Source organism: Streptomyces sp. NPDC001750 (assembly GCF_042892615.1).
Lineage (GTDB): Bacteria > Actinomycetota > Actinomycetes > Streptomycetales > Streptomycetaceae > Streptomyces.
Genome location: NZ_JBIAUE010000032.1, coordinates 1 through 57,671, shown reverse-complemented (window position 1 = coordinate 57,671; position 57,671 = coordinate 1). Strand labels below are relative to the sequence as shown.

39 protein-coding genes, 1 tRNA gene and 2 pseudogenes (1 of these 42 running past the window's edge) are annotated in these 57,671 nt (G+C 70.2%); 13 read left to right on the top strand and 29 right to left on the bottom strand.

From position 1 onward, the window contains the following. The 4 genes in view from ACFYY6_RS32800 to ribA are tightly spaced (each overlapping or abutting the next) and all read right to left on the bottom strand, a layout consistent with a single transcriptional unit that may run on beyond the window. Positions 1–178: the start of a hypothetical protein gene (locus ACFYY6_RS32800; protein ID WP_389197010.1), read on the bottom strand. Its footprint begins 467 nt before the window's first position; only the first 178 of its 645 coding nucleotides appear in the window; the start codon lies at positions 176–178; its stop codon lies off the left edge, out of view. Next, positions 138–1,256, bottom strand: coding sequence for a hypothetical protein (locus ACFYY6_RS32795; RefSeq protein ID WP_389197008.1), 1,119 nt, complete (start codon positions 1,254–1,256; stop codon positions 138–140). Before ACFYY6_RS32795 ends, ACFYY6_RS32800 begins: the two co-directional genes overlap by 41 nt. Beyond that, on the bottom strand, positions 1,256–2,602 hold the full coding sequence (locus tag ACFYY6_RS32790; protein ID WP_389197006.1) for a glycosyltransferase: 1,347 nt from the start codon (positions 2,600–2,602) through the stop codon (positions 1,256–1,258). Before ACFYY6_RS32790 ends, ACFYY6_RS32795 begins: the two co-directional genes overlap by 1 nt. Then, complete coding sequence (gene ribA, locus ACFYY6_RS32785; RefSeq protein WP_389197004.1) at positions 2,599–4,155, bottom strand: GTP cyclohydrolase II; 1,557 nt, start codon at positions 4,153–4,155, stop codon at positions 2,599–2,601. Before ribA ends, ACFYY6_RS32790 begins: the two co-directional genes overlap by 4 nt. A gap of 265 nt (positions 4,156–4,420) precedes the next feature. Between ribA and ACFYY6_RS32780 the strand changes: the two genes are divergently transcribed. Together ACFYY6_RS32780 and ACFYY6_RS32775 are read left to right on the top strand one after the other, a co-directional pair. After that, on the top strand, positions 4,421–5,788 hold the full coding sequence (locus tag ACFYY6_RS32780) for a hypothetical protein (protein WP_389197002.1): 1,368 nt from the start codon (positions 4,421–4,423) through the stop codon (positions 5,786–5,788). Next, positions 5,785–6,624: a DUF1932 domain-containing protein gene (locus ACFYY6_RS32775; RefSeq protein WP_389197000.1), complete on the top strand. Its 840-nt coding sequence runs from the start codon at positions 5,785–5,787 to the stop codon at positions 6,622–6,624. Before ACFYY6_RS32780 ends, ACFYY6_RS32775 begins: the two co-directional genes overlap by 4 nt. A gap of 853 nt (positions 6,625–7,477) precedes the next feature. On the opposite strand, the gene ACFYY6_RS32770 is transcribed toward ACFYY6_RS32775, so the two are convergent. The 5 genes from ACFYY6_RS32770 to ACFYY6_RS32750 form a co-directional block, all read right to left on the bottom strand. Further along, complete coding sequence (locus ACFYY6_RS32770) at positions 7,478–9,193, bottom strand: relaxase/mobilization nuclease domain-containing protein (RefSeq protein ID WP_389196998.1); 1,716 nt, start codon at positions 9,191–9,193, stop codon at positions 7,478–7,480. Then, on the bottom strand, positions 9,190–9,735 hold the full coding sequence (locus ACFYY6_RS32765) for a MobC family plasmid mobilization relaxosome protein (RefSeq protein ID WP_389196996.1): 546 nt from the start codon (positions 9,733–9,735) through the stop codon (positions 9,190–9,192). Before ACFYY6_RS32765 ends, ACFYY6_RS32770 begins: the two co-directional genes overlap by 4 nt. 335 nt (positions 9,736–10,070) lie before the next feature. After that, a complete protein-coding gene (locus ACFYY6_RS32760) occupies positions 10,071–10,811 on the bottom strand; it encodes a DUF2637 domain-containing protein (RefSeq protein ID WP_389196994.1) in 741 nt (246 codons plus the stop codon). 444 nt (positions 10,812–11,255) lie between these two features. After that, positions 11,256–12,539 carry a DUF3631 domain-containing protein gene (locus ACFYY6_RS32755; protein WP_389196992.1) on the bottom strand — a complete coding sequence of 428 codons (1,284 nt, stop codon included), beginning with the start codon at positions 12,537–12,539 and terminating at the stop codon, positions 11,256–11,258. A 227-nt stretch (positions 12,540–12,766) separates the two neighbouring features. Then, on the bottom strand, positions 12,767–12,997 hold the full coding sequence (locus tag ACFYY6_RS32750; protein WP_358871143.1) for a hypothetical protein: 231 nt from the start codon (positions 12,995–12,997) through the stop codon (positions 12,767–12,769). Positions 12,998–13,092: 95 nt separating this feature from the next. Between ACFYY6_RS32750 and ACFYY6_RS32745 the strand changes: the two genes are divergently transcribed. Then, positions 13,093–13,773, top strand: coding sequence for a helix-turn-helix domain-containing protein (locus ACFYY6_RS32745; RefSeq protein ID WP_389196990.1), 681 nt, complete (start codon positions 13,093–13,095; stop codon positions 13,771–13,773). Beyond that, positions 13,770–15,341 (top strand): tyrosine-type recombinase/integrase, encoded by a 1,572-nt coding sequence (locus ACFYY6_RS32740; protein WP_389196988.1) that lies wholly within the window; start codon positions 13,770–13,772, stop codon positions 15,339–15,341. The genes ACFYY6_RS32745 and ACFYY6_RS32740 overlap by 4 nt, the downstream gene beginning before the upstream one ends. Before the next feature lie 128 nt (positions 15,342–15,469). On the opposite strand, the gene ACFYY6_RS32735 is transcribed toward ACFYY6_RS32740, so the two are convergent. From ACFYY6_RS32735 to ACFYY6_RS32685, 11 genes are all read right to left on the bottom strand, one after another. After that, a tRNA-Thr gene (locus ACFYY6_RS32735) sits at positions 15,470–15,543 on the bottom strand. Between the two features lie 145 nt (positions 15,544–15,688). Beyond that, a complete protein-coding gene (locus tag ACFYY6_RS32730) occupies positions 15,689–17,215 on the bottom strand; it encodes an alpha/beta hydrolase (protein WP_351630255.1) in 1,527 nt (508 codons plus the stop codon). Between the two features lie 279 nt (positions 17,216–17,494). Further along, positions 17,495–18,700 (bottom strand): DNA polymerase III subunit delta', encoded by a 1,206-nt coding sequence (locus ACFYY6_RS32725; RefSeq protein ID WP_351516911.1) that lies wholly within the window; start codon positions 18,698–18,700, stop codon positions 17,495–17,497. Between the two features lie 469 nt (positions 18,701–19,169). Then, a complete protein-coding gene (tmk, locus tag ACFYY6_RS32720; RefSeq protein ID WP_389196985.1) occupies positions 19,170–22,319 on the bottom strand; it encodes a dTMP kinase in 3,150 nt (1,049 codons plus the stop codon). 433 nt (positions 22,320–22,752) lie between these two features. Then, positions 22,753–25,641 (bottom strand): type I DNA topoisomerase, encoded by a 2,889-nt coding sequence (gene topA, locus ACFYY6_RS32715; protein WP_389196983.1) that lies wholly within the window; start codon positions 25,639–25,641, stop codon positions 22,753–22,755. 415 nt (positions 25,642–26,056) lie between these two features. Further along, positions 26,057–26,254 (bottom strand): hypothetical protein, encoded by a 198-nt coding sequence (locus ACFYY6_RS32710; RefSeq protein ID WP_351516907.1) that lies wholly within the window; start codon positions 26,252–26,254, stop codon positions 26,057–26,059. Positions 26,255–26,859: 605 nt separating this feature from the next. Further along, the gene (locus ACFYY6_RS32705) at positions 26,860–28,374 is read right to left on the bottom strand and encodes a methyltransferase (protein ID WP_388651431.1); all 1,515 of its coding nucleotides are present in this window, start codon (positions 28,372–28,374) and stop codon (positions 26,860–26,862) included. A gap of 71 nt (positions 28,375–28,445) precedes the next feature. Next, a complete protein-coding gene (locus tag ACFYY6_RS32700; RefSeq protein ID WP_351516904.1) occupies positions 28,446–29,072 on the bottom strand; it encodes a small secreted protein in 627 nt (208 codons plus the stop codon). 430 nt (positions 29,073–29,502) lie between these two features. Next, entirely contained in the window at positions 29,503–31,950 is a 2,448-nt protein-coding gene (locus ACFYY6_RS32695; protein WP_351630242.1) for a sodium-translocating pyrophosphatase, read from the bottom strand. A gap of 313 nt (positions 31,951–32,263) precedes the next feature. Next, complete coding sequence (locus tag ACFYY6_RS32690; protein WP_351516901.1) at positions 32,264–32,737, bottom strand: ATP-binding protein; 474 nt, start codon at positions 32,735–32,737, stop codon at positions 32,264–32,266. 896 nt (positions 32,738–33,633) lie between these two features. Beyond that, positions 33,634–33,987: an STAS domain-containing protein gene (locus tag ACFYY6_RS32685; RefSeq protein WP_003967428.1), complete on the bottom strand. Its 354-nt coding sequence runs from the start codon at positions 33,985–33,987 to the stop codon at positions 33,634–33,636. A 78-nt stretch (positions 33,988–34,065) separates the two neighbouring features. On the opposite strand from ACFYY6_RS32685, the gene ACFYY6_RS32680 reads away from it, so the two are divergent. Then, positions 34,066–36,705, top strand: a complete 2,640-nt coding sequence (locus tag ACFYY6_RS32680) for a DEAD/DEAH box helicase (RefSeq protein ID WP_351516899.1) — start codon at positions 34,066–34,068, stop codon at positions 36,703–36,705. Positions 36,706–36,745: 40 nt separating this feature from the next. Here the strand turns inward: ACFYY6_RS32680 and ACFYY6_RS32675 are convergent. From ACFYY6_RS32675 to ssd, 7 genes and pseudogenes are all read right to left on the bottom strand, one after another. Beyond that, positions 36,746–36,967 (bottom strand): annotated as a pseudogene (locus ACFYY6_RS32675) (Rv3654c family TadE-like protein); the annotation flags it as partial. Positions 36,968–37,260: 293 nt separating this feature from the next. Further along, complete coding sequence (locus ACFYY6_RS32670; RefSeq protein WP_351516898.1) at positions 37,261–37,689, bottom strand: TadE family type IV pilus minor pilin; 429 nt, start codon at positions 37,687–37,689, stop codon at positions 37,261–37,263. Further along, on the bottom strand, positions 37,676–37,876 hold the full coding sequence (locus tag ACFYY6_RS32665; RefSeq protein WP_386610371.1) for a DUF4244 domain-containing protein: 201 nt from the start codon (positions 37,874–37,876) through the stop codon (positions 37,676–37,678). Before ACFYY6_RS32665 ends, ACFYY6_RS32670 begins: the two co-directional genes overlap by 14 nt. A gap of 110 nt (positions 37,877–37,986) precedes the next feature. Next, the gene (locus ACFYY6_RS32660) at positions 37,987–38,781 is read right to left on the bottom strand and encodes a type II secretion system F family protein (protein WP_351516894.1); all 795 of its coding nucleotides are present in this window, start codon (positions 38,779–38,781) and stop codon (positions 37,987–37,989) included. After that, positions 38,778–39,590 (bottom strand): type II secretion system F family protein, encoded by an 813-nt coding sequence (locus ACFYY6_RS32655; RefSeq protein ID WP_351516979.1) that lies wholly within the window; start codon positions 39,588–39,590, stop codon positions 38,778–38,780. Before ACFYY6_RS32655 ends, ACFYY6_RS32660 begins: the two co-directional genes overlap by 4 nt. 62 nt (positions 39,591–39,652) lie before the next feature. Beyond that, positions 39,653–40,801: a TadA family conjugal transfer-associated ATPase gene (locus ACFYY6_RS32650; protein ID WP_351516892.1), complete on the bottom strand. Its 1,149-nt coding sequence runs from the start codon at positions 40,799–40,801 to the stop codon at positions 39,653–39,655. Then, positions 40,798–41,925 (bottom strand): septum site-determining protein Ssd, encoded by a 1,128-nt coding sequence (gene ssd, locus ACFYY6_RS32645; RefSeq protein WP_386610368.1) that lies wholly within the window; start codon positions 41,923–41,925, stop codon positions 40,798–40,800. The genes ACFYY6_RS32650 and ssd overlap by 4 nt, the downstream gene beginning before the upstream one ends. A gap of 501 nt (positions 41,926–42,426) precedes the next feature. Here ssd and ACFYY6_RS32640 point away from each other — a divergent pair. After that, positions 42,427–43,266, top strand: a complete 840-nt coding sequence (locus tag ACFYY6_RS32640; RefSeq protein ID WP_351516890.1) for an HAD-IB family hydrolase — start codon at positions 42,427–42,429, stop codon at positions 43,264–43,266. Positions 43,267–44,036: 770 nt separating this feature from the next. Here the strand turns inward: ACFYY6_RS32640 and ACFYY6_RS32635 are convergent. Then, positions 44,037–44,861, bottom strand: a complete 825-nt coding sequence (locus tag ACFYY6_RS32635) for an oxidoreductase (protein WP_351516889.1) — start codon at positions 44,859–44,861, stop codon at positions 44,037–44,039. 102 nt (positions 44,862–44,963) lie between these two features. Here ACFYY6_RS32635 and ACFYY6_RS32630 point away from each other — a divergent pair, with 102 nt between their 5' ends. Then, the gene (locus ACFYY6_RS32630) at positions 44,964–45,959 is read left to right on the top strand and encodes an ATP-binding protein (RefSeq protein WP_351516888.1); all 996 of its coding nucleotides are present in this window, start codon (positions 44,964–44,966) and stop codon (positions 45,957–45,959) included. 306 nt (positions 45,960–46,265) lie between these two features. On the opposite strand, the pseudogene ACFYY6_RS32625 reads toward ACFYY6_RS32630, so the two are convergent. Continuing rightward, positions 46,266–47,495, bottom strand: a pseudogene (locus tag ACFYY6_RS32625) (hypothetical protein). 407 nt (positions 47,496–47,902) lie between these two features. On the opposite strand from ACFYY6_RS32625, the gene ACFYY6_RS32620 reads away from it, so the two are divergent. The 6 genes from ACFYY6_RS32620 (at position 47,903) to ACFYY6_RS32595 (ending at position 57,217) form a co-directional block, all read left to right on the top strand. Beyond that, a complete protein-coding gene (locus tag ACFYY6_RS32620) occupies positions 47,903–51,055 on the top strand; it encodes a SulP family inorganic anion transporter (RefSeq protein ID WP_389196981.1) in 3,153 nt (1,050 codons plus the stop codon). Positions 51,056–51,553: 498 nt separating this feature from the next. Next, entirely contained in the window at positions 51,554–53,527 is a 1,974-nt protein-coding gene (gene acs, locus ACFYY6_RS32615; RefSeq protein ID WP_351630221.1) for an acetate--CoA ligase, read from the top strand. Positions 53,528–53,887: 360 nt separating this feature from the next. Further along, entirely contained in the window at positions 53,888–55,291 is a 1,404-nt protein-coding gene (nhaA, locus tag ACFYY6_RS32610) for a Na+/H+ antiporter NhaA (protein WP_351516884.1), read from the top strand. A 48-nt stretch (positions 55,292–55,339) separates the two neighbouring features. Further along, positions 55,340–55,873: a phage holin family protein gene (locus ACFYY6_RS32605; RefSeq protein WP_351630217.1), complete on the top strand. Its 534-nt coding sequence runs from the start codon at positions 55,340–55,342 to the stop codon at positions 55,871–55,873. Continuing rightward, positions 55,870–56,910 (top strand): alpha/beta hydrolase, encoded by a 1,041-nt coding sequence (locus tag ACFYY6_RS32600; RefSeq protein WP_351516881.1) that lies wholly within the window; start codon positions 55,870–55,872, stop codon positions 56,908–56,910. The genes ACFYY6_RS32605 and ACFYY6_RS32600 overlap by 4 nt, the downstream gene beginning before the upstream one ends. 103 nt (positions 56,911–57,013) lie before the next feature. Continuing rightward, positions 57,014–57,217, top strand: coding sequence for a hypothetical protein (locus ACFYY6_RS32595; protein ID WP_351516879.1), 204 nt, complete (start codon positions 57,014–57,016; stop codon positions 57,215–57,217). The last annotated feature ends 454 nt before the right edge of the window (positions 57,218–57,671 follow it).

Here is a 57,671-nt window from a genome sequence, read left to right as displayed (position 1 = left end):
TGGGGACGGCGGCGGTGATATTGGCGAGCCGGGCGTCGAGGCGGCCGATGCTGCCTCCGAGAAGGGGGCCGATCACGATCCGCGTGTCCAGCCCCCGCTCACGCAGGTGCTTCTGGACCAAGGCGGCGATCGTCTTCTTACCGGAGCAGTCCAGCCCCTCCAGCGCGTACGGTCGCATCCAGGTCTCCTCCCTTCAGCTCCAGGGGGATGGGCGCGCCTTTGGCCAGCGAAGCCTTGATGAGCGCGTCGGCGGCAACGTGGGCCTCGGTCGTGCAGGCGGCCAGCTCGACGAGGTGGAGCGGGTAGCGGTGGTCGTCGCCGAGCGGCAGGTCGGCGTAGTGCCAGGAGTCCTCGTCGTCCGGGCAGCAGGGAATGTCCGGCGCCTCCGGAGCGGCGAGCAGGGTGCTCAGGATGTCGAAGGCGCCGTACGTGTTGCCGAAGTGACGTACGGGGGCGCCGGCCAGATGCAGGGCGACTTCGGCGAGCGCGGTCAGGCGGGAGCCGGGGACGAGTCGGCCGGCGTCGAGGAGGTTGATCAGTTCGGCCTCGCCAAGCGGGACGGTCCCGCCTGTGGGGCGGACGTCGCTGGTCGTTGGCAGGGGTGACAGGTCGAAGCGACCATCCGCGGCGTGGAGGCGAACGCGCAGCGGCACGCCCTCGGGGCTGGTGGCCACAGCCAGCAGTGGCCACATCGGCCGGTGCTCCTGCTCGGCCCAGCGCACGAGGGCAGTGAGCAGCCCGCCAGGTACGTGGCCGAGCGCCCGGGCCAGCGTGTGCCGTGCGTCGGAGCGGGTGATGCTGGTGAGGGTCAGGCGAGGCAGGGACGGGGTGAGCCTGCGGTGGAGGGCGTCGGTGGCCTGCCACAGTGCCTCGCCGATCGTGAGGCCGTTACTCCTTTCCGCGCACCGTGCGGCGAAGTCCTCTCGTAGGCCGACGAGTACCCGACGCTCCTCCTCTGTCGGCTCCGGGTGCCGCAGAGCCGTCTCGTAGACGGTGGTGATGTGCCGTACGGCGTCGGGCTCGGAGGCCGGGAGCCACCACGGGGCGAAGACGCTGTCCCCGCCCAGCTCCACGACGTGGAGGCGCCCGTACCGGACGCGTGGGAGGCGGATGGTGGTGCCGCCGCGATGGCGCGGGAACTCGTTGAGAAGTCCGTCGCTGCGGCCGAGGACCGCGAGGTGGCGGTGGTGGTGGACGGGCATGCGGGCGGACGGGTTGACGGTGGGGTGCCAGGCGTCCGTGACGTCGAAGGTCATCAGCGCGCCCCGACCTGATTCGGCACCTGCCAGGGCAGCGCGGCGCGTCCGCCCAGGTGGTGGGCGTAGCGGTTGAGGTTGGCGGCGAGTTCGGCGTCCCGGCGGGCGGCGCTGCCCGAGCGGGGCGGGTGCTCGCGGTGGAACACCCCGGTGGACAGCACTGGTACGACGTACGAGCCTCGGGCGATGGCCTTGGCGGCGAAGCACACGTCCTCCGGTCCCCAGCCGGTGAAGTCGGGCGGGAAACCGATGGAGCGGGCGGTCGCGGCGGGCAGGGCCAGGTTGTTGCCCTTGACCATGAAGGGCAGGTCCACCGGGCCGAGGTGTCGGCCGTTGCCGAAGTCCCGGAAGCCGCGCGTCTGCCGGATCGGGTGGACGGTGACCGGCTCAGGGACGGGGGCCAGGCCGAGGCGCCCCGGCTTGTAGTGCGCGGAGACGCGGGAGTCCCGGCTGCCGTCCGGTGCCCGAGCCGGGACGGGCAGGTGAGCGGGGATGTGGTCGCGCAGTGAGACGGTGATCAGGTTCGGGGCGAGCAGGTGGCGGGCGACGTGCTCGGTCAGGTAGTCGGGTGCGAGGTGGGTGTCCGCGTCGCAGAAGAGGATCAGGCCATGGCGGCTGCGGGCCATGCCGTGGTTGCGGGCGCCGCCGCAGTGGAGCTGGGTGTCGGAGCGGACCAGGCGGATCTGGCGGGGCAGCCCGGGCGGGAGGCCGAGGGGCGGGTCGCTGGCGTCGTCGATGACGAGTGCTTCCCACGGGGTGCCGGCCGGAAGCCGGGCAGCGGCATCGGCGAGCGCGTGCAGGACACCAGGCAGGACGTCCTGCACTCCACGGGCCGGGACGACCACGCTGATGCCCGCCCACCAGGGCAGCGGCGGGACATGGACCGCGTCCATGGGACCGAATCCGACGGCACGGGCGGCCAGGTCCAGTGTCCAGTAGTCGTTGCTGCGGGCCGCGAGCGCTTCTCGGATCCGGGGCCCTTGGTTACCGATGGGCTTGGTGTCGGGCCAGCCGAGCCACCCGGTCACCAACCAGGGGTGTGGAACGTCGGCCTCGGCCAGGATCGCCAGGACGCGTCGACGACCACGCTCGGCCAGGAGCAGGCGGACGGGCCCTGCAGTCTGCTTCGTGTCCGCGAGGACGGCCAGCGCGTGCCGGGCCGGCGCGTGCCGCCAGGTGTCACCCCGGCCGATCCAGCTCGGCCGTCCTGGCGCGGCAAGGCGGACCGTGGCCGACGGCAACGGGACCTCGACCAGTACTTCGAGCGGAGCGTGGCCGCATCGCGCCCACAGCGGGGCAACCTCGTCGGGTCCGCTCATCAGGCGGAAGTCCTGCTGCGCGGTCACGACGCGAACTCCGCGCCGACCAGATCCGTCGCTTCGGGCAGTCCCGGCAGGTCGTGACCCATGCGGTCCCGCTTGGTCCGCAGGTACTCCAGGCTGTGGATGTTGGCGTCCACCAGCAGCGGCAGCCGCTCGGCCACGTCGACGCCGAGTGCGGTGAGGGCCTCGACCTTGTCCGGATTGTTGGACAGCAGCCGTACCGACCGCACACCGAGATCCGCCAGGATCCGGGCGGCGACCCGGTAATCGCGGGCATCCGCCGGCAGCCCCATCGAGGCGTTGGCATCGACCGTGTCGAACCCGGCGTCCTGGAGCGCGTACGCCCGTAGCTTCGCCAGCAGCCCGATCCCCCGGCCCTCGTGTCCGCGCAGGTAGAGGATCACCCCGGCGCCCTCGGCGGCCACCGCGGCCATGGCCGCGTCCAGCTGCGGCCCGCAGTCGCACCGCAGCGAGCCGAGTGCCTCGCCGGTCAGACACTCCGAGTGCACCCGTACGAGCACCTGCTCGGCGTGCCGGATCCGGCCGAGGGTGAGCGCCAGGTGCTCCCCGCCCTCCAGCACATTGCGGTATCCCCAGGCGGTGAACACGCCATGAGCGGTGGGGATACGGGCCTGGGCGGCGCACCCGAGAGTGCCGGAAAGGTCGGTCGTCCGCGCCTCGCACGCCTCGTGGGAATCCGAGGTCTCCCGCCGGGCCTGCTCGCGTAAAGCCATGAGGATCAGCCCCATCGTGTTCTGACCGTGCCCGGCGCACATGCCCCAGAACTCGTCGCCCCAGTCGTTGCCCTCCACCAGCTCGGCCGTGCCCGTCGCAAGGAGTCGCTCGCGCAGCTCCGGGTCCTGGAACTTCTGCTCGACCAACGAGCGCATCACGGCCACCTTCGCCTCCTCCCAGTCGGGGCGGTCGGCGTGGCGCCGACCCAGGCGCTTGGCCTCGTCCGGGTCGGGCTGGGTGGCAATCCGCGTACGGACGGAACGGTCGAGGGTCTTGGCGGCCTGGTAGGCGTGCTCGACCGTGGGGTACTCGGCCCCGTCGAGCCGAACCGTGGCGGCCGAGTAGTTCGACAGGAACTCCCACGAGCCGGTGAACCGGTCGATGACGCGGGGAGACGGGGTGGGCATAGCCGGTGCCGGAGTCATGGCACCCTCCTCGGAGTTGGATGACAGGGAAAGGTCGAACGCGGCCCAGCAGCGCTTGCCGGACGCCGCTGGCTCGGTTCCGCAGCGGTCGGCGTACTCGGCAACCAGCAGCAGTCCGCGCCCGGACTCGGCCTCCGGCCCGGTGGTGGTCGCCCGGGGAAGGGCCGGATCCGTGTCGTGAACGGCGACGACCAGCTCCGTGCCGTCCAGCCGGACGTCCAGGGTGATCGGACCGGCCCCGGCATGTAGCACCGCGTTCGCGATCAACTCGCCTGCCACCAGCTCGATCCCGCCCAACCGCTCCTCACCGAGCCGTATGTCCCACGCGCTGACGGCGGCCACGAGGCGGTGGCGCGTTTCACGGACGGCGTGCGTGGTACCGACGACAGGGAACGAGAGCTGGTGGTGCGCTGCCATGAGCGGGCCTCCTAAGCTGCCAAGGCGTGCGAGACCACGGCGGCGAAGCCTCCGAAGCGGAGAAGACGAACCGCCGGGCGAAGACGCAGTGTTCTCCGTTCCCCGTGCCTGAACGAGACCCTTGGCGATGTCTGACGCAGCCCTTTCGTGCCCAACCGATGTCTAATCGCCGCACGGCAGCGATTTCCGGTGAACTTGGCTTCATCGGCCACTGATTGATGTCTAGCGTGGGTGGCGAAGCGGGCGCCGACATTAGGGAGACGCCGTGCACGCAACAGAAAAGACGCTCTTCCAGACCCTGATCAACCAGCGCGGCTGGCAGGACCACCAGGTCTTCAAGAGGCGCTACGAACAGGCGGCCCGGCAGTTGGCCGAGCTGGAGGGTCCGCCCTCGATCGCGACCGCGACGATCGAGAAGCGGCAATTCTTCCGGTACGCGCACGGCGAGGTCCGCACTCCGCAGACCGTCGCGCGCCGGGTCCTGGAGTTCATGTTCCCCGGCATCCCGGCCACCCGCCTCCTCGGCCCCGCACCGTCCGGGCCACAGCCCGAGACCCCACGGTCCGCGGCGAGCCGGGGCAGTTCAATGGAATCGTCCGAGTACGGCCTTGAGGACGTGGTCACCGTGGCGGCCAACGAGTCGGCACGGTTCGCGGCCCAGGCAGAAAGCAGCAACGTGGGACCGCACACGCTGGAACAGATGGAAGCCGACATCCGCCGCATCGTCGACTCGTACCCCAACCGGCCCGTGGAACCTTTGTTTCACGAGGTGCGGGCCCTGCGCGACCGCGCCTTCGAACTCCTCGAAGGCCGCCAGCCGCCGAAGTACACCCGCGACCTGTACGTCGGCGCGGGCGTCCTGTGCGGCGTGCTGGCCAACGCCAGCTTCGACCTGGGCCGTTACGACGCGGCCGAGACCCAGGCCCGCACGGCCTTCCTCTTCGGTGAACTGGCCGGTTACAACGGTCTGTGCGCCTGGGTACGCGGGCTCCAGGCACTCATCTCGTACTGGGACGGCCGTCCGGCCGACGCCATACGCCTTGCCGAGTCCGGCACCGGCTTCACCCCCGAATCCGGAACGGCTCACATTCGGCTAGAGAGCATCAAAGCCCGCGCTTACGGCCAGCTGGGCAGGGCGGACGACGCTCTCGGCGCCCTCTCCGCCGCCGACCGGCTGCGCGAGCGGCTCACCGATGCCGACGAGCTGCACGGCGGCATGATGGCCTTTCCCCTGGAGAAGCAGCTCTTCTACGCCAGCAGCACCCACCTCTGGCTCGCTGGCCCCCGGCACCTCAGCGACGCCGAGGCCCGCGCCGACGAGTCCGTGGAGATGTTCGAGGCCGCACCGCCCGAGCGCCGACGGCTCGGTGAGATGTCCCTGGCCCGTATGGACCTCGCCATGGCCCGCCTCGGCCGCGGCGACCTCGACGGTGCCGCCGACCAGATCCAGGAGGTCCTCGCCATCAGCGCCCGGCGCCGCACGGAGAGCGTCGACCGCCGCGTCGGCCACTTCAGCCGTCAGCTCGCCCTGCACCCGGGAGCCGGATCCCCTGTCGCGGTCGGTATGCGGGAGTCGATCATTGCTCACCAGGAACGCACCATTGCCGAGCTCCCGCCAGGAGGCAGCCCGTGACCACTGTGACCCTCTTGCACCCCGGATCCATGGGCGCCGCCGTAGCTGCCCAGGCTGTCACCGCCGGCCACGAGGTGCTGTGGGTACCCGAGGGCCGCAGCGAAGCCACCCACAGCCGTGCGAAGAAGGCCGGAGCCACGGTCTGCGGCTCTCTCCCGGAGGCACTGTCCCGGAGTGCGGTCGTCCTCTCCATCTGCCCGCCCCAGGCGGCGGAGGACGTGGCGGCGACCGTGGCCGCGCACAACTTCTGCGGGGTGTACGTCGACGCCAACGCCATCAGTCCCCAGCGCATGCAGCGCATCGCCGAGAAGATTCACCCGGGCTCCGCAGTCGTCGACGGCGCGATCTTCGGTCCCCCGCCGGGCGACGGGCGCGCGGCCCGCCTCTACCTCGCCGGGGACAGCCCCGCCGTCGACCAGGTGGAACCGCTGTTCGCCGGCACTGCCCTGCACGTTCGCCGGACGGGCAACGCCACCGGCGCAGCCTCCGCCCTGAAGATGGCCTTCGCCAGCTACCAGAAGGCCGCCCGCACCCTCGCCGGCGTCGCCCACGCCCTGGCCGACGCCCACGGTGTCGGCGACCAGCTCACAGCCGAGGCCGAGGTCATGGTCTCCGCGATCCTGTCGGACCCCGAGTACCTACCGAGCGTGGCTGCTCGTGCCTGGCGCTGGGCACCGGAGATGAGCGAGATCGCGGACACCCTCAGCGCTGCCGACTTGCCGACTGATCTGGCTGACGCAACGGCCAAGGTGATGGCCTACTGGGAACGGGACAAGGACCAGTACGACCTACCGGTGGAGGAGATACTGGCCCACCTGCGAAACCAGGGCCTCTGATCAGCGAACTGCAGCCCGCCGAAGTCCGTGCACTGCTGCCAGGTTGTCCTCGCAGCCCCGGACATCTCAACGCATCTAATTGCGATCTCACTCGTTCACACAGCATGAGGATTTGCATCGTTGTGCTCAGGAGTCAGTGATGTCGTGGGAGGCTGCCACTGCCCGGGCTGTAGCAGCACCAGCCGTAACCGTGGCGAAAGACTGGCAGCAGGCGCGGAAGCAGCGCCATCTGATCTCCGCGACATGTCCCGAGCCGTACCCGCACACAACTTGTGCTGATGGGCCACACGCGACGTTGCACGCATCAGAGGTGTGGAACCACTCGACGGCCCCCGTTTTCGATGTCCAGGTACTCCTGTACGGGCGGACATCGGACGGTCCCCGCCAAGAGATCGCGCATCTGCATCGCAGCAAGCCGCTTGGACCGATGGGACAGGAGTGGCGAATCCCCTGGGGCGACCGGTGGAGGGGCTGGGACTTGCCGGAGCTCCTGCCGGAGCAGGATGGTGCATACGTCTTCGAGCTGATTGTTCGCTGGGCCGAAGATCCTTGTGGTCCTCTGTGGGAAGTCAAGGCGGGTGCACGCCGGGTAGCTCGCGCGCCGGGTCATGAGGCTTGGAGACGGACGGGCCGACGAATGCGGTTCTGGCGTCGAGAACTGGGTCGGTAGTCGCATCGGGTCTGGCTGGGCAGCACACGGCGACACCGAACCTTGAGTGCGTGCCAATGAACCTTGCCGGGCGCGAGTTCATGCCAACGCAGGTTCAGCACGCATACCAAGATCCCCTGTGGTGGCGTCCGGCAGGACCCAGCTCCCACAGCATGCGGACCCCGGCGCCTTCACGAACAGCGATCACCTGCGGTGCCGGTGGTTCTGATCGTTGGAAGCGGTGACGGCCTCCGGCTGTGCGGTGTACGACAGACGGCTCGGCGCCTGTGCCCTGGCCATGGTCGTGCGGAGGCGGGCTGCTTCAGCGCGCGGGTTGGGTGCGGGGTTGCGGCTGGTGTGCTGGATGCGGGTGATCAAGACGCGGGCGGGCTGCCGGGCGCTCGTGAGTTCGCGCTGAGCGGCGGCTTCCTTGAGGAGCTGGTGGGGCTTGTGACCGCCGGCTTCAGCATCGGCAAGAACGGTGGCGAGGGCCGGCCATGCGGGGTCGGCGAGGATGCGGTCGGCATGGTCGGGGACGGCGGCCCGGACGTCATGGGCCAGGGTTCGGCGGGCCTGGTCGCTCGACTGACGAGCGGCAAGGCTGTCGATGACCGGGACGAGGGCGTGGTCGGCGGCTGTCTGGAGGTGGCGCAGGGCCTGGCGGGCAGCTTCGGCCTGGTGGGCGTGATTCTGTGCCTCGTGCCAGCGGGCGGCGACGATCGTGGCCCAGACGAGGGCGGCGAGGAAGGCGGCGAAGGCGCTGCCGTCGGGGCCAGCGGCGGTATGGGCAATGTCACGGGCCGCGCGGCGCAGGGTGTGGGCGGCCTGGTTCTCGGCGCGGATCTGGGAGCGCTGGGCGCGGGTGAATGCCCTTGAGGCCGCTCGCAGTTCAGACCGAAGCTGGATGGGGGTTTTCTGGGCGGTGGCTTCGATGAGTTCGCCCAGCGCGGTGATGTGGGCCTGGGCGTGGGTGTCGTCGGCCATGCTGGCGTGGAGGGTGTCGACGGCGTCGGTGGCGTGGTGCCAGGGGGTGGTGCGGCGATCGCGGCGGGCGGTGGGGTGCTCCTCCGGCGCGGTGGTGTCGAGGCGGGCTTTGAGCTTGGGGAGGGTGAGGTCGGGGGCAATCTTTCCGCCGGGGTGGAAGATCTGTTCGCCGTCCTTGTTGAGGTCTCCAGGGCGTCCGGCGGCGTAGCCGAGGAGGTCTCCGGACGGTCCGCGGCGGGGTTTGATCGGGATGCCGTCGGCTTCTAGGTAGGCGAGGAGTTCTTCCGCGTTGCTGGCGTGGGGGATGGCGGCGCGGATGCGGTCCTGGAGCCAGTCGCGGCTGGTCTGGTCCCAGCCGAGGCGTTCGGCCTTGTGCATCTCTGCCTGCGTGGGGCGCTTTCCGGCGGTGCGGTCGCCCTTCTTCAGTTGGCGCAGGCCGTAGTCGGTCTCGATCTGGCGGCAGGCGTCGCCGACGCGGATACCGCTGACGTGGAGTTTGGGGCGGCGCCCGTCCTCGCGAACGGTTGTGGCGAGGATGTGGATGTGGTCATCCGCGTGGCGTACGGCAATCCACCGGCAGCCGAGGTCGTCGCCGGGAGGGGCGATGCCTGCGGCCTCGACGATGCGCTGGGCGATGTCGGCCCACTCGGCATCGGAAAGGTGCCTGTCCTCGGGGGCTGCGCGGACTGGGCAGTGCCAGACGTGATCGGTGATCTTCTTCCCGAACTCGCTGTTCCGGAGATGCACCGGCTCGTCCAGGTGGTGGGCGAGCTGGGTGAGCGTGGCGTCCGGGTTCCGTCCGGGGTCGGGCATACCGAGCATCGCGAAGCCCGCGACGATGCGCGGGTCCAGGTGCTCGTCGTGGCGGCCGGGTCCGTAGAGGTAGGCGAGCAGGCCACGGGTGTTGGCTCCGGCCGGTTTGATGGAGGCTATCACGCGGCCTGCTCCTTCCCGGATTCGGTCGGTTCGCGCAGGGCCTCGGCGATCAGGTTCAGCAGGTGGTGCAGCTCGTCGAGACGGTCACGTACGTCGGGCGGGGTGAGATCGCTGTTCAGGGCGCGGGCGATCTGGTTGACGTTGACACCGATCCGGTTGAGTTCACGCAGTACCTGGGCGCGGAACATGTGGGTGCGGCGGCGGTCTTCGGACAGCGGCAGGTTGGCGGTGAACCGGCCGGTGATGAAGGCGACGACGACATCGGCGGCGAAGCCGCCCTCGCCCTTGTAGCCGTGCTCGGCGGTGGCCTCCTCAAGCCGAGCGAGCTGACCGGTGGTGAAGCGCAGAGGGCCGATACGCTCCGTGCGCTTGTCTCCGGTGAATCGGCGGATGGTCGGCTGGACGGTGTGCACAGGAGGTTCGGTGGCACGGACGGGGCGCAGAATCTCGTGCTGTACGGCGTGGAGCGTGTCCGGGTCGGGGCAACCCTCGGCTCCGGCCTCCTCGCCCGGCGCCCCCTGGCGCTGGGCCGTCTCCGCCACCCCCGGGGCGGAGATCCCCGAAGACCGGCCTTGAGTCGGACTCGGGGTACTACTGGCTCCGCCAAGGGCAGCCTGTCCGAACGCCTGCCGCAAACGCCCCATCAGCGTAGGGGACTTCGCCTGAGGCGGCGGCTCGTCGGGAGTGTGGTCGGGGCGGTACGGGGCGTGCGTCACGGGCGGTTCTCCAGAAGGGGGCGAGGCAGGCGTGTCGGCGGCAAGGGCTGGCTGAGTGCTGGTGGTCAGCGCGCCATCCACGGGTGTGGACAAGCGGGCGGTGAGTGGGGCGTCGGCCGGGGTGACCGGAAGGGGTTCCGGTCACCCCGCAGGGATTCCGGTCAGCCGCTGTCCGGACCGATCTCGGCGGTGGCTTCAATTTCGGGCCGGAGGATCTCCATCACCTCGGTCTGCCGCTCACTGCCGATCGTCAAGTCCCTGTCCTTGACAGCCTTCCGGAGAAGAGACCGGCTGAGTGTGCCGTGCTCAGCGAGGGCAATCCGGCCGATCTCCACGAGCTCTGCGAGCGTGGCCTTTGGCGGACGGCCACCGCGCGGCGTGCTCTCCGAAACCTCGGGCGGTGGTTCCGTCGGCTGGACGGATCCGGCGGCCGGAGGCTCAGTGGGCTGGACGGGCGCGGGGTCCGAGTGGTCGGCGGGTTGCTCGACCAGCTGGTGGATCTGCCGCATCAGGACGCCGAAGGCCAGCAGTGCGGCCGTCGGGGGAACCGCCCGGACCACGTAGTCGAGCAGGGGCACGGTGCCGGCATTGCCCGTGCCGCTGACCCCGGCCACGTTGAGCGCGATGGAGCCGACTGATCCGGTGGCTGTGAGGGCGATGGCCCACCAGTCGGTGACCCGGCGCAGGCCCGCGCGGAGCATGAGCAGTTCGCCCGCGACGATGAACGCGTCCAGGGTCGCGGGCCAGGCCCACTGGCGGACCGGGGAGTTCTTGAGGCCGTGCTGTCCGGCGACCTCGGCGAGGTGTGCATACGACAGCCAGAACCCGCTGGCGGTGAGCGCCACGATGACGATTCCAGCCGCGATGAGCGCGTACCGCTCGGCAGCTTGATTGGTCGTCATCGGCCGTCCTTCGCCAGGGCGATGGTCCCGGTGGGTGGGTGTGGAGAGGGTGGTCAAGCGGGGTTCTCCTGGGGTGGTGGCGTGGTCCGTCTTTGCCGTCTTGGCCGTTGCAAGCGCAGGTCAGAGCCGGTACGGCAGGGGGGCGGTGTTCCGTCCCGACGGCGCCGGCGCGTCCTGAGGAACGCACGGGCGGCGGGTGCTGCGGTCCGGTGGCCGTGGACGGATCGGTTCCGTCTTGCCGTCCCGGCCGCATGTGCTGTGACCTGCGGTGATACGGCCGGGACGCCCGGGACGGCACAAGAGGAATGCGTGCAACGTCCCGGTGGGCATCACGGCGGTCATGATCGTGTTGCCGTCTTGGCCCCGGCTGCCGTCCTGCCCGTATGCCGTTTGACCTGCGGGGTTACGGCAGGGCCGGCAAGGACGGCAACCGGGGGCAGGGTCTCAGCCCTCGCTGCGGGCAGGCTCGGCGTCGACCGGGTGGACGGTCGGGCAGTAGCGGCGCCATGCATCGAGGAACTTGTTGCGCGTGTAGCCCTTGCGCTGGGTTCCATCGGCGAGGCGGACGTTGCCGGACTTGATTCCGAAGCCGCCCAGCATCCCGGCCAGATCACGCGGGCTCAGCCCGCTGCGCCCCCACTCCGCCCAGGGACTTTCCGGATCCTGGCGCAGGTGATGGAGGAGCTCGTCCGTGCAGAGGCTGTCGACCTCGCGCTGGGCGACGAAAACCCGGCGGATGTCGGCCAGGATCCGCGCTGAGCTGGGATGGTCCTCCTCGGCCTGCGCCTCGTCGGTGACCATCTGCGCGCACGCTGTACGGGCGAGGCGAGGCCAGGGTCCGGCGGTGAGGTCGGCGACGATCACCAAGGGCTCCCATGTGTCGGCGGCGCGGTCCTCCACCGGCATCGCCGGTTCCATGTCGGCGGCCTCGTCGAGCAGCGGGCGGGCCCATGCGGCGATGCGGTCGCGCAGGTCGTGGAGGGCTGGGGTGTCGCGGCGGGAGCGGAAGGGCTTGACGCTCTCGCCCTCGGCCCGGCGGCGCATGCGGATGACCACGGACCGGTCCATGATCGTGTCGGGGAGGTCGCCGATTCCCGCGAGCGCGGCCATGGCGAAGGTGGCGAACCGGTGGGGCGTGTGGTCGTTGCCGACGACGCGGGTGACGTAGCGGTTGCGCTGGTGGCCGGCGTTGAGCAGGCCGCGCATCTCCTCGTTCTTCTCCGCCTGCTTCGGCGTGCCGAAGATGGTGTCGGCCTCGTCCACCAGCAGGGTGGGCGGTTCGTCCGTGATGGATCGAAAGACCGCAGCCGGGGTGGTGTTGATGGTGAGCATCGGCTCGTGGACCGTCTCGGTGAGCACGTCCAGCAGCCGCGACTTGCCGCACCGCTTCGCTGGCCCGACCACCGCCAGGCGCGGGGCGTGCTGCCACGCGGGCTGCAGATGCGTCGCCGCGACCCACAGCGTGACCGCGTCCAGCGCCTGCTGGGAGGGCAGGATCACGAACTGGGCTATCTGGGCACGCAGTTCGTTCAGCAGCTCGGAGCCGTACGTCGGCTCCGGGTCCGGCACCGCCTCCTCGGCGGGCTGATCCACCGGAACCGTATCCGGCGCCCGCTCATCGGCCGCCGGGGCGGCTTCGGGCGCGTGGCCGGGCCGGCCGGGCACCGCGACCGTCGGCCATGCTGCTTTGCCGGGTGCGGAATAGGGCTCGGGTGTCGTAGGTTGCACAGGGCAGCTCCTTATCCGGTGACATCGGGCATGCAGGCCCGACTCACGCAGGTCGTTCGTTGGAATGCGGGCAGTGGAGTGTGCGGAGCCTCCGGCGTTGGCGCGCCGGGGGCTTTCTCGCTTCCTTGGCCGGGGCGAGGGAACACGGACAGTACGTCTACGTCCGGCCACAGTCCAGCGTTTCTGTGTCAGCTCAGCGCAGAAGCGTCTGCTATGGGCACACGCGGTCATGCGGCCAGGCCGAGCAGGTTCAACAGGTCGGCGGTCACGACGCGGTACGCCTTGCCCAGGCGCAGGACCTTGCACGGGTACTGGCCGCGCTTGGCCAGCTCATAGCCCTTGCTCCGGCCCAGCCCCAGCGCCCGGTTGCCCGTGTCCAGGTCAACGGCGGCGGGCAAGGCCAGCAGCTCTTCTCGCGTCATGCCCTTGGGCTGCTCGGCGGTCTCTTTGTTGCGCATGCAGTGCTCCGTCCACAAGTGAGCCCTCGGCGAACGCGGCATCACGTCCGGCTCCAGGCGATCACTAACCATCATCGGGAAGGTAATGTGTCTGCATGACACAAAGCGGTTTTGATCCTGGAGATGACGAGGACGACGTCCCCGAGTGGGCGGACCAGGTGATGGCCACGGTGGCCGCCGAGGTCCGCAGGCGAAGGAAGGAGCTACGCATGAGCGCCCAGGACCTGGCAGACCGCTGCGAGGAGATCGGCCACCCGATCCCGCGCAACGTGATCGCCAACATGGAGTCCGGCCGCCGCGCCAACCTGCCCCTGGTCGATGTACTCGTCCTCGCCGAAGCCCTGCACACCTACCCGATCTGCCTGCTCTACCCCGTCGGCTACGTCGACCGAGTCCAACGCCTTCCCCTGCAGCACTCCGACCCGACGTGGGATGCAATGCGCTGGTTCACCGGCGACAGCGAGGACTTCGGCATGGAAGACGACATGCTCCGCTCCTTCCGCGCCCACGTCAGCCACCAGCGCGCCGCTCTGGCCGCTCTGAAGGGTGAGAAGCACGAGCGCTGGAAAGCCGAGACGGCGCCCAACCAGGCCGAATGCGAGGAAGCCGTACTCGCCCAAGCCGACTACGCCGAAAGGGTGTTGGAAGCCAAGTACCGACTCCGTAGCGCCCGCGCCTTCATCCGCGAAGACGGCGGCACGCCACCGGACCTGCCACCAGAACTCGCCGACATCGACCCGAACGTCGGCAACACCACCGAGGAGAATGATCTTTGAAGGGTTCCACCCACCGCCGCTGCTACTGCCGCGACCCTCACACCGGTAAGCCGCTCGGCAAGAAATGCCCGAAGCTCTCCAGCCGCAAGCACGGCTCGTACTCCATACGCCAGGAGCTCCCGCCCCGCGATGACGGCACCCGCCGCTCCTTCAGCCGCGCCGGCTACGACTCCCTCAAGGCCGCCCAGGCCGGCCTCGACCACGTCCGTGCGCTCCTCGGCCTCGTCGACACCGACGACCCGGAGGGCATGGCGTTGATCGCCGCCATGCTGGAGGAGGTCGGCGACGAGAAGTCGCCACTGCCAGATGTCGAGGAGACCCGACGGCGCCTGAAGTCCGGTCAGGACCTGATCGGCCGCCTGACCGTCAGCGAGTGGCTCGACCGATGGCTCGACGGCAAGCGCATCCGCAAGTCGGGGCTCAACCGCTACGAGACCGATATCCGCTTCCACTTGAAGCCCGGGATCGGCCACCACCGCCTCGACCGCCTGCGCGTGAGCCACCTCAGCGACATGTTCACCGCCATCGCCGACGCCAACGCCGAGATCTTGGAGCAAAACGCCCAGCGCCGGGCCGCACTGGAGGAGTTGGCCACCGTGCCGTGGAAGGGCACGGACAACCGCGCCCGCCGCAAGGTGATGAAGACGGCGATCGACGCCATGCCCCCGTTCCGGCGCGTGACCGGCCCAGCCACCCGGCTGCGCATCAAGGCCACCCTGCGGGCCGCGCTGAACGACGCGATCGGCCAGCAGATCCTCACCTTCAACCCGGCCGCGCACGTCGAACTCGACCCCGTGCGCAAGCCAAAGGCTCTGGTGTGGACGGACGCGCGGGTCGCCAAGTGGGAACAGACGGGCGAGAAGCCCTCGCCCGTGATGGTCTGGACGCCCGAACAGACCGGCGCATTCCTCGACTTCGTCGCGGACGACCGGCTGTACGCGATGTGGCACCTGATCGCCTTCCGCGGCCTGCGGCGGGGCGAGGCATGCGGGCAGCCCTGGTCGGAGACCGACCTCGATGACCACTCCCTGACCGTCTCCGCCCAGCTCGTCCAGGACGGGTGGGAGGTCGAGACCTCCGAGCCCAAGACGGACAGCGGCTTCCGCGTGGTCGCGCTCGACGACGACACCGTCAGCGTCCTGAAGCGACACCGCGAACAGCAGGACGCGGACCGCGAGGAGTGGGGATCAGCCTGGGTCAAAACAGGCATGGTCTTCACCCAGGAAGACGGCTCCTGGCTCCATCCGGGCAAGGTGACCGACCTCTTCGAGCGCCTCGTCGCCGCCTCCGGGCTTCCGCCGATCCGGCTGCACGACCTCCGGCACGGGGCGGCCACGCTCATGCTCGCCGCCGGCATCGACGTGAAGATCGTGTCGGACACGCTCGGGCACAGCGACACCCGCATTACGCGGGATATTTACCAGAGCGTCCTGCCGCAGGTCGGCAAGAACGCTGCCGAGGCCACCGCGAAGCTGGTTCCGCTTCAGCGGAAGACCGAGGTGGAGGAGGCCCGTAAGGCCGCCAAGAAGGCCAAGAGGAAGGGCAAGCGCAAGAAGCCCAAGAGGTAGGGCGTCGGGCCGCTCCGCTCACGCATCGCTCACGCAGGCAACGTCACGGCAACCCGGCCGTATGACCCGCCACGCCCCGGGCAACAGAAAACCCCAGGTCACGGGCTATGTGACCTGGGGTTTGACTGAGCCGCCTTCGGGATTCGAACCCGAGACCTACGCATTACGAGTGCGTTGCTCTGGCCAACTGAGCTAAGGCGGCACGCCCGTCGCACTATGGTGCGATCAGCGGCGTCGCCAAGTCTACACAGTTTCCGGGGGTGCTCCGTACCACCCTGGATCCGAGCCGTCTCCGCAGGTCAGCGGCCCAAAGGCGGCGAAGGAGGCGGAACGGAGGGGACAAGTAGTCAGGAGCAGCGCTTGCCGTCGGCCGGCGGGGTGCCGTCCAGGAGGTAGGTGTTGATCGCCGTGTCGATGCAGTCGCTGCCGCGGCCGTACGCGGTGTGGCCGTCGCCCCGGTAGGTGAGAAGCGTGCCGGAGGAGAGCTGGTCGGCGAGCGACTCGGCCCACTTGTACGGGGTGGCCGGGTCACGCGTGGTGCCGACCACCACGATCGGGGCCGTACCCCCGGCCTCGATGCGGTGAGGGGTGCCCGTGGGGCTGACCGGCCAGTAGGCGCAGTTCAGGGCGGCCCACGCGAAGGCCCGGCCGAAGACCGGCGACGCCTTCTCGAAGTCGGGGAGCGCACGGGTGACGGCTCGGGCGTCGGCGAAGGCGGGCGGCTGGTCCAGGCAGTTCACGGCGGCGTTGGCGAACATCAGGTTCGCGTACGTGCCGTTCGGCTCGCGCTCGTAGTAGCTGTCCGACAGGGCGAGCAGACCGGAGCCGTCGCCCTTCGCGGCGCCCACGAGCGCGTCGCGGAGCTGGGGCCAGGACGATTCGTCGTACATGGCGGCGATCACCCCGGTGGTGGCGAGGGACTCGGTGAGCTCGCGGGTGTCGCCCGTGGGGATCGGCTTGGCGTCGAGGGCGGCGAAGAGCCCCCTCAGGCGGGTGGCCGCGTCGGCGGTGGAGGTCGTGCCGAGCGGGCAGTCCGTCCTCTTCACGCAGTCGGCGGCGAAGGACTGGAATGCGGTCTCGAAACCCGCCGTCTGGTCACGGTTCACGTCGAGGGCGGAGAGCGAGGGGTCCATCGCGCCGTCCAGGACCATCCGGCCGACCCGGGCCGGGAAGAGTTCGGCGTACGCGGCACCGAGGTAGGTGCCGTACGACGCCCCGACATAGTGCAGCTTCTCGTCGCCCAGCAGCGCCCGCAGCATGTCCATGTCGCGGGCGGTCTCGGCGGTGGAGACATGCGGGAGCACCTGAGCCGAGTGCTGCTCGCAGCCGCCCGCGAAACTCTGGTACGCGGCGCTCAGCCGGTCGACCTCGGCCTCGTCGTCGGGCGTCTGGTCGACCTGGGTGTACGAGTCCATCTGCGGGCCGCTGAGGCACTCGACGGGCTCGCTGCGGGCGACCCCGCGCGGGTCGACGGCCACCATGTCGTAGCGGGCCCGGACCGGGGCGGGGTAGCCGAGGGCCGCGAAATTCTGGAGGTAGCCGACGGCCGAGCCTCCCGGGCCGCCGGGATTCACCAGGAGCGAGCCGATCCGCTCCCCGGGGCCGGTGGCCCTGGCGCGGGAGACGGCCAGATCGATGTCGCCGCCGTCCGGCTGCGCGTAGTCCAGGGGCGCCTTCATCGTCGCGCACTGGAAGCCCTCGACCCCGCAGTCCCGCCACGTCAGCTGCTGCTCGTAGTACGGCTGGAGGGCGGCGGGGACGGCAGGTGCGGACGGGGACGGGTTCGCCGATCCGTCGCCACTGCAACCGGAGACGAGGAGGCCGGCAATGCCGAGCGCGAGGGCGAAAAAGCGGAGCGGGCGCCTGGTGTCCATCCCCGGAGCGTAGTCGCCGGACGACCCCTCGCCCGCTTTACCGCCCATACGGGTGAAAAATCAGTGACGAAACGTGACGAACGGTGACGTGGGCGATGGCGCGGTGCGCTACCTGTGGTCATGGCAGGGGCGGTGCTGGGGCGGTGCACTGCCGACGGCAATGGCGATGCCGGGGGCGATGGGATGCCGGGGGCGATGGGATGCCGGTGGTGATGGGGATGGGTGACGGCGGTGGTGATCCGGGACGGAAAGCGGGAAACGGCACGGCGGCGCCGTACGTCAGCCCGCGCGCAACGCCATCGTCATCGCCTCCACCGCGAGCAGCGGTGCGACGTTGCGGTCCAGCGCCCGCCGGCACGCGATCACCGCCTCTATCCGGCGCAGGGTCCGCTCGGGGGTGGAGGAGCCGGCGACGCGTTCGAGGGCGTCCTGGGTGTCCGCGTTGGCGATGGCGATCCGCGAGCCCATCTGCAGAGCCAGCACATCGCGGTAGAAGCCCGTCAGCTCGCTGAGCGCGAGATCGAGGCTGTCGCGCTGGGTACGGGTCTTGCGGCGCTTCTGCCGATCCTCCAGCTCCTTCATCACGCCCGCCGTCCCCCGCGGCATCCGGCCTCCGGCGGCGGCGCCGAGGGCGGCCTTCAGTTCTTCCGTCTCCTTGGCGTCGACCTCCTCCGAGACCTGCTTGGCGTCCTCCGCGGCGGTGTCGATCAACTCCTGGGCAGCCTTGAGACAGCCCCCGATCTCCTCGATCCGCAGCGGCACCTTCAGCACGGCGGCACGCCGGGAGCGGGCCCGCTCGTCCGTGGCGAGGCGACGGGCCCGGCCGATGTGACCCTGGGTGGCACGGGCGGCGGACGCGGCCCGCTCCGGATCGATGCCGTCGCGCCTGATCAGCACGTCGGCCACCGCGTCCACGGAGGGCGTGCGCAGGGTGAGGTGGCGGCAGCGGGAACGGATGGTGGGAAGCACGTCCTCGAGCGAGGGCGCGCAGAGCAGCCAGACCGTGCGGGGAGCCGGTTCCTCCACGGCCTTCAGCAGGACGTTCCCCGCGCCCTCGGTGAGCCGGTCCGCGTCCTCCAGCACGATGACCTGCCAGCGACCGCCGGCGGGGGACAGCTGGGCGCGTCGGACCAGCTCGCGGGTCTCCTTCACGCCGATGGAGAGCAGATCCGTACGGACCACCTCGACGTCGGCGTGTGTACCGATGAGGCTGGTGTGACAGCCGTCGCAGAAGCCGCACCCGGGCGCGCCGCCCAGGGCCCGGTCGGGGCTGACGCACTGGAGGGCGGCGGCGAAGGCCCGGGCCGCGGTGGAACGGCCGGAGCCGGGGGGGCCGGTGAACAGCCAGGCGTGGGTCATCTTCGATCCCGGCGGCACCGGCTCCCCCGCGGAGTGGGCGGTGACCAGCGCATCGGCGTCCCGGGCGGCGGCACCGAGCTGCTCCTGCACCCGGTCCTGCCCGACCAGGTCGTCCCATACGGTCATGGGTCACCGCCCTTCCGGTGGTGTGCGACCTCGTGGCCGCACGTTGTCGTGCTGTCCGCTGTCGTGCGCCGTGCTGACGTGCCGTACGCCGTGCTGTCATGCACCCGCGCACCGTCGTGCCGTGTGCCGTGGTCTCGTGCCGTGGTCCCATGCACCGGGTTGTCGCGCGGCACGGCCGCACGGCCCGCGCGACGGGATGTCGTTGCGCGTCGGCTCCCCGTCCGACCGGACCGACCGCGCCCGAACCCGGCCCCGCTGGTCCCGGCTCATCTCCGGACTCCATTGTGAGGGACGGGTCTGACACTCCCGGCAGGACCGGGCGGGACCGGTCTCGACCGCACTCCGACCGGTCCGACGGGCCGGCGGGGGCGGACCGGACATCCGCTCCGCAGGCCGGCAGATCGACGGCCCCGCGGCCCGGCCCCTTCGGCCGGCCACACGGATGTCCCGTCCCTCACCCCGCACCGCCTCAGCGGCGCGGGCGGCGTCCCCGTCCCGAGGAGCCCGGGTCCTCGTCGTCCCCGTGGTCGCCGCCCAGCAGCTCGTCCGCCAGCGTCGGCAGGTCGTCCAACGGCGTCTCCTCGGCCCAGTCGGGGCGCGGGCGCCGGGAGCGGTGCTCCTGGCCGTCCCGGGGGTCCCGCGCCTGCTGCGCCCCTGCGCCACCCGCGTGCGGGTCGTCGATCTGCGGGAGCTCGCGCGTGCGCTCGTTCTCGCTCTCAGCAACGAAGCCCGTCGACGGACGCTCGTCACGGAAGATGCCCCGCGGAACCCGGTCCGCCGGATCCGCCGAGCGCGCTTCACGCGCACCCCAGGCGTCCCTCGACTCCTGCACGTCACGCGCACCCCCCGTGTCACGAGGACGCCGCGCGTCCCGTACCGGGGGCTGTCCGTCCCGTACCGGAGGAAGGATCGCCGTCTCGTCGTCGGAGCGCGCGGGACGCGTGGTCGGCGAGGGCACCTGCTGCGTCACGTCGTTCGGGTCGACGATCGGTGTCGGCACCGTGACCTCGTTGTCCGGCACGGACGCCGCCGCGGCCGCCTCGGCCCTGGCCGCCTCGGCCCGGCGCCGGGCCTCCTCGGCGCGCAGCAGGGCCTCCTCGGCGGCCCGCTGCTTCTCCAGACGCTGTTCCTCGGCCTCCTTGCGCTGCCTGGCCTCCTCCGCGGCTCTCTTGCGCAGCCTCTCCTGCTCCGCCTCGCGGGCAGCCTCCTCGGCCTCCCGCTTGGCCCGCTCCTCCTCGGCCTTGCGCCGGGCCTCCTCGGCCCGCTGCCGGGCCTCCTCCGCCTGGCGTTCGGCCTCTCGCCTGCGCGCCTCCTCCAGCTCGCGGCGCTTGCGTTCCTCCTCCTCGGCCCGGAGCTTGGCGAGCTGTTCCTGTCGCTCGCGCTCCAGCCGCTCCTCCTCGGCCTTGCGGGCCGCCTCTTCCTCGGCCTTGCGCCTGGCCTCCTCCTCGGCCTTCCTGCGTGCCTCCTCCTGGGCCTTGATCTCGGCCTCGGAGAGCGGAAGAAGCTGGTCGAGGCGGTGGCGTACGACCGTGCTGATCGTCTCCGGGTCCTGCCCCGCGTCCACCACCAGGTAGCGGGTCGGGTCGGCCGCGGCCAACGTCAGGAAGCCGGCCCGCACCCGGGCGTGGAACTCCGGCGGCTCGGACTCCAGCCGGTCGGGCGCCTCGGTGAACCGCTCCCTCGCGGTCTTCGGGTCGACGTCCAGCAGGACGGTCAGGTGCGGTACGAGCCCGCTCGTGGCCCAGCGCGAGATCCTGGCGATCTCGGTCGGGGAGAGGTCACGGCCCGCGCCCTGGTAGGCGACGGACGAGTCGATGTAACGGTCGGAGATGACGATCGCACCGCGCTCCAGCGCCGGGCGGACCAGCGAGTCGATGTGCTCGGCGCGGTCGGCGGCGTACAGCAGCGCCTCGGCCCGGTTGGAGAGCCCGGCCGACGACACGTCGAGCAGGATCGAGCGCAGCCGCTTGCCGACCGGGGTCGCGCCCGGCTCCCGGGTGACGACGACCTCGTGGCCCTTGGCGCGGATCCACTCGGCGAGCGCCTCGACCTGGGTGGACTTTCCGGCGCCGTCGCCGCCCTCCAGGGCCAGGAAGAACCCGGTCTTCGCGGGAGCCACGTCCGGTTCGCCGCCACGCAGCGCCTCGCGCAGGTCACGGCGCAGCGGCACGCCGGAGCGGTCGTCCGTCTTCGCGAGGACGATCACCGCGACGGGCAGCAGCAGCGCGCCGATCAGCATCAGGGCGAAGGCCGCTCCGCCGTGAGCGAAGACGAACGCTCCCGACTCCAGCCGGTGCGCGCCGATCGCGGCGGACAGCAGCGGGCCGACGAGCGCGCCGAGCCCGACGACGACCCGTACGACGGCCTGGAGGTGCTCCGTGATCCTGGCCCGGCGGGACTCCTCGGTCTCCTGGTCGATCAGGACGTGGCCGGTGCGGGCGGCGACCCCCGCCGCGTACCCGGCGAGCACCGTGATCCCCACGACGGTCGCCGTGTCCGGCACCAGGCCCACGGCGAGCAGCGCGACGCCCGTGACGGCGACGGCCAGCGCCAGCAGGCGGCGCCGCGACAGCGTGGGCAGCACCTTCCCGGCGGTACGGATGCCGACGCCCGTGGCACCGGTCAGTCCGAGGATCAGCAGGGCGAACGTGACGGGTCCGCCGCCCAGCTCCCCGGCGTGCAGGGCGGCGACGGCAGCGGCGGCGGCGATGGCCCCGGCGACGGCGGCCGACGCACCGATGATCACCGGTACGGCACCGGTGCGGCCCCGGTCGGGTCCGCCGTCGGCCGACGGCCGGCGCAGGCCCTCCAGCGGCGAGCGCGGGCGGGGCGTCTGGGAACCGGGCAGTTCCAGGAAGTACAGGGTGGAGATCGAGGCCGCGAACAGACCGGCCGCGACGTAGGAGCCGAGCGCCGCCTGATGGAGCGAGAACCACTCCAGGCCCGAGCCCAGCAGGTTGCCGACCAGGGTGGCGGCCAGCAGACCGGCCCCGGCGACCGGGATGGCGGCGAAGTCGGTACGGAGGGAGAGTCGCCGCAGGGCGTCGAGGTGGTCGGGAAGGGGACGTACCGCCGCGCCCTCGGGGGGCGGCGCGGGCAGCAGCGCGGGCGCGGCGCCCTCCTTGGCGACCGTCCACAGGCGCTCGGCCGCGCCGGTGACGAAGACGGTGATGAGGATCATCATGAGCGCCTGAGCCGGCATCCAGTCGATCCACAGCGGTGCGACGACCAGCAGCGCGAGCCGCAGCCCGTCCGTCCCGATCATCAGCCAGCGCCGGTCCAGCGGTCCGCCCGGCGCGGTGAGCGTCGTCAGCGGACCGAGGAGTACGGCCCCGAAGATCAGGGTGGCGAGAATCCGGGCACCGAACACCGCGGCGACGGCGAACGCCGCCCCTCGATATCCGGCTCCGAATGAGCCCTCCTGGACCGCCGCTTGCAGCGACATCAGCACCAGCACGAGAAGGGCGAGGGCATCGCCGATGCTTCCGACGAGCTGGGCGCTCCACAACCGCTTCAGCGGCGGGATACGCAACAGGGCTCGTACGGCGCGCTCGCGTGAGTCTGCGGCAAGTGTGTCGGAGGTGGGGCTCACGACCGTTGGCTGCTCGGCTCGCGTCATCCGCCCAGCCTATCCGGATCGGACGACTCCCCGGAGGCCACGCCCGAACATGTGGACGACCAGGGCGTGGGATGTGGACAGCCCGGGGCGTGCCACAGGAGTACGGACCACGTGCTACGGAGGTGCCCCGGCCGCAGCCGCCCACGCCTCACACCTCACCGGACCGACGGCGTCCCCGTACGAGAAACTCCCGCCGGAAGCTCCCCCGTACGAAGACCGCGCCGCCCTCCGCACGGGGACGGGCCGCCTCCCACACGGAACGGCCTCCTGCACGGGACGGGCCGCCCCCGTACAGGACGGGGCGGCCCGCACTGAAGCGGGACGCCCCTCCGAACAGCTCACGGTCCCCGGCCCCGGCCCGGTACCGTCCCCGGCCCCCGGTCGGCCCACCGGTGATCCAGGCCCGGTCAGCCCACCGGTACCGGGTTCCCGGTCAGCTCTCCCCGGCGGCCGACGCCGCCGTGGTCTCCTTCGCGGCGGCCGTCTTCTTCGCCGCCGTCTTCTTCGTGGCCGTGGTCTTCTTCGCCGCGGCCTTCTTGGCGGTCGCCACCGTCTTCTTCGCGGTCGTGGTCTTCTTGGCCGCCGTCTTCTTCGCGGCCGTCTTCTTGGCCGGGGCCTTCTTCGCCGTCTTCTTCTTCGCGGGCCCCTTGGCACGCTTCTCGGCGAGCAGCTCGTAACCGCGTTCCGGCGTGATCGTCTCGACGCTGTCGGCGGTCCGCAGCGTGGCGTTGGTCTCGCCGTCGGTCACATACGGGCCGAAGCGGCCGTCCTTGACCACGACCGGCGCCCCGCTCACCGGGTCCGTGCCGAGCTCCTTCAGCGGCGGCTTGGCGGCGGCGCGACCGCGCTGCTTGGGCTGCGCGTAGATCGCGAGGGCCTCTTCGAGGGTGATGTCGAAGAGCTGCTCCTCGGAGGCGAGCGAACGCGAGTCCGTGCCCTTCTTCAGGTACGGGCCGTAGCGGCCGTTCTGCGCGGTGATCTCGACGCCGTCGGTGTCCTCGCCGACGACGCGCGGCAGCGACATCAGCCGGAGCGCGTCGGCCAGCGTCACCGTTTCCAGCGACATGGACTTGAAGAGGGAGGCGATCCGCGGCTTCACGGCGTTCTTGCCGGTCTTCGGGGTGCCCTCGGGCAGCACCTCGGTGACGTACGGGCCGTAGCGACCGGCCTTGGCGACGATCTGGTGCCCGGTGATCGGGTCCGTGCCGAGTTCGAAGTCGCCGCTCGGCTTGGCCAGCAGCTCCTCCGCGTACTCCACGGACAGCTCGTCCGGAGCCAGGTCCTCCGGCACGTCCGCGCGCTGGTGGCCCTCGGCGTCCTTCTCACCGCGCTCGATGTACGGCCCGTAGCGGCCGACCCGCAGCTTGATGCCGTTGCCGACGGGGAACGAGGAGATCTCCCGGGCGTCGATCGCGCCGAGGTCGGTGACGAGCTCCTTCAGGCCGCCGAGGTGGTCGCCGTCGCCGTTGCCCGCGTCGGAGGCCGCGCCCGCGCCCGCCAGGTCGTCGCCGCCCGCGCCGAAGTAGAAACGCTTCAGCCACGGCACCGCCTGGGCCTCGCCCCGCGCAATGCGGTCGAGGTCGTCCTCCATCTTCGCGGTGAAGTCGTAGTCGACGAGCCGGCCGAAGTGCTTCTCCAGCAGGTTGACGACGGCGAAGGAGAGGAAGGACGGGACGAGCGCCGTGCCCTTCTTGAAGACGTAGCCGCGGTCCAGGATCGTGCCGATGATCGAGGCGTACGTCGACGGGCGGCCGATCTCGCGCTCTTCGAGCTCCTTGACCAGCGAGGCCTCGGTGTAGCGGGCCGGGGGCTTGGTGGCGTGCCCGTCGGCCGAGATCTCCTCGGCGGACAGCGCATCGCCCTCGGCGACCTGAGGGAGGCGGCGCTCACGGTCGTCGAGCTCGGCGTTCGGGTCGTCGGCACCCTCGACGTACGCCTTCATGAACCCGTGGAAGGTGATCGTCTTGCCGGATGCGGAGAACTCGGCGTCCCGGCCGTCGCTCGCCCGGCCGCCGATCCTGACGGTGACGGAGTTGCCGACCGCGTCCTTCATCTGGGAGGCGACGGTCCGCTTCCAGATCAGCTCGTAGAGCCGGAACTGGTCACCGGTGAGGCCGGTCTCGGCGGGAGTGCGGAAGCGGTCGCCGGACGGGCGGATCGCCTCGTGCGCCTCCTGCGCGTTCTTGACCTTCCCGGCGTACGTGCGCGGCTTGTCCGGCAGGTAGCCGGCCCCGTACAGCTGCGTGACCTGCGCCCGAGCGGCGGCGACCGCCGTGTCCGAGAGGATCGTGGAGTCGGTACGCATGTACGTGATGAAGCCGTTCTCGTACAGCTTCTGCGCGACCTGCATGGTGGCCTTGGCGCCGAAGCCCAGCTTCCGGCTCGCCTCCTGCTGGAGGGTCGTCGTGCGGAAGGGGGCGTACGGGGAACGGCGGTACGGCTTCGACTCGACGGAACGCACGGCGAACGCGCTGTCGGCGAGCGCGGCGGCCAGCGCGCGGGCATTCGCCTCGTCCAGGTGCAGCACCTGGCCGGAGCCGGACTTCAGCCGGCCGTCCGGGCCGAAGTCACGGCCCTGGGCGACACGGCGGCCGTCGACCGTGTTGAGGCGGGCGGTGAAGGACGACGGGTCGGAGGCGCCCGCCCCGTTCGCGCCCGTTCCGGTGGAGAACGTTCCGGTCAGGTCCCAGTACTCGGCGGAGCGGAAGGCGATGCGCTCGCGCTCCCGCTCGACGACGAGACGGGTCGCCACGGACTGGACGCGCCCGGCCGACAGCCGCGGCATGACCTTCTTCCACAGGACCGGCGAGACCTCGTAGCCGTAGAGCCGGTCGAGGATGCGGCGGGTCTCCTGGGCGTCGACCATGCGCTGGTTGAGTTCGCGCGGGTTGGCGACGGCGGCCCGGATCGCGTCCTTGGTGATCTCGTGGAAGACCATCCGGTGGACCGGGACCTTGGGCTTCAGGACTTCCTGCAGGTGCCACGCGATGGCTTCGCCCTCGCGGTCCTCATCGGTGGCGAGGAAGAGTTCGTCGGACTCGGCAAGAAGCTGCTTGAGCTTCCTGACCTGGGCCTTCTTGTCCGCGTTGACGACATAGACGGGCTGGAAGTCGTGCTCGACGTCGACGCCGAGCCGACGCACCTCGCCGGTGTACTCCTCCGGGACCTCTGCGGCACCGTTCGGCAGGTCGCGGATGTGCCCGACACTCGCCTCGACGACGTATCCGGGGCCGAGGTAGCCCTTGATCGTCTTCGCCTTGGCAGGCGACTCGACGATGACGAGTCGGCGGCCGCCCTGTGCGGTCTCGCTGGTCGGGGACAACTTCGCTCTTCTCTCCGGTCGACGCTCGGTGGGCATCCGGGCAGCGGCATGACGCCGCCGACGGTGCCGTCGCTGCGGAGTGTGACGGTACAACCCGCCCCCGTGTCAAACGGCAAAAGCCCGCAACGGCCACTCGAACGGTAACCCGACTCCCGGCATTCCTGCCGCCCGGAGTACCCGGTCCGTCGGGCGTACGACCGCCGCCGCCCGCCGTTCCCGACCGCCGCGGCACCATCACCGGCGACGTGTGGTGTCCGCCACCGGGCACGGGCCCTCCGGGCGTGTTCCTCACCCTCCCCACCCTGCCCCGTATGTCCCCCGCCATGTCCCGTCGGGCGGGATCCGCGACGCCTCCGGGGGTCCGCCATGCGTGGCGACGGTCCGGCGGAACCCGTGGGTCCCGGTGCGAAGTGGATCAGATGCGGGTGAAGCACCACACACCGAGAACGAGAAAAAGTACGCCGAACACAGTGGCGAGCACGGCGGAAGCGAGGGGGCTCACTCCATGCGCCACCGGCGCGCGGTGCATCACGCGCGCCCCCGTCCACAGCAGCAGCGCGGCGCCGAACAGCGCAAACACCGCTCCGGCGAGAACCGCTGGTCCGCTCTCCATGCCCGTCCGCCTCCCTGTCGCTGTTCGGCCGTGGCCGTGCCGTCCGGTCGGGTGGAGGCTGTCACCCCCGGGCGTCGCGGACGCGAACCCTGGGTGAATGGCCGGATTCACCCGCCACCGGGCCGGGGCGGACCTCGCCTCGAACCCAAACACCGACTCGCGCCCCGGACGCCGGTTCGGGCGCGACCTCGGCTCGGGCACGGGGCGCCGAGCCGGGCCCGGCCCTGAGAAGCGGAACCGATCCAGTGGCCGATCGGAGGTGGCGGCCGGTCCCCAAGCCGCTCAGGAACGCCATGCCGAGCCGAAGCCGGGAGGCGGTCCGGAAGCCGCTCGGGGGCACTGGCCCGTTCCCCGGGCCGATCCGGAACCGAACCGGCGGCGGGCGCCGGACACCCCCGTCCGACTTGGGTGCCCGGTGTACGGGTCCCGCCACCGGGCGCAACCGGAACAACAAGGCACGACGGCGGACCGCTGGGCGACAAGAACGGCACCACCGGTGAAGAGGACATTCACCGTGCGCAGAGGACGCCCCGGCCCGGAACCGCTCCGAACCGGAACGACTCGAACCAGAACAGAACGGCCCCTTCCGGATCACGGCGCCGACGTCAGTCGGCCGACCCCACCGGCTCCAGGAACCCTTCCTCCACCAACAACCGGATCGCCTGCGGGGTGCGGTCACGCAGCAGCACCGGGTCCTCGTTCATCAACTGGGCGATCGCGTCCAGGATCCGGCCCGCCGGCAGCGTCCCGTCGCACACGCCCGCGAAGCCCGCGCCGACGGCATCGACCTTCGTCGCGCGCCGCATACCGCGGTTCTGGCGGAGCACCACGTGCTCGGGGTCCTCCGCGCCGGGCAGGCCGACCTGCTCCTGCACGATCTCGGCGGCGAGCGCGAACCGCCCGGCCAGCAGCGCGGCGTCGTCCTGCTCGCGGAGGTAGTCCTGGCGGGCGAAGTGGGCCTGCACGGCCGGTCCGAGCGGCTGCTCCACCGCGTGCGGCCATTCCTCGATCACGACGGACGGATTCCCGGCGGCGGCCGCGGCGGACTTCCGCAGGGTGATCCAGCCGAAGCCGACGCTCCTGGTCTTGCGGGCCTCGAACTCGTCCAGCCAGGCGTCGTACCGGGCCGCGTACTCGGCGGGGTCCGTACGGTGGTCGCCGCTGTCGCGCAGCCACAGCTCCGCGTACTGCGTGACGTCCTGGACCTCACGCTGCACGATCCAGGCGTCGCAGCCGTACGGCACCCAGGAACTCAGCCGGTTTCGCCACTCCTCGCCCTCCACGTGCTGCCAGTTGGCCAGGAAGTGGGCGTATCCGCCTTCGTTGAGCCGGTCGCCCGTCTGCTGCACCAGGGTCCGGCACAGGTCGTCGCCGCCCATGCCGCCGTCTCGGTAGGTGAGACGGGCGCCGGGCGAGATGACGAACGGCGGGTTGGAGACGATCAGGTCGTACTTCTCCGTGCCGACCGGCTCGTACAGGGAGCCCAGGCGCAGGTCCGCCGCCGGTGCGCCGGACAGGGCCAGCGTCAGCCGGGTGAACTCCAGCGCCCGCGGGTTGAGATCGGTGGCCGTCACCCGGCCGGCGTGCTGCGAGGCGTGCAGCGCCTGAATGCCGGAGCCCGTACCGATGTCGAGCGCGGAGGCGACCGGCGTACGGACGGTGATTCCGGCGAGGGTGGTGGACGCCCCGCCGACTCCGAGGACCACGCCCTCCTCGCGCGAACCGATGCCGCCCGCGCCGCCGACCGAGCAGCCCAGGTCGGAGACGATGTACCAGTCCTGCCCCTCGGGCCCGCTGTACGGACGCACGTCGACCGCAGCCCGCACCTCGTCATCGGCGCGGACCACCCAGCCGTCCTCTATGCACTCCGCCAGCGGAAGCGCGGCTCGGGCCCGCTCATGGGGGACGGGGTGCTGGAGCAGGAAGAGCCGCACCAGAGTGTCGAGCGGGGACGCCCCCCGAGTGGCCCGCAGCGCCGGAACCGTCTCGCTGCGGGCGAGAGCGGCATAGGCGGGCGCACCGAGCAGGTCGAGGAGCCCGTCGGCGGTGAAGGCGGCTGCGAGCAGGGCTTCGCGGAGCCGGGGCGAACGGTCGGGCACGGGAAGGCGGGTCGTACTCACCCGACCATTGTGTCCGCTCCCACCGACAACGGCAGCGGCCCGGCACCCATAGGACTGTCCGGGCCGACCGGTCAGGACTCCTTGCTGGGCGAGGTGGACGGCGCCGCCGGGGCGCCCGATCCCGGGGTGGTGTTCTTGGGCGGCACCGAGGCCGTCGGCTTCTGGCAGCCCTTCTGCTTCGCCATCGCGGTGGCGACATCGCCGGACTGAAGCCTCTTCAGGGCCTGGTCGCCATTGGAGCTGATCTTGTTCAGCTCGTCCGCGATGCCCTTGAGGCCGTCGGCGAACTTCGCCTGGTCCTTCGTATCGAGGGCGTCGACCTTCTTCTGCAGGTCCGCGTACGCCGCGGAGGAGGTGTTGAGCTCCTTCACGGCGTCCTTGTGCGTGGCCTCGCCGTTGTCGACGGGCGGCGGGCCCGCCGACTCGACGGCCTTGCCCAGCGCCTTGTACGCCTGCGAGATCTGCTGGAAGGCGGCCGAGTCGGTCTTCTGGACATCGGCGGGCTTGCTGTTGTCGGCGGTCTGCTGCTGGATGGCGGCGTTGGCGTTCGCGATCTTCTGCAGCTGGGGCTGGACCTGGTCACAGACCTTCTTGGCCCAGGCGTTCACCTTCTCGCTCTTGTCGTCGCCACCACAGCCCGACAGCGTGAGTACCAGTACCGCACCGCCGGACAGTGCGGCCGCAAGCTTCTTGTTCACCGGATCGGTCCCTTCCAAGACTCTCGGCCCCGGAACTTACACGTCGGGCGCCCTCCATCCGGGTGCCTCCCGTCCGATGGATCACCTTTTGCAGCCATTTGCACCAAGGGAAATGAGGGAGATACAACTCACCCGCACAGCTACCGAAAACGGGAACACCCGAGCGAACAGCACTACCCGCACATGTACACACATGCATGCGTACGGATGCGGGGACCCACATGCAGCGAATACCCCACGAACCAGCCGACACCCGGTACCCGCACCGGCACCCTGCTGCAGCACCGCACCACTCCGCCTGCTCCCCCGAGCCGCCACACGGCCGACCGGGCCGACCGACCACGGTTTTTCCGGTGAGCGGCATCGGCCGGGCGGACGGGGCATCAGCCCCCTTCGTCCGCCCGGTCGTTGCTCCGTCCCTCTCACCGCCTCACGACACGGTCGCCCGGCCGGGACGGGCGTGGCTGCCGCCGCCCCCGTCCCCGTCACCGGGCTCCTCCGCGTCCCCGACGGCGATCCCGCGTCGCTTGGAGACGTAGACCGCGCACACGATGACGACGACGGCGAGCGCCGCCACCACCGCCCGGACCGCGGGGCTGGCGTCCTGCCCATAGCTGAACTGCACCACCGCCGGGGCGATGAGCAGCGCGACCAGGTTCATCACCTTCAACAGGGGGTTGATGGCCGGTCCCGCGGTGTCCTTGAACGGGTCGCCGACCGTGTCACCGATGATGGTCGCCGCATGGGCCTCGCTGCCCTTGCCACCGTGCCGGCCGTCCTCGACGAGCTTCTTGGCGTTGTCCCAGGCACCACCGGAGTTGGCGAGGAACACCGCCATCAGCGTCCCCGCGCCGATGGCGCCCGCGAGGTACGAGCCGAGCGCCCCGACGCCGAGGGTGAACCCGACGGCGATCGGCGCCAGCACGGCGAGCAGGCCGGGCGTGGCGAGCTCACGCAGCGCGTCCTTCGTGCAGATGTCGACGACACGTCCGTACTCCGGCTTCTCGCTGCGGTCCATGATCCCGGGATGCTCGCGGAACTGCCGCCGCACCTCGTGGACCACGGCCCCGGCGGACCTGGACACCGCGTTGATCGCCAGTCCGGAGAAGAGGAAGACGACCGCGGCGCCCAACATCAGGCCCACCAGGTTGTTGGGCTGCGAGATGTCCAGGCTGAGGGACATCGCCCCGGCCCCGGCCCCCACGCCCCCGACGGCCCCGGCGATCGCGTCGCGGTACGAGCCGAACAGCGCCGACGCCGCCAGGACCGCGGTGGCGATGGCGATGCCCTTGGTGATGGCCTTCGTGGTGTTGCCGACGGCGTCCAGGTCGGTGAGGACCTGCGCGCCCGCGCCTGTGACGTCGCCGGACATCTCGGCGATGCCCTGTGCGTTGTCGGAGACCGGTCCGAACGTGTCCATGGCCACGATGACCCCGACGGTCGTGAGCAGCCCCGTCCCCGCCAGGGCCACCGCGAACAGCGCCAGCATGATCGACATGCCGCCGAGCAGGAACGCCCCGTAGACGCCCAGGCCGATCAGCAGCGCCGCGTAGACGGCGGACTCCAGTCCGACGGAGACGCCCGCGAGCACGACGGTGGCCGGACCGGTCAGCGAGGACTTGCCGATGTCCCGGACCGGGCGTCGGCTCGTCTCGGTGAAGTAGCCGGTCAGCTGCTGGATCAGGGCGGCCAGCACGATCCCGATGGCGACGGCGACCAGGGCGAAGATCCGCGGGTCCCCGTCGCGCGAGGTGATGGCGGTGTCGGTGACGCCGTCCAGCTCCGCGTACGAGGACGGCAGGTAGGCGAAGACGCCCGCGGCCACCAGCGCCAGCGAGATCACGGCGGAGACGAAGAAGCCGCGGTTGATGGCCGTCATTCCACTGCGGTCCGCGCGCCGGGGGGCGACCGCGAAGATCCCGATCACCGCGGTGACCACGCCGATCGCCGGAACGATCAGCGGGAAGGCCAGCCCGAAGTCCCCGAAGGCGGCCTTCCCGAGGATGAGCGCGGCCACGAGCGTCACGGCGTACGACTCGAAGAGGTCGGCCGCCATGCCCGCGCAGTCGCCGACGTTGTCGCCCACGTTGTCGGCGATCGTGGCGGCGTTGCGCGGGTCGTCCTCCGGGATCCCCTGCTCGACCTTGCCGACGAGGTCGGCACCGACGTCCGCGGCCTTCGTGAAGATACCGCCACCGACCCTCATGAACATGGCGATGAGTGCGGCCCCGAGCCCGAAGCCCTCCAGGACCTTCGGGGCGTCCGCGGCGTAGACGAGTACGACGCAGGAGGCCCCGAGCAGCCCGAGCCCCACGGTGATCAAGCCGACCACACCACCCGTACGAAAAGCGATCTTCATCGCCTTGTGCGAGACGGCGGTGAGGTCCTTTTTCGGTTCGCCTTCTTCCGGAGTCGCCTCACGCGCAGCGGCAGCCACACGGACATTGCTGCGCACGGCGAGCCGCATGCCGATGTATCCGGTGGTCGCCGAGAAAAGCGCGCCCACCAGAAAGAAGAGCGAGCGGCCCGCACGCTGCGACCAGTTGTCGGCGGGGAGCAGGAGGAGCAGGAAGAAGACCACGACCGCGAAGACGCCGACGGTACGCAACTGCCGGGCCAGGTACGCATTCGCGCCCTCCTGAACGGCGGCCGCGATCTCCTTCATCCGGTCGGTCCCCTCGCCCGCCGCCAGCACCTGGCGCAGCAGCAACCGGGCGACGACCAGCGCGGCGACGGCCACGACCGCGACGGCGACCACGATGACGCGATTGTCATCGGTGAGCACCGCGGCCGCGAGGGAAGACGGCCGGTCCGAACGTGCGGAAAGTGCGGAATCTTGCGCCAGTCCTGCCAGTGGGGTGTTGAAGATCTCCGCCATACGTCCTCCTTGACGCTCAGCGCTCAAGACGTGGACGAATTGTAAGGAGACCGGACCGAGCAAAACAGTGCACTGCAAATGTAATTAACGTTCACGACCTGATCGATAAATGATCGGGCAGCAGATCACTCCAAATGCAGTAATGCGGCAGAACCATTTTCTGCGGACCATCGATCACGCAGAAATGAAAGAGACCCCGCTCAGCAGTGCTCAGCGGGGCCATGAGGCGGATCGATCAAGGAATCGGCAGGACCGGGGCTCGGGAGCCGTCATGGGCGGCGGGCCGCCGCCCATGACGGCGGCGGCGCTCGTCTCAGGGAAGCGCTGGCGCGGGCATCCTGGGCCAGGTCATACGGATCACTCCGCCGTTGATCCCGGATCTGACCTCCATGTCGTCGACGAGGCCGCTGATGACCGCGAGACCCATCTCGTCCTCGCCGTCGGCCTCGGTGCCGGGCTCCGGCTCGTCGAGGCCCGCGCGGAGTGCCGCACCGCGGGCCGCGGGGCCTGCGCCGGGAGCGGGCTCCGCACCCGGTCCGGGCACCTCGTCCCCGACCTCGATGGAGAAGGACTTCTCCTCCTCGGTCAGGGCGACGGAGACGGGAGCGGTGATGCCATGACTGCGATGCAGCCCCACGGCGCGGCTGCAGGCTTCACCGACGGCGAGTCGGACCTCGTCGAGCACGGCTTCATCGACACCTGCGCGGCGCGCCACGGCGGCGGCCACGAGGCGCGCCGTCCTGACGTGTTCGGGCTGGGCGCTGAAGCGGAGTTCAACAGTGGCCATGCGATCCCCCTCAGACGTACGGGCGTGCATCCCGGGAGCCCGGGCACGCTGCCCGCCGCTCCGGCTCTTCTTCCGGTATTCCTCTGGTCTTCATCTCGGCCATCGCCGGGTCGGCCTCCAGCCTGCCAGGCGCTGGTCCCGCGTCGGCCCGTTTCCGCGCTCATTTCCGCGTCCGGTTCCTTCGTCCGGCTCCTTGCCCACGGCTTCGTACGGAACCGGCCCCGGACCATCGCCGATCCCGCCCCGAACCGTCCCGTTCTGCCGACGAGCCCATCGGCCGAAGGGCTTGTCGTCGGCCACGGCCGTCCGCCGCGGCCGACGTGCAATCACCGACCGCACGGAAGGCCCGGCCCGCGGCACCGATCGACGGGCGATCAGCCTGTCAGTCGGCCGACGAACGGTCCGGGGCACACACTCCACGCGGACCACGCAGACCGGTCGGCCGACGACCTCCCGATCACTCGGATGGCTGCTCGGAGCGATGCCATCCGGGCCCTCACCGGTCAACCACCCCGCCGAATGCCCGGCACCCGACCGGTCGACTGGCGGATGTCCGCCGTCCGGCCGGCAGGTATCCGGCGAGTCGTGACACCCGGTCGCTCAGGACCGGACGCGACACCCCGGCCGACGTGCCCGATGCTCGACATGCCCGAGCAGGCGGCCGGGCACATGCCGGCCCACGCCGACAGACGGCCGTCGGACGCACCGCTCCGTACAGCCGCTCGTCTGCCGGCCGATACGCGAACCAGCGGCCAACGAATACTCCTGCCGCGTACCGGACCGGCTGTTGTCGGCCGATCCGGTCACTGGAGCGCATGCGAAATCGACGGACCGCCGCCGCCCCGACGCATCGGGGCGGACCGGACCATCAGTCCGTATCCGGGCGGACCGGACCGTCAGTCGGTGGCCGCGACCGCCTCGTCGACCGTGGTGTGAATCGGGAACACCTTGGTCAGACCGGTGATCCGGAAGATCTTGAGAATGCGCTCCTGGTTGCACACCAGGCGCAGCGAGCCCTCGTGGGCCCGGACACGCTTCAGGCCGCCCACGAGCACGCCGAGGCCGGTGGAGTCGAGGAAGTCCACGCCTTCCATGTCGACAACCAGGTGGTAGCTGCCGTCATTCACCAACTCGACCAACTGCTCGCGCAGCTTTGGCGCGGTATACACATCAATCTCGCCACCGACCTCGACGACCGTACGGTCGCCACCAGGGCCGGACACATTGCGAGTCGACAAGGACAGGTCCACGGATCCTCCAGCACCTTGCTATCGAGCGGTCGCCCCTCGGTCTCCCCGGCGGAGCCAGGGGACGGATCGCCAGCCGCGATGGCATTCAATCACTTACCAGCAGCCATGCACGACGCCTTGGGACCATTGTCCGTCACGCCAGTGACACACTCGGTGCCGATGGCCAAGAATCACCGCCCCAGTCGACCGCCCGGGAACACGGACTCCGGCCCGTCTCCCGCCATGGTCCTCGACCGGCTCGCCGCAGCGGCGGGCCGGTCCGCGCGCATCACTCATACGGAGCACTTGCCCCCGCGTACGGGAACCCATGCCATCTGGCCCGATCGCATCCGTCCAGAAGTGATCGCCGCGATCCAGCGGGCGGGAATCGAGCACCCCTGGGTGCATCAGGCGGTGGCCGCCGAGCACGCTCTGGACGGCGATTCCGTGATCATCGCCACGGGGACGGCGTCCGGGAAGTCGCTGGCCTACCTCGCCCCGGTGCTCACCGCCCTGCTCGACGGTTCCGAGGCCCCGAACGGCCGAGGCGCGACCGCCCTGTACCTCGCCCCCACCAAGGCCCTGGCCGCCGATCAGCGGCGCGCCGTGAAGGAACTCGCGGCGCCCCTCGGCAACGCCATCAGGCCCGCGGTGTACGACGGCGACACTCCGGTCGAAGAACGCGAATGGGTGCGCCAGTACGCCAATCACGTCCTGACCAATCCCGACATGCTGCACCGCGGGATACTCCCCTCCCACCCTCGTTGGTCCTCCTTCCTGCGCGCTCTGCGCTACGTCGTCATCGACGAGTGCCACACGTACCGGGGCGTCTTCGGCTCCCACGTCGCCCAGGTCGTACGGCGGCTGCGCCGCCTGTGCGCCCGCTACGGGGCGGATCCGGTCTTCCTCCTCGCCTCGGCCACCGCCGCCGAACCGGCCGTCGCGGCGGGCCGCCTCACCGGGCTCCCCGTCAAGGAGGTCTCCGACGACTCCTCGCCCCGCGGCGAGCTGGTCTTCGCCCTGTGGGAGCCGCCCCTGACCGAACTGCACGGCGAGAAGGGCGCGCCGGTGCGCCGTACCGCCACCGCCGAGGCCGCCGACCTCCTCACCGACCTCACCGTCCAGGGTGTCCGCTCGGTCGCCTTCGTACGCTCCCGCCGCGGCGCCGAGCTGATCTCCGTCATCGCCAAGGAACGCCTCGCCGAGGTGGACCGCTCCCTACCGGCCCGGGTCGCCGCCTACCGGGGCGGGTACCTCCCCGAGGAGCGCCGCGCACTGGAACGTGCCCTGCACTCCGGCCGGCTCCTCGGTCTGGCCGCCACCACCGCCTTGGAGCTCGGCGTCGACGTCTCCGGCCTGGACGCCGTCGTCATCGCCGGCTACCCCGGCACCAGGGCGTCGCTGTGGCAGCAGGCCGGTCGCGCCGGACGCTCCGGCCGAGGTGCCCTGGCGGTGCTGGTGGCCCGCGACGACCCGCTGGACACCTTCCTCGTCCACCACCCCGAGGCGCTGTTCCGGCAGCCCGTGGAATCGACCGTCCTGGACCCGGACAATCCGTACGTCCTCGCCCCACACCTCTGCGCCGCCGCCGCGGAGCTCCCACTCACCGAACCGGATCTGGAACTCTTCGGTCCGGCCGCCGCCGGTCTGCTGCCGCAACTGGAGGCCGCGAAGCTCCTGCGCCGACGGGCATCGGGCTGGCACTGGACCCGTCGTGAACGCGCCGCCGATCTCACCGACATCCGGGGCGAGGGCGGCCGCCCCGTCCAGATCGTCGAGGAGGGCACCGGCCGACTGCTGGGCACGGTCGACGAGGCCGCCGCGCACACCGCCGTCCACGAAGGTGCCGTCCATCTCCACCAGGGCCGCACCTATCTCGTCCGGAAGCTGGATCTGGAGGACTCGGTGGCCCTGGTCGAGGAGGCGGCACCGCCGTACTCGACGACCGCCCGCGACACCACCTCCATCGCCGTCCTGGAGACCGACACCGAGATCCCATGGGGCGACGGGCGGCTCTGCTACGGATCCGTGGAAGTCACCAACCAGGTCGTCTCCTTCCTGCGCCGCAAACTGATCAACGGCGAGGTGCTCGGCGAGACCAGACTGGACCTGCCGCCCCGCACCCTGCGCACCCGCGCCGTGTGGTGGACGGTCACCGAGGACCAGCTCGATGCCGCCCGCATCAACCCGGAGATCCTCGGCGGCGCCCTGCACGCCGCCGAGCACGCCTCCATCGGGATGCTGCCGCTCTTCGCCACCTGCGACCGGTGGGACATCGGCGGTGTCTCCGTGCCATTGCACCCGGACACCCTGCTGCCCACGGTCTTCGTGTACGACGGCCACCCGGGCGGCGCCGGATTCGCCGAACGGGCCTTCCACACCGCCCGTGCGTGGCTGACCGCGACCCGCGAGGCCATCGCGTCCTGCGAATGCGAGGCGGGCTGCCCTTCCTGCATCCAGTCCCCCAAGTGCGGCAACGGCAACGATCCGCTGCACAAGCGCGGTGCCGTGCGCCTCCTCAGCGAACTTCTCCGGTCCGCTCCACCGGAACCCGAGGAATCGGGTCCCCTGGCTCCCCCGAATCCCCCAGCATCACCGGCGGCCGCAGACTCGGAGACGGCAGATCCGGGGGCGATGGACCCAGAGTCGGCAGAACCGCTGATCCGGGAGGAACCATCGGAAGCAACGCCGATGCCGGAGGGCCGGGAGGAGCCGTCGGAGGGCCCGCCCGAGACCTGACCTCCGGTTCGTACGGCCCAAAACCCGCCCGGGCCGTGACGTCGGCGATCTCCCCGCGCACCGTGCACCGCACCACCGTCGCCCCCTGTGCAGCGGCCACCCTCTCGGCCGCCTCGCACGCCTGCTCTGCCCCTCGCAGGGCCCGGTCGGCGGCTGCCAGGGCCGCGAGGTCCGCCGCTCCCCCGGCCCGGTGCTTGACGACGACCACCTGTCCGAGCGCCAGCACGACGGCGAACACCGCGCACAGGGTCGCGGCCGTCATCGCCACCCACACCGTCGCCACCCCGTCGTCCGGGCCCGGCCGTCTCCGGGCCCGCCCCCGGTCCGGGGCTCCGATCCGGACCGGAACGGATTCGCGGTCCCGGACTGTTCCACACCCCCGGACCGATCCGCACCGGGCCCGTGCACCGTCCGGGCCCGGATCGCAGCCGGGGTCGTACCGAGGCCCGGCCCCGGCCCCAGGCCCGAGCCAGGGACCCTCAGTCCCATGAGGGCTCGGCCCGCCAACAACGCCCTTCCGCTCTCTCCCTTCCCCGTTCACCACGCCTCCCCCGGTCATGACTCCACCCCCACCGTGTCCTCGGCCAGCGCCGCCGCCTCCGCGTGAAGTGTCAGGGCCAGCGGGCCGAGGCCGGGCGTCGGCGCCGCCACCCGTACCCGCCACAACTCGCCGGTCCGTTCCATCGAGACCTCGGCTCCACCGGGTGCCGCCGCGCGTGCGACCTCCAGCGCCTGGGCCTCCGGTTCCGAGCGGGCCGCCGCCCGCGCCCCGGCCCTGGCCGCGTCCACGCACCGGATCTGAGCCGCGGCGGCCATCAACGCCCAGACCAGCGACAGGGCGAACACCACCAGCACCGGAATCGCCATGGCCGCCTCCGCCGTCACCGCACCCCGGTCCTCGTTCCTTCCCTCGCCCCCGCACCCACCGACGGTTCTGGGACGGCCCTTGTCCCCCGTGCCGTGGCCATCCCTAGAACTTCGCATCGAGCGCGTCCTTCAGCAGTGACTGCAGCGCAGACATGACCGTTTGGCTGGTGACCACCTTGTAGAGCACCGCCGCGAACGCACAGGCGGCGATCGTCCCCACCGCGTACTCGGATGTCGTCATTCCGTCGTCCGCCCGGATCCGACGCATCAGCCCCCGCACCCAGCCACTGATTCGCTGTGCCATTCCAACCCCCATGACATGCCCGTTTCGCACTGATACTTATTGATTCGAATTGATTCACACCGGTTTCGCGTCGATTCGCACAGAATCGGAAGGTCACGGACCGCTCTATGTCAGTCGGTGTGCAGCAGGCCGGTCGCCAGGCCGATCACCACCGGTGCCACCCCGACGGACAGGAAGGCGGGGAGGAAACAAAGCCCGACCGGCGCGGTGATCAGCACACCCGCCCGTTGCGCACGCGCCACCGCCGCGCTCGCCCGCTCCGCCCGCATCGCCTCGGCCAGCCGCGCCACCGGTTCCGCTGCCGGGGCCCCGGTCGACCCCGCCCGGTCCAGGCATCGGGACAGGGCGCGTGCACCGGGTATCTCGCCGAACCTCCCCCAGGCCGCCGTGGGGTCACCGCCCAGCCGGATCTCCGCGGCGGTCCGCGCCAATCGCACGCCCACCGGACCGCCCAGCGACTCCCCCACGGCCTCCGCCGCCTCCCTCGGCCCAGCACCAGCCGAGATGCAGGCGGCCAAGAGATCTGCCGCGAGCGGAAGTTGGCGCACCACCTCCGCAGCCTCCGCAGCGTCCGGTTCCGCTTTCCGGCAGCGATGCTTCCGTCGCCACCGCCATGCGCCGTACGCCGCCACCAGGCCGGCCACGCACCCTGACAGGCCACCCACCAGAACCACGCCCGCCGCAGCAACCCCTACCGGCGTCATCCACTCCTTCACCCGGACACCGGGCACCATCCGCCCGCTTCCGCGCGTTTCCGGGCCGGTCCCGAACAGCAACGCACCTCGACGGCGTCCCTCACGCCTCCGTCGCCGCCCCACCAGGGCAAGTGCCAGACACACGGCCGTGCCCACACCAACCGACGCGACCGCCACCCCGTAGCCGACTCCACCAATCACCACGCTCATGCCGTCTCCGCCGCCCGTACGATCCGAGCGGCCCAGCAGAGCCCGGCCGCCTCCAGCGACGCACCCGTCACCAGGCAGGCCAACCCACCCGGGGTGTGGAGCAGCACCCGCAACGGTTCGGCCCCCAGTGCAGCCCCCAGCCCCAGTCCCAGCACCGGCAAGAGCGCCAGTACTGCCACCGTCGACCATGCTCCGGCCAATTGGGCCCGCAACTCCTCCCGTCTGCGCCGCTCCGCACGCAAAGCGCTCTCCAACCGGTCCAGACCCGCCGCGAGACCCGCGCCTCCGTCCACCGCCACGCGCCAGCAGGCCGCCACCCCGGCAAGCCCGTCCAGCCCCGGCACCCGGGCCGCCTGACCGAGTGCCGTCGGCACGTCCCCGCCGAATCGCGCGGCAGCGGACACACCGGCCTCCGCCGACCCCAGCACCCCGGCCCCTCGCACCGCGACGAGCAACGCCCTCCCCGGCTCGTGCCCGGCCCGCAACTCGCCCGCGACAACACCGCACAGAGCGACCACCCCATCGGCCCCGCGTTCCCGCTCACGCCGCAGAGCCCGTCGTCGCAGCCACCGCCGCACCAACGGAACCGCGGCCACTCCGGCCAGCATCGGAAGCACGGACCGCCCCAGCACGGCGACGATCAACGCCGCCAGGAGGCATAACCACTCCTGCCGCTCCCGCGTCCGCTTCCGGAGCCGGGCCCAGGTCCGCTCCCCCCAATGGCGCAGCGGCGACTCCACCACGTCGGCGAACAGCACCCGGGCTCTGCGCCGTCCCCGGCTCCGCACCACCAGTGACCAGACCACCATGGCGAGGCACAGCACCGCCGCGCAGTTCGCGCCGGGTGACAGCCCCGCCGTCACACCCCCGCTCACAGCGCACCTCCGATCAGCGACCGAAGCCGCTCCCAGCCTCGCTCCCGGGCGAAACCGTCGGTGTCCCAGCGCAGTGCCGGCTCGGTCACAACCAGCCCGGACGTATTCCTGTCCAGGACGTGCACTTCCGCGATCCGCCGCTGTCCGGTCCGGTCCCGCACGAGATGGACGACCACCGACAGTGCCGCTGCCAACTGGCTGTGCAGAGCTGTCCGGTCCAGCCCCGCCGCCGTTCCCAGCGCTTCGAGACGGGCCGGGACGTGCTCGGCGGCATTCGCGTGAACCGTCCCGCACCCGCCTTCGTGCCCGGTGTTCAGTGCCGCCAGCAATTCCGAGACTTCGGCGCCCCTCACCTCTCCGACCACCAGTCGGTCGGGCCGCATGCGCAGCGCCTGCCGTACCAGGTCACGGAGGGTCACCCGCCCCGCTCCCTCCTGGTTGGCGGGGCGGGACTCCAGGCGCACCACGTGCGGATGGTCCGGCCGCAACTCCGCCGAGTCCTCGGCGAGCACGATCCGTTCGCGTTCCCCGACCGCCCCCAGCAGGCTCGACAGGAGCGTCGTCTTCCCGGCGCCGGTCCCACCACTGATCAAATACGAGATCCGGGCCTCGACCAGTGCCCTCAACACCCGATCACCGCCCGGCGGCACGGTCCCGGCCTCGACCAGTTCCATAAGTGAGAACGCCCTGGGCCTCACCACACGGAGCGACAGACACGTCGAGCCGACGGACACAGGCGGCAGAACGGCGTGCATGCGGGTGCCGTCCGGCAGTCTGGCATCCACCCAGGGCCGGGCGTCGTCCAGTCGTCTCCCCGCCACGGCAGCCAGGCGCTGCGCCAGCCTGCGCACCGCTGCGGCATCCCGGAACGTCACCCCGGTGAGTTCGAGACCACTGCCCCGGTCCACCCACACCCGGTCCGGTGCGGAGACGAGTACGTCCGTCACCGCTGCGTCGGCAAGAAGCGGCTCCAGCACCCCGGTCCCGACCAGTTCGCCCCGCAACTCGTCGGCCGCGCAAAGTACTTCGGTATCCCCGAGCAACCGTCCCTGGGCCCGCAACGCGGCCGCCACACCCGCAGGCGTCGGCGCCGCGCCGCTCTGCGCCAGCCGTTGCCGTACGGCGTCGAGCAGCGTCTCGGTCATGACACCTCTCCCGCACCGATTCCTGCCACGCCGTCCGGAACCGAAGCCCGCTCCCAGAACGCCGCGCAGAACCTGGCCAGCAGATCGCGCGGACTGCCACCAGGAGGCGCGCCGCTCTCCTGCGCCGCCGACAGCCCCGCGTCGAGCGGGAGTTCACCGGCGAGCGGCAGCCCCAGCGCCTGCGCCACCCACCGCTCATCGAGCCCTGCCGCGTAGGGGCCGCGGGCCACCACCCGGAGGTCGTCCAGGATCATCCCAACCGTCGATGCCACCCGCTTGGCCGCCGCGACCGCGCGGAGCTCTCCGGGCACCACCAGCAGCCCGAGGTCCAGCTGGCCGAGCGCCTCGGCCACCGACTCGTCGACCCGGCGCGGCAGATCCACGACCACCACACCGCCGAGCCTGCGCGCCGCCGCCAGGACCGCCCGCATGGCCGGCGGCGGAATGGTCACACAGTCGTCGCGGCCCCAGCTGAGCACCCGCAGCCCATGCAGTGCTGGCAGCGACTCCTCCAGCGCACCGGCGCCGACCCTCCCTTTGGAATGGGCGAAATCCGGCCATCGCATGCCCTCGACTCGCTCGCCGCCGAGCAGCACATCGATGCCTCCGCCGAGCGGGTCGCCGTCGATCAGCATCGATCGCCACCCCGCCCTGGCCGCGGTCACCGCGAGGGCACAGGCCAGCGTGGAGGCCCCGGAACCTCCCCGGCCGCCGATCACCCCGACGGTGAGCGCGGAGCGGCCGACACCTTCCGTCGCGTTGGCGATCTGATCGACGAGCCACCCTTCCGATTCAGGCAGCCTCAGGACGTATTCGGCACCGATCTCCACGGCACTGCGCCAGACGTCCGGCGCATCCTCGTCCCTCCCGACGAGCATCACCCCGCGCCTGCGCCCGGCCCCCCGGCACCTTCGCGCGGCGTCGTCCCCCACGAGAACCATCGGGGCCTGTTCCCAGCTGCCCCTGCGCTCGGGCAACGAGTGATGAACTTCCGGTTCCGCTCCGGCAGCGGCGCACAGCCGCAGCAGATCATCGAGGAGTTCCACGTCCTCGGTCACGATCAACGGTCCGCCCCGCCGCGCTCCGGCGGTCGGCAGACGGTCCCGAGCGATGGATTCAGCCACGATCTCCGCCCCCTTCTCACTGCACGTTCATCGCGGGTTCGCAACGATCTCGGGACGTTTCCGAGATCAGCGATTCCGCAACCCGCGGACTTCGCGGCCGGAATCACCGTGCAACGCTTCCGGAAATCTTGTGGATCTTGCTCAAAAACTGTGGACAACTCCGCCCCTGTGAATAACTCCGTCACCCATACCGATGACTTCCGGAGAGCAGCCCTTCCGTCACCGACCGTGACGGGTCAAGATGGAGGAGACGGAGCCGGCAGCGAACCGGTGCGCCCGAAATGGAGGCAGAATGCTTGATTCCGTGCGACAGAAACGTGCCCGGACATGCGACGACCCCCGCCGGGGGGGAGAGCGGGGGTCGTCCCCACGGCCGACTCGGGGGGGGAGGAGCCGGACCGGGTTAGCACGGTCGCGAACGATCCGTGACTTCCATGGTGTACCCGAGAGCCTTCTCAGGCAAACCCACGCGCCGGATTTTACGCCGAATGGTGGGCCCCTATGCTCTGCGTTGTGGAAAACCGCTTCTTGCCGCGCACAGCAGCCTTCTTCGACCTGGACAAGACGGTCATTGCGAAGTCTTCGACGCTGACCTTCAGCAAGTCCTTCTACCATGGCGGACTGATCAACCGCCGCGCCGTACTGCGCACCGCGTACGCGCAGTTCGTGTTCCTTGCCGGAGGTGCAGATCACGACCAGATGGAACGGATGCGGGAATATCTCTCCGCGCTATGCAAGGGCTGGAACGTCCAGCAAGTGAAGGAAATCGTCGCCGAGACCCTGCACGACCTGATCGACCCGATCATCTACGACGAGGCGGCGACGCTCATCGAGGAACACCACACCGCCGGACGCGATGTGGTGATCGTCTCCACCTCGGGCGCGGAGGTCGTCGAACCGATCGGTGAGCTGCTCGGTGCCGACCGGGTCGTCGCCACTCGGATGGTCGTCGGCGACGACGGCTGCTTCACCGGAGAAGTCGAGTACTACGCCTACGGACCTACGAAGGCCGAGGCGATCAAGGCGCTCGCGGTGTCGGAGGGGTACGACCTCTCGCGCTGCTACGCCTACAGCGACTCCGCGACGGACGTACCGATGCTGGAGTCTGTCGGGCACCCCCACGCGGTGAATCCGGACCGCGCCCTCCGCCGCGAAGCGACCCTTCGCGAGTGGCCGATTCTCGTCTTCGACCGCCCGGTCCGCCTCAAGCAACGGCTGCCCACCTTCGCCATGCCGCCGCGTCCGGCACTGGTCGCGGCCGCGGCAGTGGGCGCCGCCGCCGTCACGGCGGGACTGGTCTGGTACACCTCCCGTCGCCGAAGCACCACGGCCTCCCTCTGACAGCGGACACGAGGGCCTGACAGCCGACATGACGTCCCGCACGAACCACCGCCAACAGAACTGAACACCCCGGGGCCGGACACCATGGGCCGGGCGGCGCCGCCTCACCAACCCCGCTCAGGCGGCCGCCCGGCCCTCCCCTCTCTCGCAACCCGCGACGGCCGAACCATCGGTCGCCTGCGCACTCCGATTTCATGCACCGAGTCAGGCCCGATCCACCAGCCCGACCGGTATGCGCGACTCGCCCGTAATTGAACCCAAAAGTAAAGAAGTGTGGCCGCCACTACCGCTCACCTCGGCTCTGGAGTACAAAGGACTCAACGGCCCGCGAGACCAAGGACATCCGAAAGGATTACCTGTAACGCACAGAAGGCCCCACGGACCGAGCATGAAAACCGAGTACCCACGCGACGTCGACCCGTCGATTACGGGCCAGCCGCACCAGGAATCGGGCAAGGACCCCGACCTGATGGGCATATATCGAGGACGCTTGGTAACTGGGTAGACATGCCAGCGGCGGTACCGAGGACGGTACCGCCGCAACCCTTTTGCGCCGGACGCGCTCCTCGCCCGGCAAGCCGTTCCCCAGCCTCGGACGAACGAACGCCCCGTCCGGGGGGCGCGGCCACGAGACCACCGCTCTGAAGTCACGCGCGGGTGCAGGTTCCCGGCTTGGGGGACAAGGCTCCACTCCTACCCGTAACCAACGCGTTCGTGCGCCGGTCCGGCTCCTCGGAACCGTCACCGTGCCGCGCGGATCCGCCGTCGGGTCATGCGGCCCCGCGCTGCAGCGCCTCGCAGACCGCCGTCGTCTCTCTGACACCCAGTTCCACAGCTTTTCCGCAGTGCGCGATCCAGGTCGCCATTCCGGCCGGCGTACCCGACAGGTACCCCTCGAACGCCGCCGCGTACGCCGCTCGTCCCTGCTCGGCGTACCCCACCTCGGCGGGGCAGATCGACTTGGGGTCGAGCCCGCTCCCGATCAGGACGATCCGCTCGGCGGTCCTGGCGACGAGACCGTTGTGCGAGCAGAAAGGACGCAGGGCCAGGAGTTCACCGTGCACGACCGCCGCCGTCACCAGCGCGGGCGCGGCAGTCCCCGAAAGGATCAACGCGGAAAGCCCGTCCAGTCGCCCGGCTACCTCGTCGGCATCGGGCAGCGGCGCTTCGATCAGCGGTTCGTCGACGCGTTCACCCGCGAGCCGCGGTCGGCCGACGGCGTCCTCGGGCTCCCCCCGTCCGGCCGCGACCAGATGCAACCGCGCGAGCACCCGCAACGGCGACTGCCGCCAGATGGAGAGCAGTTGGCCGGCTTCGGCAGTGAGCCGAAGGGCCGCTCCGACAACACGCGCCTCGTCGTCACCGCTGAAGTCGCTGCGTCGGCGCACCTCCTCCAGATTCCAGTCGGCACCGGACAGCACGGCCGAGCCGCGGGCGCCACGCAGCGCCGCTTCGGCGGTGACCTCGTTGCTGCGGCGCCTCATGATGCGGTGGCCGTAGACCCGGTCCACGGACTTGCGTACGGAGTCCACCGCCTCGGCGACTCCCGGCAGGGCACTCAGAGCGGCGAGCGGATCGGGGGCAGTCGTACTCATAAGTAACGAGGCTACGCGCATACCACACCGATGACACCCAGGGGTGGTCTTCTTCACGAGGAGCAACAGCGGACCGCTGTCATGGCACTACCCTAGGTGAACATGAAGATCGCTTTCGTAGGCAAGGGCGGCAGCGGCAAGACCACGCTGTCCTCGCTCTTCATTCGCCACCTCGCAGCCAATGAAGCCCATGTCGTCGCGGTGGACGCCGACATCAACCAACACCTCGGGGCCGCTCTCGGGCTTGACGACCGGGAGGCCGCGGCACTTCCGGCCATGGGAGCCCATCTGACCCTGATCAAGGAGTACTTGCGCGGCAGCAATCCGCGTATCGCCTCCGCCGAGACGATGATCAAGACGACCCCGCCGGGCGAGGGTTCACAATTGCTGCGGGTCCGCGAGACCAATCCGATCTACGAGGCATGTGCACGCACGGTCAGGCTCGACGACGGCGAGATCCGACTGATGGCCACCGGACCATTCACCGAGTCGGATCTGGGCGTGGCCTGCTACCACTCGAAGGTCGGCGCGGTGGAACTCTGCCTCAACCATCTCGTCGACGGCCCCGACGACTACGTCGTCGTCGACATGACGGCGGGATCAGACTCGTTCGCCTCCGGGATGTTCACTCGCTTCGACATGACGTTCCTGGTCGCCGAACCGACCCGGAAGGGTGTCTCGGTCTACCGCCAGTACAAGGAGTACGCACGGGACTTCGGGGTCGCGCTGAGGGTCGTCGGCAACAAGGTTCAGAGCAAGGACGATCTGGAGTACCTCCGCTCCGAGGTCGGCGACGACCTGCTGATCACCGTCGGACACTCCGACTGGGTCCGGGCGATGGAGAAGGGTCGGCCGGACCGTTTCGAGCAGCTGGAGGTGGAAAACCGGATGGCTCTGCAGGCTCTGCAGAACGCCGCCGACGACTCGTACGGGCAACGCGACTGGGAGCGTTACACCCGCCAAATGGTGCACTTCCATTTGAAGAACGCCGAGAGCTGGGGCAACGAGAAGACAGGCGCCGACCTGGCTGCCCAGGTCGACCCCTCTTTCGTGCTCGACGAGCGGTTCGCACGGGAGGATGCCGCGCAGCCAGTCTGATCGGGTCCCGTCCGGCTGCGGACAGGACTGTGAAAAATGTGCTCGAGGACGACGAGTCGCCATCCTCGGGACGCCACTCGGGACGTCGCTCAGGCAGATTGCGCCAGGTCGGCATGGCGAGGGGTTCTCGGACATCGGCCGCGGGCTCGGGTGCGCGGCCGATGCCCGTACGCAGCCGCCGCCCCGCGCATCCGCCTCGTCACCATCAACGCGCGACGGGCCCGCGTCCGCTTCCACGTACGCCGTCCTCGCCGCCCCGTTCGTCGCCCCCCGGCGCCCTACGGGCGTGCGCGTTCGCTCCTGCCTTCAGCCACGATCGCCCGGTGCCTCCAAGGAATTCCAGCCGGCCCTCGGCCGGGCGTGGCCCACATCGAGCGTGGCGAGTTTCGCCAGCACCGCCAGATCCTGCACGTCCAGCCAGTCGGTGAGTTGCCGGAGGGAGACGCACCAGACACCTTTCCTCGTGCAGACTCTCGCGATGGTCTGCACAACGGCTCGCATGTAGGTAGCGCCGTTCCAGGACTCGAAGTGATTGCCGACGATCAGCGGAGGACGGTTTCCGTCGAAGGCACGGTCGAACGCCTCGAGCAGACCGTCGCGCATCTGGTTCCCCCAGTGTTCGTGCCGGGAAGGGTCTCACCGGGTCGTGCCGGACTGGTTGAACATGAAGTTGTAGTCCACCGAGAGAGCCTCGAAATCGCGACCCGGAACCGGCACGATCTGCATGGACAGGCCCCAGAGGTCGCCCTTCCTCTTCGGCCAGACCTGGGCGTTGACGCCGCTGAAATCGCACCGAATCCCATCGTTCACCCTGCGGCCACCATGTTCTTCCGTCATTCCAGACAGGGCGTACGGCCACCGACGAGTTCCTTGTCGTAGTCGAAGGGAAGCGGCTTCTCGTCCTTCAGGACGGGGACGTTGGCCTTCCAGTTCTCACGAAAGACTTGGCCTGCCCGATCTAGCTCTTCCACTGCTTCCTAGCTCTCCCACTGCTTCACGGTCCAGGTGCCGACGCCGCCTTCCGCACCGCAGAAGTGCCGTTGGAGTGGGTGCCGATCTCGTTGCCCTCCTCCCAGGCACCTCGTAGCTGAGCGAGGGTGGTTCGGATGCCGTCGGTGTCCTCGAAGCCGATGTCCGAGCTGCCGATGTCTTGCTTCGCGGGTCGGAGAGCTCCCGCTTCCCTTCCGGCAACATGTACACGCCGCTGAGGAATCAGGTCATGCTGGCGCGGTACTTCCTGCCCACCTCGAGGAAGTACGACAACAGTTCTGGCTGTCCTCCCCCCGCACCGCCCCCGGAGAGAACCACGATCTGCGGAGGCTTCTGACCGGAAGCCAGGTGCTGCGCCACCGGTTGGTTCGGTTGGCTGCCGGTGAAGGCGGTGGAACCGGCGCCGATGAGCCGCAGCACTCTCTCGGGCGCGTACCCCGGAGCCTTCTTCGCCACCGTCTTCTTCGCTTGGGCTTCCGGCTTCACGGCGCCGGGGCCGGACGAGCAGCCGGTCACCCCTGCCAGCGTGACAACTGCGGCACGCAGACCACCCCATCCGGCGGTCGGTCCCGTCGCGGCTCCCCTCTGCGTGGCACCACCCTGCTCGACGCCGTTCTTCTCAGCACCACTCCTTTTGGCACCGCGCGTGCCCCCAAGACAGCTGGCATCCGTCCAGCCTCCGCCTCGCAGTAAATTTGCACTGAATGTACCCATATGGAGCAATCCGGGCTGCATGCACTAGCAGCAACAGCCGAGCGATGGGTCATATAAAAAATGCCTATTCACCGGAATGGATGAATGAATAGGTCATTTGCCCCCAAGCGTGGACGCAAGTCTTTACTCTCCATTACGATCTATTTACCAAGAGTTGGGAAATACCGCCGTCAAGTGCCCTGCTTCGCGGCCGCTTTCCCTCATGTTTCGCGCCCACGCTGTCCGGAGGAGACGGAAACATGTCCGCTTGCGTACCCGCACGTCATGACCGCGCGTCCCGCAGTTCGCGTCCACCCCGCTCATCGGGGGTCAAGCGACCACACAGCCCGCCGTCGTCGCCACGGGGCGGTCCACGACTCCGCATCTCGGGCGCCGACCTTTCCGCGTCCATCACGGTCTTTCTTCTGGCAGTCCCCATGTCGCTCGGGCTGGCCGTCGCCATGAACGCCCCACTGACGGCCGGGCTGATCTCCGCCGCGATCGGCGGCATCGTCGCCGGGCTGCTCGGCGGCACCCCTCTTCAGGTCAGCGGCCCATCCGCCGGACTGACCGTGGTCACAGCCGAGTTGATCCAGATCTACGGTTGGCGCACCACCTGTGCGATCACCATCGGTGCCGGACTGCTGCAGATCGTGCTGGGATCGCTGCGGGCGGCGCGCAGCGCCCTCGCGGTCAGCCCCGCCATCGTCCACGGCACGCTCGCCGGCATCGGCGTGGCCATCGCGCTCGCTCAGCTGCACATCGTGCTCGGCGGCTCGCCTCAGAGTTCCGCGGTATCCAACATCCTTGCCCTGCCCGACCAGTTGGGGCGGGTGAGCCCGTCGGCGCCGCTTATCGGAATGCTGACCATCACCGTCCTGGTCCTGTGGCCGCGGACTCCGGGCCGACTCGGCCGGACGGTACGACGGGTGCCGACGGCCCTCGCCGCGGTGGTGAGCGCGACGGTGGTGGCCGGGTTCGCGACGCCCGGAATCGCCCGCGTCGATCTGCCGTCCTGGCGCTCCCACGCCCTACCGGAACTGCCGCACGGTCCGGTGCTCGCTCTCGCCACCGCAGTGTTCACCGTGATGCTGGTGGCCAGCCTGGAATCGCTGCTCGCGGCAGTCGCCGTGGACAAGCTGACGGCCGACCGCTTCGGCGGACGAGCCGCCGACCGGAACAGGGGCACACCCTCGTCACCGCCCGTGTCGGCTACGTCAACCGCTCCCACCCTGTCTGTCTCGCCCGGCGATTCAGCCGCAGCAACTGTCTGCGCCCCTCCCGCCATCCCCTCCGAGCCCGCCTCGGCGGACTCTCCCGGCACGCCGGCCGGGCGCTCCGACCTCGACCGCGAACTGCGTGCGCAAGGCATCGCCAACACCCTGTCCGGGCTGGTGGGCGGACTTGCGGTGTCCGGGGGCGCGGTGCGCAGTTCGGCGAACGTACGGGCCGGGGCCACCAGCCGCGCCTCCACCGTGCTGCATGGCATCTGGGTGGTCCTTGCCACCGGGCTCCTGGTCGCCGTCCTGGAACTGATCCCGTTGGCCGCGCTCGCCGCGCTGGTCATGATGGTCGGCATCCAGATGGTGAGTTTCGCTCACATCCGCAATGTCCACAAGCACCGGGAATTCCTGGTGTACGGCGCGACGATCACCGGTGTGATCCTGTTCGGCGTCCTCAAGGGTGTGGCGATCGGCATCGCGGTGGCAGTGGTCGTCGCCCTCCACCGGCTGGCCCGCACCAGAATCACCGTCACCGATCAGGACGGTCGGCATCTGGTCGTCGTACGTGGCCAGTTGACGTTCCTCGCGGTCCCCAGGCTCAGCCGGACGTTCGGGCGGCTACCGCAGGACGGAGATGTAGTCGTCGAACTAGACGGTTTCTTCATGGACCACGCGGCATACGAGACGATCCAGGACTGGAGCATCGCGCAGAGAGCCCACGGCGGCCGGGTCGTCTTCACCGGCAGGTCCGGGAGCCGGATCGCAGAGCCCGACTCGACTGCGCATTCTTGTTGCAGCCCCTGGACACCGTGGCGCAACCATCACTGTCACGATCGGTCCGACCAGACGCATGGTCTTCCCGAGGGCGGTGGCACGCCGCCCTGCGACGCCTCCGAGTCGCACGTCGCCACTGCCCCGGACTCCAGCGCGAAGCGCGCCTTCCACACGTACGGCGCCACCGCGCGGGCCCCCGGACCCGATGCCTTCAACTCTCCCCATCGGGGCACCGCCGACGGCGTCTCTCCCGGCTCTGACATCACCCCGGGCGCCCCTCCCAGCTCCGACGCCACACCCGACGGCCTTCCCGGCATCGGCCGCGGCCACAGATCCGACATCGCTGCGGGCGTCATCCGCGATCGCGGTCCAGGCATCAGCCTCGATCAGGGGCCTGGCCAAGGTGCCGACCACGGCCGCGGCTCCGATCCGACCGCTTGCCCCCTTGCCACCGACCCCGGCCCTGCTCCCGTCGGCCCTGCCGCCGCTCGCCCCGTTGCCGGAGGCGACAACGCCCCGGCCCCAGTGGGCGCATCGACCGCCTGTCTGACGTCGGTCGGCGGTCGACGTCAGGCAGGCGGAAACCGCCTGGTGAGCGGCCTGAGCACGTTCCAGCGCCACACCGCCCCGTTGGTGCGCAAGGAACTGGCCCGGTTGGCCCGGGAGGGACAGCATCCCTCCCAGCTCTTCATCACCTGTGCCGATTCCCGTCTCGTCACCAGCATGATCACGGCAAGCGGGCCGGGCGATCTGTTCACCGTCCGAAACATCGGCAATCTGGTACCGCCGCCGAACACCGAGTCCGGGGACGATTCGGTGGGCGCCGCCATCGAGTACGCGGTGGAGGTGCTGGGGGTGGATTCCATCACCATTTGTGGGCACTCCGGGTGCGGTGCGATGCAGGCACTGCTCGACGGCACACGGACCCCGGACACTCCGCAGACGTCCCTGTGGCGCTGGCTGAGACACGGACTGCCGAGCCTGAAGCGGATGGCGTCACGGCGTCATCCCTGGGCGCGGATCTCCGGCCGGCTGCCCACGGACGCGGTGGAACAGCTCTGCCTCACCAATGTGGTGCAGCAGTTGGAACATCTGCGAGCCCATGAATCGGTGGCACGACGACTGTCCGAAGGCACCCTTCAACTGCACGGGATGTACTTCCACGTGGGCGAGGCCCAGGCGTATCTGCTGACCGGGGCCGCGAGCGTCGGCATCGCACTCGACGAGGTCTTCGACCGGGTGGGCCCCGGTGACGCCGACGCCGCCCCCGGGATCTCGCCGGGGGGACCGGGAGCCGCAAGGACCCAGAACTCGTCCGGAACACCGGGAATCACCGGAACACTGTCGAGACCGGGCGCACCGGGGAGACCGGGCGCCCCTTCCGACCCGGAAGGTCTGGAACGCACCGGCGTCTGAATCGGACCGCTCGCCCCCCGGGAACCCGGGCCTGCAGAACACCACGGACACGTGGGACACCAGGGTCCCCCGATGCCCTCGGATGCTCAGCCCCCTCCGACGCAGAGTGTGCCTTGATGCCCGATGCGCTCCGACGCCCGGTTCTCTCGGATGCCGGGTCCCCTCCGAAGCCAGGTGCCCTCGGACGGTAGCCCTTCGGCCGCCCGAGGGCACCGGCTCCGGGGCGAAAACGGACGAATGCTGAACCGGATACGCCCCGGGTCCGTAGGAAATTCCGTGAGAACTCATGCCCCCGCTTTCCCGCTGCCACCTGGAGCGCATCACGTCGCGCCGCGTCGGGTCACTGCGCGCCGCGTCGCGCGGTGCCGCGCAGCATGGGAATGCGGGGCCATGTCCCCATACACCGAAACACAGGTCTAAACCAATTCTCGGCAGACCCTTGTCACCCGGCCCTCCGGCCTGATGAGCTATGCACGGGACACAACGGACACCCTGGGAATGGGAGATGTCGTGAGCAATGACAGCCTGGCCAATCTGCTTCGTGAGGAGCGCCGATTCGCGCCGCCTGCCGATCTGGCCGCGAACGCCAACGTCACAGCGGAAGCTTACGAGCAGGCCGAGGCTGACCGGCTGGGCTTCTGGGCCGAGCAGGCCCGCCGTCTGACCTGGGCCACGGAGCCGACCGAGACGCTCGACTGGAGCAACCCGCCCTTCGCCAAGTGGTTCGCGGACGGCAAGCTCAACGTCGCGTACAACTGCGTGGACCGCCATGTCGAGGCCGGTCACGGCGACCGGGTCGCCATCCACTTCGAGGGCGAGCCCGGCGACAGCCGCGCCATCACGTACGCCGACCTGAAGGACGAGGTCTCCCGCGCCGCGAACGCCCTCACCGAGCTCGGCGTCGGCAAGGGCGACCGGGTCGCCGTCTACCTCCCGATGATCCCCGAGGCCGCCATCGCGATGCTGGCCTGTGCCCGCATCGGCGCCGCGCACTCGGTGGTGTTCGGCGGCTTCTCGGCCGACGCCATCGCCGCCCGTATCCAGGACGCGGACGCCAAGGTCGTCATCACCGCCGACGGCGGCTACCGCCGAGGCAAGCCGTCCGCGCTCAAGCCGGCCGTGGACGAGGCCGTCTCCCGCATCGACGGCGTCGAGCACGTCCTCGTGGTCCGGCGCACCGGCCAGGACACCGCGTGGACCGAGGGCCGTGACGTCTGGTGGCACGAGATCACCGGCCGGCAGTCCGCCGAGCACACCCCCGAGGCGTTCGAGGCGGAGCAGCCGCTCTTCATCCTGTACACCTCCGGCACGACGGGTAAGCCGAAGGGCATCCTGCACACCTCCGGCGGCTACCTCACACAGGCCGCGTACACGCACCACGCGGTGTTCGACCTCAAGCCGGAGACCGACGTCTTCTGGTGCACCGCCGACATCGGCTGGGTGACCGGACACTCGTACATCGTCTACGGCCCGCTGGCCAACGGCGCGACACAGGTCATGTACGAGGGCACGCCGGACAGCCCGCACCAGGGCCGCTTCTGGGAGATCGTGCAGAAGTACGGCGTCACGATCCTCTACACCGCGCCGACCGCGATCCGCACGTTCATGAAGTGGGGGGACGACATCCCCGCCAAGTTCGACCTGGGCAGCCTTCGGGTCCTGGGGTCGGTCGGTGAGCCGATCAACCCCGAGGCGTGGATGTGGTACCGCACGCACATCGGCGCCGACAAGTGCCCGATCGTGGACACCTGGTGGCAGACCGAGACCGGCGCGATGATGATCGCGCCGCTGCCGGGCGTCACGGAGACCAAACCGGGAAGCGCCCAGCGCGCCCTGCCCGGCATCAGCGCCACGGTGGTCGACGACGAGGCCAACGAGGTGCCGAACGGCGGGGGCGGCTATCTCGTCCTCACGGAGCCGTGGCCGTCGATGCTCCGCACCATCTGGGGCGACGACCAGCGCTTCATCGACACCTACTGGTCACGGTTCGAGAGCAAGTACTTCGCCGGTGACGGCGCCAAGAAGGACGAGGACGGCGACATCTGGCTGCTCGGCCGGGTCGACGACGTGATGCTCGTGTCCGGTCACAACATCTCGACCACCGAGGTCGAGTCGGCGCTCGTGTCGCACCCCTCGGTCGCGGAGGCCGCCGTGGTCGGCGCCGCCGACGAGACGACCGGCCAGGCCATCGTCGCGTTCGTGATACTGCGCGGTTCGGCCACCGCGTCCGACGATCTGGTCGCGGAGCTGCGCAACCACGTCGGCGCCACGCTGGGCCCGATCGCCAAGCCCAAGCGGATCCTGCCGGTCGCCGAGCTGCCCAAGACCCGCTCTGGCAAGATCATGAGGCGGCTGCTGCGGGATGTCGCGGAGAACCGCGAGCTGGGCGATGTCACGACGCTCACCGACTCCTCGGTCATGGATCTCATCCAGAACCAGCTGCCGTCGTCCTCTGGCTCGTCCGAGGACTGAACACACCCCGCAACCGAGCGAGGCACCGGTGCCCGGGCCTCAGAACCCGGGCACCAGAGTCCGAGCCGCGGGCCCCTGGCGCCAGATCTGAGCCGCGCGGGCCCTCGGACAGGGAGCAACGAGGGCCTGGGCATCAAGGCCCGAGCACGCCCCTGAGGGGCATCCGGCAACGCGCCGGATGCCCCTCGGGCATTTTTTGGGGCGGAGATCACCGGATACAACCCGGCGCATCCCGGGTACAGTGGCAAGCGCGTCAACAGCTCAACAAAAAAGCTTCACTGGGTGTGCCGGGAAGTCTGGTCGGCAAGTGCATCAGCCATGCCATCGCCGCCGTACCAACCGACCCGGAGGTCCCCTCTCGTGGCCGCGCCCACCCCCACGCCCTCGTCCCGCCGTACCTTCCTGGGGCGGTTGTCCCTTCCCGAGCGGAACTACCTCGCGGACGCCCTGCGCACCGAAACCGTCGGCGGGGTCATCCTGCTGGTCGCGGCAGTGGCGGCCCTGATATGGGCGAACGCCTTCGGCTCCAGTTACGCGGCCGTCAGCGAATTCCACTTCGGCCCCGCCTCGCTGGGCCTCGACCTCTCCGTCGAGCACTGGGCGGCGGACGGGCTGCTGGCGATCTTCTTCTTCGTGGCAGGCGTCGAACTCAAACGGGAACTGGTCGCGGGCGAACTGCGCGACCCCAAGGCGGCCGCGCTGCCGGTCATCGCCGCGCTCTGCGGCATGGCCGTCCCGGCCGTCGTCTACACGGCCGAGGTCCTGATCGGCGGGGGTTCCACCGACGGCTGGGCCGTCCCCACCGCCACCGACATCGCCTTCGCGCTCGCCGTCCTCGCGGTCATCGGCACCTCGCTGCCGAACGCGCTGCGTGCCTTCCTGCTGACGCTCGCCGTCGTCGACGACCTCTTCGCGATCCTGATCATCGCCGTCTTCTTCACCGAGAAGATCAACTTCATGGCGTTGATCGGCGCTTTCGTCGGCCTTGTCGTGTTCTACCTGCTGCTGCGCGCCAAGGTACGCGGCTGGTACGTCTACGTACCGCTCGCCGTGGTGATCTGGGGCCTGATGTACAACAGCGGCATCCACGCCACCATCGCCGGGGTCGCCATGGGCCTCATGCTGCGCTGCACCCGGCAGGACGGCGAGACGCACTCCCCCGGTGAGCGCATCGAACACCTGGTACGCCCCCTCTCGGCCGGTGTCGCCGTACCGCTGTTCGCCCTCTTCTCCGCCGGGGTGTCCCTCTCCGGCGGAGCGCTGGCGAACGTCTTCACCCGGCCCGAGACGCTCGGGGTCGTTCTGGGGCTGGTCGTCGGTAAGACGATCGGCATCTTCGGGGGCACCTGGCTGGCCACCCGCTTCACCAAGGCGGAGCTGAACAAGGACCTGGCCTGGGCGGACGTCTTCGCGGTCGCGTCGCTGGCGGGCATCGGCTTCACCGTCTCGCTCCTCATCGGCGAGCTTGCCTTCGTCGGCGACGCGGACACGATCAACGAGATCAAGGCCGCCGTGCTGATCGGTTCCCTCACGGCCGCGCTGTTCTCCGGAACGCTGCTCAAACTCCGCGTACGCAAATATCGGATGCTGCACGAGGCCGAGGAGCTCGACGAGGACCAGGACGGCGTGCCCGATATCTATGAGCAGGGCGATCCGGAGTACCACCTGCGGATGGCCGCGATCCACGAGAAGAAGGCGGCCGAACACCGACGCCTTGCCCGACTGGCGGGGGCAGCGAGCAGCAAGCCGGACAGTCCGGCATGATCTGACACCAGATGTGTTGAGCAGGAGAGCAGAAGTAGGGAGTCAGGGATGAGCGACCCCGGCAACATGGCGGGCAACACCGACCGCAGTCTCGGACAGTTGGTCGCCGCGGCGACGGCCGAGATGTCCGCACTGGTGCACGACGAGATCGCCCTGGCCAAGGCGGAAGTACGCCAGGACGTCAAGCGTGGAGTCACCGGCAGCGTGGTGATCATCATCGCGGGCGTGCTGCTTCTGTTCGCGATCCCGGTACTGAGCTTCGCGGCGGCGTACGGAATCCACAACCTGGGACTCGGGCTGGCCTGGTCGTTCCTGATCGTCGGCGGAGCGTTCATCGTCCTGGGCGCGCTGCTCGCCCTGTTCGCCGTCGCCAAGTTCAAGAAGGTGAAGCCGCCGGAGAGGTCCATCGCCTCGGCCAAGCAGACGGCGGCGGTCCTCCAGGGCGTCAAGCCCCATCCGCGCGCCACCACCGCGGCGGGGACGGGCCGTCCGGCCATCACCGGCAGCACCCGGGCGGACAAGGCTCTGGAGGCGGTTCCGGCACAGGACGAGGCGCCGACTGTGGCACGCTCGACCACATGATGGTCCACGATTCCAGTGCGTCCGACCCGGTAGGTCCGAAAGGCCGCTCGGGAGATCCGAAAGGCCGGTCGGGCCGGGACGGCACGCCCTCCGACGCCGGCAGGCCCGGACCGGCCGGTGCCGGAGGGCCGGTCCGGCTCGACGGACCGTGGACCCACCGCGACGTGGCGGCGAACGGCGCCCGCTTCCACATCGCCGAGCTCGGTGAGGGACCGCTCGTTCTGCTGCTGCACGGTTTCCCGCAGTTCTGGTGGACCTGGCGGCACCAGCTCACCGCCCTGGCCGACGCCGGATACCGCGCTGTAGCGATGGATCTGCGGGGCGTGGGCGGCAGCGACCGTACGCCCCGGGGGTACGACCCCGCCAATCTGGCGCTCGACGTCACAGGCGTGATCCGCTCGCTCGGCGAACCGGACGCGGCACTCGTCGGTCATGACCTGGGCGGCTACCTCGCATGGACGGCCGCCGTGATGCGGCCGAAGCTGGTGCGCCGTCTCGTGGTCTCCTCAATGCCGCACCCGCGCCGTTGGCGTTCCTCGATGCTCTCCGACTTCGCGCAGTCCCGCGCGGGGTCGTACGTGTGGGGCTTCCAGCGCCCTTGGGTGCCGGAGCGTCAGCTCGTCGCGGACGACGCGGCGTTGGTGGGACGGCTGATCCATGACTGGGCGGGTCCCCGGACCCCTGAGTTCCCCGACGACGCGACGCTCGACGTCTACCGGCGCGCGATGTGCATCCCGTCGACCGCGCACTGCTCGATCGAGCCGTACCGGTGGATGGTGCGCTCCCTGGCCCGTCCGGACGGAATCCAGTTCAACCGGCGGATGAAGCTGCCGGTGCGCGTCCCCACGCTGCACCTGCACGGCTCACTCGATCCGGCAGTCCGTACCCGGAGCGCGGCGGGATCCGGCGAGTACGTCGAGGCGCCGTACCGTTGGCGACTTTTCGACGGTCTGGGGCACTTCCCTCACGAGGAGGATCCGGCCGGATTCTCAGCCGAACTCATCAACTGGCTCAAGGACACCGAGCCCGACCGGTAGCCGCACACACGGTAGTCCGACGAACGCCAATTGCCCGCCGCATAGGCCAATTGGCTGACGGACGGGCGGTTACCGACCATGAGGCACGGGCAGACGTCGAGGTATGGGCTGGACGCACGACATCGGTGACGCAGCACGCAACCGTCGCTCGACCGCCACGGCGGATCCGGGCAATCACGAGAGGGGCGGCCCCCAGGGCCGGGTGCATGACATGCAGGTGATGCACGATCCCCGGCTCGGCATCCCGCGTATCCTGCGCCGCCGGGCCCGCTGGGTCTCGGCACGACTGCGCCACCCGCGTGGATGAGTTTCCAGATGTGAGGCGCTCTTCCGCACGGGTGGCGTACTCCTGTGCGGTGACGTGCTTTCGTACGGGCTCCGGGCGCCGGACCGGCTCACCGGGCGGCCCCGAACTCCGGGCTTCTCACCGGCCGGAGGCCGACGGACGTGCCGGTCGGGCGTCGCACGGCAGGCCGCAGGCCGCAAGCCGCCAGCCGCAAGCGGCAAATGACAGATTGCAGTTCGCAACATGACGACGGCAGGGCCTGGTGCTGTCGCTCCCGGCGCCAGGGCCCGTCGTCGAACTGCCGCCTGCCGTGCGACGCCTGGTACGCACGGCCCCGCCTCCGGCCGAGCAACGGCAGTCCGAAGACAGACCCTGGAGTCCCTAGTAGTGCTTGGTCAGGTTCTTTCGTCGGTGGCGTGTCCGTTTGATCGGTGTGTCGTTGACCAGGTGTGATGGGTGGGGAGTTGGCCGCGGT

What these genes read in the sequence shown, in the direction of transcription:
- ACFYY6_RS32795 (WP_389197008.1), bottom strand. Translation starts at nt 1,256, where the DNA reads ATGACCTTCGACGTCACGGACGCCTGGCACCCCACCGTCAACCCGTCC.
- ribA (WP_389197004.1), bottom strand. Translation starts at nt 4,155, where the DNA reads ATGGCAGCGCACCACCAGCTCTCGTTCCCTGTCGTCGGTACCACGCAC.
- ACFYY6_RS32760 (WP_389196994.1), bottom strand. Translation starts at nt 10,811, where the DNA reads ATGACGACCAATCAAGCTGCCGAGCGGTACGCGCTCATCGCGGCTGGA.
- ACFYY6_RS32750 (WP_358871143.1), bottom strand. Translation starts at nt 12,997, where the DNA reads ATGCGCAACAAAGAGACCGCCGAGCAGCCCAAGGGCATGACGCGAGAA.
- ACFYY6_RS32745 (WP_389196990.1), top strand. Translation starts at nt 13,093, where the DNA reads ATGACACAAAGCGGTTTTGATCCTGGAGATGACGAGGACGACGTCCCC.
- ACFYY6_RS32730 (WP_351630255.1), bottom strand. Translation starts at nt 17,215, where the DNA reads ATGGACACCAGGCGCCCGCTCCGCTTTTTCGCCCTCGCGCTCGGCATT.
- ACFYY6_RS32725 (WP_351516911.1), bottom strand. Translation starts at nt 18,700, where the DNA reads ATGACCGTATGGGACGACCTGGTCGGGCAGGACCGGGTGCAGGAGCAG.
- tmk (WP_389196985.1), bottom strand. Translation starts at nt 22,319, where the DNA reads ATGACGCGAGCCGAGCAGCCAACGGTCGTGAGCCCCACCTCCGACACA.
- ACFYY6_RS32710 (WP_351516907.1), bottom strand. Translation starts at nt 26,254, where the DNA reads ATGGAGAGCGGACCAGCGGTTCTCGCCGGAGCGGTGTTTGCGCTGTTC.
- ACFYY6_RS32695 (WP_351630242.1), bottom strand. Translation starts at nt 31,950, where the DNA reads ATGGCGGAGATCTTCAACACCCCACTGGCAGGACTGGCGCAAGATTCC.
- ACFYY6_RS32690 (WP_351516901.1), bottom strand. Translation starts at nt 32,737, where the DNA reads ATGGCCACTGTTGAACTCCGCTTCAGCGCCCAGCCCGAACACGTCAGG.
- ACFYY6_RS32680 (WP_351516899.1), top strand. Translation starts at nt 34,066, where the DNA reads ATGGCATTCAATCACTTACCAGCAGCCATGCACGACGCCTTGGGACCA.
- ACFYY6_RS32670 (WP_351516898.1), bottom strand. Translation starts at nt 37,689, where the DNA reads ATGCGAAGTTCTAGGGATGGCCACGGCACGGGGGACAAGGGCCGTCCC.
- ACFYY6_RS32665 (WP_386610371.1), bottom strand. Translation starts at nt 37,876, where the DNA reads ATGGCACAGCGAATCAGTGGCTGGGTGCGGGGGCTGATGCGTCGGATC.
- ACFYY6_RS32660 (WP_351516894.1), bottom strand. Translation starts at nt 38,781, where the DNA reads ATGAGCGTGGTGATTGGTGGAGTCGGCTACGGGGTGGCGGTCGCGTCG.
- ACFYY6_RS32655 (WP_351516979.1), bottom strand. Translation starts at nt 39,590, where the DNA reads ATGGTGGTCTGGTCACTGGTGGTGCGGAGCCGGGGACGGCGCAGAGCC.
- ACFYY6_RS32650 (WP_351516892.1), bottom strand. Translation starts at nt 40,801, where the DNA reads ATGACCGAGACGCTGCTCGACGCCGTACGGCAACGGCTGGCGCAGAGC.
- ACFYY6_RS32640 (WP_351516890.1), top strand. Translation starts at nt 42,427, where the DNA reads ATGCTCTGCGTTGTGGAAAACCGCTTCTTGCCGCGCACAGCAGCCTTC.
- ACFYY6_RS32635 (WP_351516889.1), bottom strand. Translation starts at nt 44,861, where the DNA reads ATGAGTACGACTGCCCCCGATCCGCTCGCCGCTCTGAGTGCCCTGCCG.
- ACFYY6_RS32630 (WP_351516888.1), top strand. Translation starts at nt 44,964, where the DNA reads ATGAAGATCGCTTTCGTAGGCAAGGGCGGCAGCGGCAAGACCACGCTG.
- ACFYY6_RS32620 (WP_389196981.1), top strand. Translation starts at nt 47,903, where the DNA reads ATGTCCGCTTGCGTACCCGCACGTCATGACCGCGCGTCCCGCAGTTCG.
- acs (WP_351630221.1), top strand. Translation starts at nt 51,554, where the DNA reads ATGGGAGATGTCGTGAGCAATGACAGCCTGGCCAATCTGCTTCGTGAG.
- ACFYY6_RS32605 (WP_351630217.1), top strand. Translation starts at nt 55,340, where the DNA reads ATGAGCGACCCCGGCAACATGGCGGGCAACACCGACCGCAGTCTCGGA.
- ACFYY6_RS32600 (WP_351516881.1), top strand. Translation starts at nt 55,870, where the DNA reads ATGATGGTCCACGATTCCAGTGCGTCCGACCCGGTAGGTCCGAAAGGC.
- ACFYY6_RS32595 (WP_351516879.1), top strand. Translation starts at nt 57,014, where the DNA reads ATGGGCTGGACGCACGACATCGGTGACGCAGCACGCAACCGTCGCTCG.